At 44.8% G+C, this 57,671-nt stretch carries 55 protein-coding genes and 5 pseudogenes (1 of these 60 running past the window's edge); 29 read left to right on the forward strand and 31 right to left on the reverse strand.

Going from position 1 to position 57,671, the window contains the following annotated elements; genetic code table 11:
* The 12 genes and pseudogenes from HWQ36_RS02400 to HWQ36_RS02455 form a co-directional block, all read left to right on the forward strand.
* Nucleotides 1-260: hypothetical protein (locus HWQ36_RS02400; RefSeq protein ID WP_292697726.1), on the forward strand; the 260-nt coding region annotated here is incomplete at its 5' end.
* A complete protein-coding gene (locus HWQ36_RS02405) occupies nt 244-405 on the forward strand; it encodes a hypothetical protein (RefSeq protein ID WP_292697728.1) in 162 nt (53 codons plus the stop codon). The genes HWQ36_RS02400 and HWQ36_RS02405, both read left to right, overlap by 17 nt.
* Before the next feature lie 195 nt (nt 406-600).
* Nucleotides 601-786, forward strand: coding sequence for a hypothetical protein (locus tag HWQ36_RS02410; protein ID WP_292697730.1), 186 nt, complete (start codon nt 601-603; stop codon nt 784-786).
* 39 nt (nt 787-825) lie between these two features.
* Nucleotides 826-7,704, forward strand: coding sequence for an AAA family ATPase (locus HWQ36_RS02415; protein WP_292697732.1), 6,879 nt, complete (start codon nt 826-828; stop codon nt 7,702-7,704).
* Entirely contained in the window at nt 7,691-8,320 is a 630-nt protein-coding gene (locus HWQ36_RS02420) for a response regulator transcription factor (protein ID WP_292697734.1), read from the forward strand. The genes HWQ36_RS02415 and HWQ36_RS02420 overlap by 14 nt, the downstream gene beginning before the upstream one ends.
* Nucleotides 8,321-8,791: 471 nt before the next feature.
* Nucleotides 8,792-9,397, forward strand: a complete 606-nt coding sequence (locus tag HWQ36_RS02425; protein ID WP_292697736.1) for a DsbA family protein — start codon at nt 8,792-8,794, stop codon at nt 9,395-9,397.
* Nucleotides 9,398-9,457: 60 nt separating this feature from the next.
* Nucleotides 9,458-12,235: a PAS domain-containing protein gene (locus HWQ36_RS02430; protein WP_292697738.1), complete on the forward strand. Its 2,778-nt coding sequence runs from the start codon at nt 9,458-9,460 to the stop codon at nt 12,233-12,235.
* Between the two features lie 8 nt (nt 12,236-12,243).
* Nucleotides 12,244-12,873 carry a response regulator transcription factor gene (locus HWQ36_RS02435; RefSeq protein WP_292697740.1) on the forward strand — a complete coding sequence of 210 codons (630 nt, stop codon included), beginning with the start codon at nt 12,244-12,246 and terminating at the stop codon, nt 12,871-12,873.
* Nucleotides 12,874-13,221: 348 nt separating this feature from the next.
* Nucleotides 13,222-13,779, forward strand: a complete 558-nt coding sequence (locus HWQ36_RS02440) for a DsbA family protein (RefSeq protein ID WP_292697741.1) — start codon at nt 13,222-13,224, stop codon at nt 13,777-13,779.
* Nucleotides 13,780-13,878: 99 nt separating this feature from the next.
* Nucleotides 13,879-14,691, forward strand: a complete 813-nt coding sequence (locus HWQ36_RS02445) for an alpha/beta hydrolase (protein ID WP_292697742.1) — start codon at nt 13,879-13,881, stop codon at nt 14,689-14,691.
* Between the two features lie 55 nt (nt 14,692-14,746).
* Nucleotides 14,747-15,355: a DNA starvation/stationary phase protection protein gene (locus HWQ36_RS02450; RefSeq protein WP_292697744.1), complete on the forward strand. Its 609-nt coding sequence runs from the start codon at nt 14,747-14,749 to the stop codon at nt 15,353-15,355.
* 36 nt (nt 15,356-15,391) lie between these two features.
* Nucleotides 15,392-15,517 (forward strand): annotated as a pseudogene (locus HWQ36_RS02455) (GMC oxidoreductase); the annotation flags it as partial.
* Nucleotides 15,518-15,715: 198 nt separating this feature from the next.
* On the opposite strand, the gene HWQ36_RS02460 reads toward HWQ36_RS02455, so the two are convergent.
* A complete protein-coding gene (locus tag HWQ36_RS02460) occupies nt 15,716-15,886 on the reverse strand; it encodes a hypothetical protein (protein WP_292697746.1) in 171 nt (56 codons plus the stop codon).
* Between the two features lie 28 nt (nt 15,887-15,914).
* Here HWQ36_RS02460 and HWQ36_RS02465 point away from each other — a divergent pair, with 28 nt between their 5' ends.
* From HWQ36_RS02465 to HWQ36_RS02515, 11 genes are all read left to right on the forward strand, one after another.
* Nucleotides 15,915-16,454, forward strand: coding sequence for an SgcJ/EcaC family oxidoreductase (locus HWQ36_RS02465; RefSeq protein ID WP_292697748.1), 540 nt, complete (start codon nt 15,915-15,917; stop codon nt 16,452-16,454).
* Nucleotides 16,455-16,587: 133 nt separating this feature from the next.
* The gene (locus HWQ36_RS02470; protein ID WP_292697750.1) at nt 16,588-17,337 is read left to right on the forward strand and encodes an SDR family oxidoreductase; all 750 of its coding nucleotides are present in this window, start codon (nt 16,588-16,590) and stop codon (nt 17,335-17,337) included.
* Nucleotides 17,338-17,375: 38 nt separating this feature from the next.
* Nucleotides 17,376-17,543, forward strand: coding sequence for a hypothetical protein (locus HWQ36_RS02475; protein WP_292697752.1), 168 nt, complete (start codon nt 17,376-17,378; stop codon nt 17,541-17,543).
* Between the two features lie 169 nt (nt 17,544-17,712).
* A complete protein-coding gene (locus HWQ36_RS02480) occupies nt 17,713-19,101 on the forward strand; it encodes a SidA/IucD/PvdA family monooxygenase (protein WP_292697753.1) in 1,389 nt (462 codons plus the stop codon).
* Nucleotides 19,055-20,239 carry an alpha/beta hydrolase gene (locus HWQ36_RS02485; RefSeq protein ID WP_292697755.1) on the forward strand — a complete coding sequence of 395 codons (1,185 nt, stop codon included), beginning with the start codon at nt 19,055-19,057 and terminating at the stop codon, nt 20,237-20,239. Before HWQ36_RS02480 ends, HWQ36_RS02485 begins: the two co-directional genes overlap by 47 nt.
* A gap of 374 nt (nt 20,240-20,613) precedes the next feature.
* The gene (locus HWQ36_RS02490) at nt 20,614-21,009 is read left to right on the forward strand and encodes a DUF6130 family protein (RefSeq protein WP_292697830.1); all 396 of its coding nucleotides are present in this window, start codon (nt 20,614-20,616) and stop codon (nt 21,007-21,009) included.
* A gap of 307 nt (nt 21,010-21,316) precedes the next feature.
* Nucleotides 21,317-21,820 (forward strand): nuclear transport factor 2 family protein, encoded by a 504-nt coding sequence (locus HWQ36_RS02495; protein ID WP_292697757.1) that lies wholly within the window; start codon nt 21,317-21,319, stop codon nt 21,818-21,820.
* Between the two features lie 52 nt (nt 21,821-21,872).
* Nucleotides 21,873-22,277, forward strand: a complete 405-nt coding sequence (locus HWQ36_RS02500) for a DUF302 domain-containing protein (RefSeq protein WP_292697759.1) — start codon at nt 21,873-21,875, stop codon at nt 22,275-22,277.
* Nucleotides 22,278-22,497: 220 nt separating this feature from the next.
* The gene (locus tag HWQ36_RS02505) at nt 22,498-23,145 is read left to right on the forward strand and encodes a cysteine hydrolase (protein ID WP_292697761.1); all 648 of its coding nucleotides are present in this window, start codon (nt 22,498-22,500) and stop codon (nt 23,143-23,145) included.
* 28 nt (nt 23,146-23,173) lie between these two features.
* Nucleotides 23,174-23,413, forward strand: coding sequence for a hypothetical protein (locus tag HWQ36_RS02510; protein WP_292697763.1), 240 nt, complete (start codon nt 23,174-23,176; stop codon nt 23,411-23,413).
* A gap of 288 nt (nt 23,414-23,701) precedes the next feature.
* Nucleotides 23,702-25,099, forward strand: coding sequence for a mercuric reductase (locus tag HWQ36_RS02515; RefSeq protein WP_292697765.1), 1,398 nt, complete (start codon nt 23,702-23,704; stop codon nt 25,097-25,099).
* A 762-nt stretch (nt 25,100-25,861) separates the two neighbouring features.
* Here the strand turns inward: HWQ36_RS02515 and tehA are convergent.
* The 9 genes and pseudogenes from tehA to HWQ36_RS02555 form a co-directional block, all read right to left on the reverse strand.
* Nucleotides 25,862-26,839 (reverse strand): dicarboxylate transporter/tellurite-resistance protein TehA, encoded by a 978-nt coding sequence (tehA, locus tag HWQ36_RS02520; RefSeq protein WP_292697767.1) that lies wholly within the window; start codon nt 26,837-26,839, stop codon nt 25,862-25,864.
* 180 nt (nt 26,840-27,019) lie between these two features.
* Nucleotides 27,020-27,967 carry a class I fructose-bisphosphate aldolase gene (locus HWQ36_RS02525; protein WP_292697769.1) on the reverse strand — a complete coding sequence of 316 codons (948 nt, stop codon included), beginning with the start codon at nt 27,965-27,967 and terminating at the stop codon, nt 27,020-27,022.
* Between the two features lie 205 nt (nt 27,968-28,172).
* A pseudogene (gene gnd, locus HWQ36_RS02530) lies at nt 28,173-29,198 on the reverse strand (phosphogluconate dehydrogenase (NAD(+)-dependent, decarboxylating)); the annotation flags it as partial.
* A 174-nt stretch (nt 29,199-29,372) separates the two neighbouring features.
* Nucleotides 29,373-29,804: a hypothetical protein gene (locus HWQ36_RS02535; protein ID WP_292697771.1), complete on the reverse strand. Its 432-nt coding sequence runs from the start codon at nt 29,802-29,804 to the stop codon at nt 29,373-29,375.
* Between the two features lie 218 nt (nt 29,805-30,022).
* Nucleotides 30,023-31,312 carry an NAD(P)/FAD-dependent oxidoreductase gene (locus HWQ36_RS02540; protein WP_292697773.1) on the reverse strand — a complete coding sequence of 430 codons (1,290 nt, stop codon included), beginning with the start codon at nt 31,310-31,312 and terminating at the stop codon, nt 30,023-30,025.
* 188 nt (nt 31,313-31,500) lie between these two features.
* Entirely contained in the window at nt 31,501-32,040 is a 540-nt protein-coding gene (locus HWQ36_RS02545; protein WP_292697775.1) for a general stress protein, read from the reverse strand.
* Between the two features lie 42 nt (nt 32,041-32,082).
* Nucleotides 32,083-32,547 carry a LuxR C-terminal-related transcriptional regulator gene (locus tag HWQ36_RS02550; protein WP_292697777.1) on the reverse strand — a complete coding sequence of 155 codons (465 nt, stop codon included), beginning with the start codon at nt 32,545-32,547 and terminating at the stop codon, nt 32,083-32,085.
* An 80-nt stretch (nt 32,548-32,627) separates the two neighbouring features.
* Nucleotides 32,628-32,831 (reverse strand): DUF1634 domain-containing protein, encoded by a 204-nt coding sequence (locus tag HWQ36_RS34315; RefSeq protein WP_366828260.1) that lies wholly within the window; start codon nt 32,829-32,831, stop codon nt 32,628-32,630.
* 455 nt (nt 32,832-33,286) lie between these two features.
* Nucleotides 33,287-34,213: pseudogene (locus HWQ36_RS02555) on the reverse strand (hypothetical protein).
* A gap of 241 nt (nt 34,214-34,454) precedes the next feature.
* Between HWQ36_RS02555 and HWQ36_RS02560 the strand changes: the two are divergent.
* Both HWQ36_RS02560 and HWQ36_RS02565 read left to right on the forward strand, forming a co-directional pair.
* Nucleotides 34,455-35,204, forward strand: a complete 750-nt coding sequence (locus tag HWQ36_RS02560) for a transposase (protein WP_292697779.1) — start codon at nt 34,455-34,457, stop codon at nt 35,202-35,204.
* Nucleotides 35,205-35,240: 36 nt separating this feature from the next.
* Nucleotides 35,241-36,552: pseudogene (locus tag HWQ36_RS02565) on the forward strand (IS701 family transposase).
* Between the two features lie 149 nt (nt 36,553-36,701).
* Here HWQ36_RS02565 and HWQ36_RS02570 read toward each other — a convergent pair.
* The 7 genes from HWQ36_RS02570 to HWQ36_RS02600 form a co-directional block, all read right to left on the reverse strand.
* Complete coding sequence (locus HWQ36_RS02570) at nt 36,702-37,163, reverse strand: DUF1622 domain-containing protein (RefSeq protein ID WP_292697781.1); 462 nt, start codon at nt 37,161-37,163, stop codon at nt 36,702-36,704.
* Nucleotides 37,160-37,978: an aquaporin gene (locus tag HWQ36_RS02575; protein ID WP_292697782.1), complete on the reverse strand. Its 819-nt coding sequence runs from the start codon at nt 37,976-37,978 to the stop codon at nt 37,160-37,162. The genes HWQ36_RS02570 and HWQ36_RS02575 overlap by 4 nt, the downstream gene beginning before the upstream one ends.
* A gap of 245 nt (nt 37,979-38,223) precedes the next feature.
* Nucleotides 38,224-38,916 (reverse strand): alternative oxidase, encoded by a 693-nt coding sequence (locus HWQ36_RS02580; protein ID WP_292697784.1) that lies wholly within the window; start codon nt 38,914-38,916, stop codon nt 38,224-38,226.
* A gap of 231 nt (nt 38,917-39,147) precedes the next feature.
* Nucleotides 39,148-40,467, reverse strand: a complete 1,320-nt coding sequence (locus tag HWQ36_RS02585; RefSeq protein WP_292697786.1) for a condensation domain-containing protein — start codon at nt 40,465-40,467, stop codon at nt 39,148-39,150.
* A 126-nt stretch (nt 40,468-40,593) separates the two neighbouring features.
* Nucleotides 40,594-41,052 carry a hypothetical protein gene (locus tag HWQ36_RS02590; RefSeq protein ID WP_292697788.1) on the reverse strand — a complete coding sequence of 153 codons (459 nt, stop codon included), beginning with the start codon at nt 41,050-41,052 and terminating at the stop codon, nt 40,594-40,596.
* Nucleotides 41,053-41,098: 46 nt separating this feature from the next.
* Nucleotides 41,099-41,380 carry a hexameric tyrosine-coordinated heme protein gene (locus HWQ36_RS02595; protein WP_292697790.1) on the reverse strand — a complete coding sequence of 94 codons (282 nt, stop codon included), beginning with the start codon at nt 41,378-41,380 and terminating at the stop codon, nt 41,099-41,101.
* Between the two features lie 16 nt (nt 41,381-41,396).
* Complete coding sequence (locus HWQ36_RS02600; protein ID WP_292697792.1) at nt 41,397-41,576, reverse strand: hypothetical protein; 180 nt, start codon at nt 41,574-41,576, stop codon at nt 41,397-41,399.
* A gap of 80 nt (nt 41,577-41,656) precedes the next feature.
* Here HWQ36_RS02600 and HWQ36_RS02605 point away from each other — a divergent pair, with 80 nt between their 5' ends.
* Nucleotides 41,657-41,794, forward strand: a complete 138-nt coding sequence (locus HWQ36_RS02605) for a hypothetical protein (RefSeq protein ID WP_292697794.1) — start codon at nt 41,657-41,659, stop codon at nt 41,792-41,794.
* Nucleotides 41,795-41,833: 39 nt separating this feature from the next.
* On the opposite strand, the gene HWQ36_RS02610 is transcribed toward HWQ36_RS02605, so the two are convergent.
* The 14 genes and pseudogenes from HWQ36_RS02610 to HWQ36_RS02675 all read right to left on the reverse strand — a co-directional run bounded on the left by HWQ36_RS02610 (nt 41,834) and on the right by HWQ36_RS02675 (nt 56,330).
* Nucleotides 41,834-42,241 (reverse strand): hypothetical protein, encoded by a 408-nt coding sequence (locus HWQ36_RS02610; RefSeq protein ID WP_292697796.1) that lies wholly within the window; start codon nt 42,239-42,241, stop codon nt 41,834-41,836.
* A gap of 79 nt (nt 42,242-42,320) precedes the next feature.
* Complete coding sequence (locus tag HWQ36_RS02615) at nt 42,321-43,880, reverse strand: GMC family oxidoreductase N-terminal domain-containing protein (RefSeq protein ID WP_292697832.1); 1,560 nt, start codon at nt 43,878-43,880, stop codon at nt 42,321-42,323.
* Between the two features lie 52 nt (nt 43,881-43,932).
* Nucleotides 43,933-44,895, reverse strand: coding sequence for an NAD(P)-dependent oxidoreductase (locus HWQ36_RS02620; RefSeq protein ID WP_292697798.1), 963 nt, complete (start codon nt 44,893-44,895; stop codon nt 43,933-43,935).
* A 59-nt stretch (nt 44,896-44,954) separates the two neighbouring features.
* Nucleotides 44,955-45,335 (reverse strand): nuclear transport factor 2 family protein, encoded by a 381-nt coding sequence (locus HWQ36_RS02625; RefSeq protein ID WP_292697800.1) that lies wholly within the window; start codon nt 45,333-45,335, stop codon nt 44,955-44,957.
* A gap of 120 nt (nt 45,336-45,455) precedes the next feature.
* Complete coding sequence (locus HWQ36_RS02630) at nt 45,456-45,980, reverse strand: thioredoxin domain-containing protein (protein WP_292697802.1); 525 nt, start codon at nt 45,978-45,980, stop codon at nt 45,456-45,458.
* A gap of 536 nt (nt 45,981-46,516) precedes the next feature.
* Nucleotides 46,517-47,167, reverse strand: a complete 651-nt coding sequence (locus tag HWQ36_RS02635) for a response regulator transcription factor (protein WP_292697804.1) — start codon at nt 47,165-47,167, stop codon at nt 46,517-46,519.
* A gap of 89 nt (nt 47,168-47,256) precedes the next feature.
* Nucleotides 47,257-53,310: an AAA family ATPase gene (locus HWQ36_RS02640; protein ID WP_292876758.1), complete on the reverse strand. Its 6,054-nt coding sequence runs from the start codon at nt 53,308-53,310 to the stop codon at nt 47,257-47,259.
* 53 nt (nt 53,311-53,363) lie between these two features.
* Complete coding sequence (locus HWQ36_RS02645; RefSeq protein WP_292697806.1) at nt 53,364-53,594, reverse strand: hypothetical protein; 231 nt, start codon at nt 53,592-53,594, stop codon at nt 53,364-53,366.
* A gap of 6 nt (nt 53,595-53,600) precedes the next feature.
* Nucleotides 53,601-54,020: a hypothetical protein gene (locus tag HWQ36_RS02650; RefSeq protein ID WP_292697838.1), complete on the reverse strand. Its 420-nt coding sequence runs from the start codon at nt 54,018-54,020 to the stop codon at nt 53,601-53,603.
* Nucleotides 53,980-54,357, reverse strand: a pseudogene (arr, locus tag HWQ36_RS34320) (NAD(+)--rifampin ADP-ribosyltransferase); the annotation flags it as partial. The gene HWQ36_RS02650 and the pseudogene arr, both read right to left, overlap by 41 nt.
* A 677-nt stretch (nt 54,358-55,034) precedes the next feature.
* The gene (locus tag HWQ36_RS02660) at nt 55,035-55,664 is read right to left on the reverse strand and encodes a hypothetical protein (RefSeq protein ID WP_292697809.1); all 630 of its coding nucleotides are present in this window, start codon (nt 55,662-55,664) and stop codon (nt 55,035-55,037) included.
* Nucleotides 55,606-55,929 carry a hypothetical protein gene (locus HWQ36_RS02665; RefSeq protein WP_292697811.1) on the reverse strand — a complete coding sequence of 108 codons (324 nt, stop codon included), beginning with the start codon at nt 55,927-55,929 and terminating at the stop codon, nt 55,606-55,608. Before HWQ36_RS02665 ends, HWQ36_RS02660 begins: the two co-directional genes overlap by 59 nt.
* Nucleotides 55,930-55,948: 19 nt before the next feature.
* A complete protein-coding gene (locus HWQ36_RS02670; protein ID WP_292697813.1) occupies nt 55,949-56,095 on the reverse strand; it encodes a hypothetical protein in 147 nt (48 codons plus the stop codon).
* Complete coding sequence (locus tag HWQ36_RS02675; protein WP_179070305.1) at nt 56,088-56,330, reverse strand: helix-turn-helix transcriptional regulator; 243 nt, start codon at nt 56,328-56,330, stop codon at nt 56,088-56,090. The genes HWQ36_RS02670 and HWQ36_RS02675 overlap by 8 nt, the downstream gene beginning before the upstream one ends.
* 156 nt (nt 56,331-56,486) lie before the next feature.
* Between HWQ36_RS02675 and HWQ36_RS02680 the strand changes: the two genes are divergently transcribed.
* The 3 genes from HWQ36_RS02680 to HWQ36_RS02690 all read left to right on the forward strand — a co-directional run.
* On the forward strand, nt 56,487-57,434 hold the full coding sequence (locus tag HWQ36_RS02680; protein ID WP_292697818.1) for a hypothetical protein: 948 nt from the start codon (nt 56,487-56,489) through the stop codon (nt 57,432-57,434).
* A gap of 12 nt (nt 57,435-57,446) precedes the next feature.
* The gene (locus tag HWQ36_RS02685) at nt 57,447-57,569 is read left to right on the forward strand and encodes a hypothetical protein (protein WP_292697820.1); all 123 of its coding nucleotides are present in this window, start codon (nt 57,447-57,449) and stop codon (nt 57,567-57,569) included.
* A 75-nt stretch (nt 57,570-57,644) separates the two neighbouring features.
* A protein-coding gene (locus tag HWQ36_RS02690; protein ID WP_292697822.1) for a hypothetical protein crosses the window boundary here: on the forward strand, nt 57,645-57,671 show its 5' end (the start). It continues 300 nt past the right edge of the window; 27 of the gene's 327 nt are visible here — the first part of the coding sequence; it begins with the start codon at nt 57,645-57,647; the stop codon falls past the right edge of the window.

Raw genomic sequence — 57,671 nt, forward strand, 5'->3', positions numbered from 1 at the left:
AGTTTAGTTGCACCGTGAGAGTCTGGGATGGAGAGTACACCATTGGCTTGCAACACCTGAAATCCTTCAACTACCTGCCCCAAGAATGTGAGCAGATGCAGTTAATCAGCGATCGCCTTGCGCGAATATATTTAGATTCGCTGGAGGAGACAGTTAAAAGTCTGTTGCAGTTGTTGGGGAAGGTAAATCGGCCTTATCTTACTGCTGTGGAAGAGAAATTATTGACGCTTCTGGAGTCGGAGTATGGGAGAATACCCTGAACAAATTCGGCAATTTGGCATCCAATGGCTTTGGGTTGCAGTTTCAATGGAGATATCACCACAACGGGACAGCGAAGAAGTTGTACGAGGGATATGGCAAAACTTTCCGCTTCTGGTGTCCCGTGCTATGCCAGTTGTCAAATGAGTGCTGTAAAATCGCTCTACATAATTGATACAGCGCTCAACGGAGTTCAGTTCCCACTCTACATCTGGCTAGAAATGAACAAAACCAAATAGGATTTCAGAAGATGAAAGATGTCGATAGGTGGCATTTCTCTAGGAGTGATTGCTCGTTTACGCTCACATAAGTTGAGTATATTCGGGCACGCTAGAGGAATCAATGCAGAACTTTTTAGAACCGATGGGTAAGCTAAATCGACCTTATTTAAACGCTTTGGGAGAAAAAGTGTTGAATGTTTTAAAGTCAGAAATTAAAGTTCAGTTATCAATCTCTTATTTTATCAAACTTATTCTTGATGGGAGCAAACAGCAAGTAATTATTCTCAGAATAAGAATTGCTGTATAGTTTGAGGTATTGCCAGATTATCCTCTCAAGAGTTGCTCTATGATTGCTCTACCTGGTATTGCCATTCAAAACAAGATATATGAAAGTTCTAACTCTCTAGTTTATCGAGGCATCAGAGACGATGGAGTAGGGATTGTCGTCAAAATGCTGAAGCTTGATTATCCTTCTCCCCAAGAATTGACTCGCTACAGACAGGAATATAAAATTACCCGCTCCCTAAAATTAGAAGGAGTTATCAAAGCATACAGCCAACAGGACTATCAACGCACTCTGGTGATTCTCTTAGAAGATTTTGGGGGAGAGTCCCTAGAGCAATGGATGCACAAGCGCCCAAACATCTTCTGCCCCATACCTTTATCGACTTTTCTTGGCCTTGCGATCGCTGTTTGCGACATTCTAGGTAGAATCCATGCAGCTAATGTCATTCATAAGGATATCAATCCTGGAAACATTGTTCTCAATCCTGATACTGGCGTTGTCAAAATAATTGATTTTGGAATTTCCACCCAATTTAATCGCACGAATCCGACTTTCAAAAGTCCTCATGTGTTGGAAGGAACACTCGCATATTTATCTCCAGAACAAACCGGGAGAATGAATCGTTTGCTCGATTACCGCACTGATTTCTATTCGCTGGGTGTCACCTTTTACGAACTGCTAACCGGCCAACTGCCGTTTCCCACAACGGACACCCTTGAACTAGTGCATTGTCATATTGCTAAACAACCACCTCCACCTCATGAATTGAATGTAACAATTGCCAAAGCAGTTTCAAATATAATTATGAAACTGATGGCAAAAAATGCCGAGGATCGCTATCAAAGTGCTTGGGGAATCAAAGCGGATTTAGAAATTTGTGCGGAGCAATTAACAGAAATTGGTGAAATTGATAATATTAAGCTGGGTCTGCAAGATATTCAAGATCGGTTTCAAATTCCTCAAAAACTTTATGGAAGAGACAAAGAAGTTGCAATGTTAGTAGCGACTTTTGAGCGCGTTGCTGCTTCAGAAAACCATGCAGAAAATATTTCAGAACAGGAAGAAAATAGCAACTCAAGATTCCCAGTCGAAATGATGTTGGTATCTGGCTATGCTGGAATTGGGAAATCAGCATTAGTGCAGGAAATTTATAAACCAATCACCCAAAAGCGCGGCTATTTTATCTCTGGGAAGTTCGATCAATTTCAGCGCAATATTCCTTACAGTGCGATCGCAGATGCTCTGCAAAAATTGGTACAGCAATTGCTCAGTGAACCGGATGAGCATCTGCAACAGTGGCGATCGCGTCTGCTTGCAGTTTTAGGAAACAACGGACAAATCATTATTGATGTGATCCCCGAAGTTGAGTTAATTATTGGCAAACAGCCACCTGCGCCGGAAGTTGGCGCAACTGAAGCTCAAAATCGCTTCAATCGGATTTTTCAATCGTTTGTGCGGGTGTTTTGTTCCAAGTCAGATCCCCTAGTTATTTTTCTAGATGATTTGCAGTGGATAGACTCAGCAACGCTGAAGTTAATTGAGTTGATGCTGCTAGATGAGCAAATCCAATCCCTATTTTTAATTGGAGCATATCGAAATAATGAAGTAAATTCAACCCATCCACTGGTATTAATGCAAGAAAAACTGCGAAAAAAAGGAGTAGTTTTTCAAGAAATTATACTGACACCCTTAACGCTGGAACCATTGAATCAGCTGATTGCCGAGACACTACATCACAATACTGACACCGTTCGTTCCTTAGCTCAGTTGGTGTTGCGTAAAACCGAGGGTAATCCTTTCTTTGTCAATGAATTTTTGAGGACGCTGTATAGCGAAAATCTGTTGACCTTTGACCCCTTTACTAAGGGGGAACAGAAGGGGGTAGGAGGCTGGCAGTGGAACATTGATCGGATTCAAGCTCAAAATATCACTGATAATGTTGTGGAGTTGATGCTTCACAAGTTGAAGAAACTGCCAGATAATACACAGCAAATTCTTCGGTTAGCTGCTTGCATTGGCGCTGAATTTAATTTAAATACGTTAGCGATCGTGTGTGAGAAATCGCCCAAAATGGTTTTTCAGGATTTACTCCCAGCGGTACAAGGAGGATTCATTCAACCCCTGTCTGAATTAGATGAGGACTTGTTAGTTCAAGAGTATAAGTTCTTGCATGACCGAGTACAGCAAGCCGCCTATGCTTTGATTCCTGAGGATCGAAAGCAAGTAACGCACTACTCTATTGGACGACTACTGCTTGGCAAGCTCTCTGAGGTCGAACAAAGTGAGATGCTTTTTGATATTGTCAACCACATCAACTTTGGTCAATCCCTTCTGACACAGAAAGATGAAAAAGAGAAAATAGCACGACTCAACTTGGCTGCCGCTCAAAAAGCCATATCCTCTATAGCCTATGAAGCCGCAATTCGGTATCTTGAGACTGGCATTGGCTTGCTCGAGGCAGAGGCTTGGATAAGTCAGTACGACTTGATATTCAACCTGTATCATACTCTCTGTGCAGCACAGTTGAGTAATGCTAGCTATGAGCAATTAAGCGCCACAACCAAGGTTGCTTTAGAGCACATTTCTTCTGCCGTTGATCGCGCAGATATTCGTGTTTTTCAAATCACTCAATATACCCTACAAGGCGAATGTGAGGAAGCAGTTCAAACAGGTCTTATCGGATTGCATGAGCTTGGGATTGAGATTAAGGGCAAAAATTTGACAGAACTAGTCCGTGAAGAGTTTGCTGCTGTTGCCAAAAGCTTAGAAAATCGCTCAATTTCCTCACTTTTAACTTTAACAACGGTGAGCGATCCGGTCATTCAAGCAATGATTAAATTGATCGTTGTAGATATATCAGCCTACATTACGGCTAATATTGAACTTTACTGCTTTATCAGTTTAAGAGTAGTTCGTCTTTGCATTGAACATGGAAATATTGCTGAGTCTATTAAGGCTTATGCAAACTATGGTCTTCTTTTAAGCTTGATGGAAGGGCAATACCAACAAGGCTATGAGTTTGCAGATTTAGCTGTGCAGCTTAGCTATAAGCTAAACAGTAAATCTCAGCAGTGTAAGGCTGAGATGTTGTTTGGAGGCTTTATTCAAGTTTGGTCAAAACCTATAGCAGGAGCGGCCGCGATCAATTATAAAGGTTTTCTGGCAAGCATGGAGTCGGGAAATGTTCAATTTGCAGCCTATAACGTGGTCGGTAACATTTTTAATCGCTTATTTCAAGGCGAAAATTTAACAACCGTTGCAGAAGACAACGAAAAATATCAGTTGGTGGCGGAGCAGATTCAGGACGAGCTTTCCAAGGTGGCACTGGCTGGAGCTAAATTTTTTATCGCAAAACTAGCTTTAGGGCAAGCAGCACAGGAACACGATCGATTGCTTAGGGAGACAGAAAAAATAGTTCATCAGGGTGAAACCTCACAAATACGGTTTTCAATTTGTCTTTATTACATCCTCAGAATGCATCTTTCCTGTTTAACAGCAGATTTTGAGCAAGGCTGCCATTATTTCGTTGAAGCGGGAAAGATCCTAAATTCTATCGTAGGATTTACAACTTATAGTAGTTATTTTTATTATGGTTCTCTGATTCTACTCAACCTGTATTCCGGTCTATCTCAAGCAGAACAAAATAATGCTTTGGAACAGATTCGATCGAATCAGGAGCGCTTGAAAGCATGGTCTAATAGCTGTCCAGAAAACTTTTTACACAAGTTTCATCTCGTTGAGGCAGAGAAAGCGCGAGTCTTGGGTCAATTTTTTGAAGCAGAAAACTTATATGAACAAGCCATTCAAGGAGCCAAGGACAACAAGTATCTTCAAGAAGAAGCATTAGCCTATGAATTAGCCGCCAAACATTACTTAGCTCGTGGTAGAGAAAAGTTTGCCCAAACTTACATGAAGGAAGCGAACTATTGCTATGAACGATGGGGAGCAATGGCAAAGGTTAAAGATTTAGAAACTCGTTATCCTCAACTATGTCCTAAGTCCTTCAACGTAGTTTCTACACCAGTTCGCACCACGACCGGAACCATCTCAAGTGCCTCACATACTGCTCTCGATTTAGCGACAGTGATGAAAGCAGCTCAAGCAATTTCGAGTGAAATTGAATTGGAGCGGTTGCTCAGTTCTCTAATGCAGATTCTAATTGAAAATGCTGGGGCACAAACTGGATGCCTGCTTTTGGAAAACTTAGGAGAATGGACGATCGAAGCGGCTTGTAAACTCAATGAAACTGCAAAAGTCTACGCGGCGCAAGTACTGCGGTCAACTCTAATTGCAAATCACTTACCCGAATCCATTATTCAATATGTGGTTCGGACTCATGAATCTGTCATCCTCAATGATGCAACTCGCGAAGGTAATTTTATTAATGAGCCATACATTCAGCATAACCAAACGAGATCGCTTCTTTGTTTACCGTTGCTAAATCAAAGTAAACTCGTCGGCGTATTGTATCTAGAAAACCAACTAGCAACTGGGGCATTTACAGCAGAGCGATCGCAAGTCTTAAATCTGCTATCCACTCAGGCAGCGATCGCAATTGAGAATGCCAAGCTCTACTCAAAGCTCCGCGCTAATGAAAGTCAGATGGCTCAATTTCTAGAAGCGGTTCCGGTGGGAATTGGAATAGTCGATGCGACTGGTCGCCCTTACTACGCCAATCAACGGGGCATCCAGCTAATGGGCAAAGCGATTGACCCTGCCGTGCCACCGGATCAAATCGCAGAGGTTTATCAATTCTATCAGGCGGGAACGGATCAAATCTATCCTACTGAGAAACTGCCAGTTATCCGGGCGTTGAGTGGCGAACGCACCACTATTGACGATTTAGAAATTCGCCAAAATAACACCACCATTCCCATTGAGGTATGGGGAACTCCAGTTTTTGACGAACAGGGCAATGTGGCTTATGCGATCGCAGCCTTTGAAGATATAACGGAACGTAAAAAAGCAGAAAATCTTTTAGCGAATTACAACCGCACCTTAGAACAACAGGTAGCCCAACGAACAGCCGCGTTACAGCAAAGCGAAGCAGAACTGCGCGGTCGAGAACAAGAATTACGGCTGATCACCGACGCTCTACCGGCTCTGATCAGCTATGTGGATGCCAATCGATGCTATCAATTTATCAACCGTACCCATGAGGTTTGGTTTAGCCGTAACCGTGATGAGATTCTGGGCAAATCTGTTCATGAACTTTTAGGTGAGACGGTTTATCAACGGTTTGAGCCGTCTATTAATCAGGTGTTTGCAGGGCAAACTGTAACCCTGGAAGCAGAAATTCCTTCTTCCCTTGGTAGACACTGCATCAGTGCGACCTTGATCCCTGATTTCGATGACAATGCTCAAGTGAGAGGCTTCTACAGCCTCATGACAGATATTAGCGAACGCAAACAAGCAGAAGAAGTGTTGCGTCAGTCCGAGGCTCAATTTCGGGAACAGGCAATCCTCTCCGATTTTCGCGCCGATGTGGATAGTGCCTTGGCTCAAAGTGCTAGTTTGCCCTTGATACTTCATCGCTGTGCCCAAGCCGTTGTTAAGCACTTTAATGCGGCATTTGCTCGGATTTGGACGCTAAATAAAGACAATAATGTTTTGGAGTTACAAGCCAGTGTGGGGATGTATACACGTCTTGACGGTGAATACAGTCGAATTCCTGTAGGTAGCCTCAAGGTTGGACGAATTGCTCAGGAACGCTGTCCTATGTTGACTAACAATGTGTTTGATGAATCATCCATTGATAAAGAATGGGCAAAACGAGAAGGCATGGTGGCATTTGCGGGCTATCCAATACTGCTGGATGAGCAACTTGTTGGAGTTATAGCGATGTTTACTCGACATCCCATTCCGTCGTCCAACTTTGAGGCGTTGGAGTTTTCAGCCCGTGAGATTGCATTAGGAATTAGACGCAAACAGGCAGAAGAAGCGTTGCAAGCCTCCGAAGCAGAACTTCGGGCGCTCTTTTGTGCAATGCCCGATCCGCTCTTGGTAGTAAATGCAGAAGGGCGGATTTTGAGAGCAAGCCTGATCGAGTCAGAGAAATTATCTAACCCGATTGACGAACAGGTGGGTCGAACATTTTCCGAAATTTTTGAGCGATCGCAAGCCGATACATTTCTTGGCTGTATTCGGCAAGCATTAAGCACTCAGCAGCCCCTAACGGTTGAGTATAGCTCGATCGTGGGAGGGTGGAAAACCTGGTTTGCAACTCGCATCTCGCCCATTTCAGAACATTCTGTCATTTGGCTAACAAGAGATATCACCGATCGCAAACGAGCCGAAGAAGCCTCCATTCTAGAAGAGCGCAATCAGATGGCACGGGAAATTCACGACACTTTAGCCCAAGCGTTTACAGGTATTATCATTCATGCTCGCTCTGCCTCCAATAAGGTAACGGCAGACCCAGAAAAAGCGCAAACTCTCCTCACTCAGATCCTCGACTTAGCCCGTTCTGGGCTTGCGGAGGCACGTCGTTCAGTAGAGGCACTACACCGCCCATACCTTTTAGAGAGCAGTAACTTACAGGATGCCTTAAGCCGTCTTGCTGCTGAATTAAACTCCTCGATCGTAACCCAAATCGTCTACGAAGTCATGGGTACACCCTATCCCCTATCCTCCGATCTGGAAAATAATCTGTTTCGGATTGGGCAAGAAGCTTTGACAAATGCAATCAAACATGCTAAAGCACGTGAAATCCACATTGAGCTGATCTATGAACCGACCCAATGCAGCTTGCGAATTAAAGACGATGGGCAGGGATTTAATGTAGAAAACCAGGCGATGCGGAATGGCTTTGGTCTACTGGGGATGGCAGAACGGGCTGAACGCATTATAGCTGAATTAAAGATTCAAAGTGACTTAGAGCAAGGGACAGAGATCGTGGTATCCATTCATCGGGGGTTAAGTCAGCATGAATCAGCCTAGTAGCATTCGCGTTCTGGTTGTGGACGATCATCCTGTTGTCCGCCAGGGTTTGATCGGAATGTTAGAGGAGGCTCCAGATATTGTCATTGTTGGTCAGGGGCGAAATGGGCATGAGGCGATCGCAGTTTTTCAGCAACAGCAACCTGATGTGACTTTGATGGATTTACGGATGCCCGATATGGGAGGTGTTCAGGCGATTACGGTTATTTGCAATGAGTTTCCCAATGCCCGAATTATTGTGCTGACCACGTATGACACCGATGAAGAGATTTATCGAGGATTGCGAGCCGGGGCAAAGGGGTATTTACTAAAGGACTCTGAGCCAGAGGAATTATTGACAGCTATTCGGACAGTGACCAGGGGACAACAGTATATTCCCCTCAACGTGGCTGCCAAGCTAGCCCAACGGATAACTGCTCCAGAACTGAGCGATCGTGAGTTAGAAGTTCTCCAGTTAGTCGGACAGGGCATGAGCAACCAGGAAATTAGCACTGCTCTCAATATTAGTGAAAGTACAGTGAAGACTCATATCAACCGAATTTTAAGCAAGCTAGATGTCAAAGATCGCACCCAGGCAGCCATTATTGCGTTGAAACGCGGAATTGCTAGCTTGTAAAAGCAAAGATGGTACTTCTGCCTGGGTTAACCATTATATTTTAGTCAAAAGAGGCAGGGGAGCAGTTCTTGCTGGGAGCAAGGGGGAAAAGTGAGACGGAAGCTCAGACTCCGCCCCAGTAAGAGCGCCCTAGAAGGGCGGGGCAACTCTTGGAGACGCTCCGCGAACATACCCATGTTCCGCTCCGCTCCACGGCTCCGGGACTTTCTCTTGCTCCCCCTGCTCCCTGTGCTCCCTGCCCCTCCGCTTCTTCGGTGAGGCAATCAAACCTGAGTTTGATTCGTTCTACTCCCTCAAATTGACTCATCCTCAATCATTTTGTTGATAAAAATACAGACCCTGAATTGACGACAAGCCTAAGCAAGTTTCATACATTAAACTCATACAAACGATTATAGGCTTGAAGGGAAGAAATTTCAGAGTGCACACGATGAATCTCTTTTCCTCAAAGATTTAGAATGAGGGTTTAGAATGAGCGATGTTATTCCTGACGACACACCTAGCGACCCTTGCGCTAATTGTGAAGCAGAGCGCAATCAATTAGTTGTACTTCCTTCTGAGCAAGACCATCGACAAGGATCATTGAATGCTCGCGTTGTGCTTGTTGAGTATGGGGATTATCAGTGTCCCCAATGTAGTGAACTTTATACCTCAATTCAAGCAATTCAACGCCAGCTTGAGGCGACCTTATTGGGGAGAGATTCTCTATGCTTTGTATTCCGACATTTTCCTCAACCTCAAATCCATCCTCAAGCTCAAAAGGCAGCAGCAGCGACAGAAGCAGCAGCAACACAAGGGCAGTTTTGGCAGATGCACGAGATGCTATTGAAGCATCAGCAAGAGCTAGAAGATGGGTATTTAGCAGAATACGCTGACAATTTAGGGCTTGATGTAACTCAGTTTATTCGAGACATTGCCCAAAAAGTGTATGTTGATCGCATCAATCAAGACATTGCCAGCGGAATCGATAGTGGGGTAGTTAGCACTCCAGCTTTATTTATCAATGGTGTGCGTTATAGAGACGCTTTAGAGCTTGAGCCACTACTTGTTGCGATCGTTGGAGCTTCTCATGGCTAGTATTTTCTGTCAATAAATGGACTAACGTGCGCGAACTGCCGTAAATGAGGAATCTGATTGATGAGCAGTCTTCTCAAGCAAGTTGTAGCTCAAGTTTCCAGAACGGTGCCATTGCAGACGGTTTTGATTGTGCCGTTTGTGCTGCAAACTTTGGTGACAGTCGGCTTAGTGGGGTATTTTTCCTTCAAAAATAGACAGGAAGCCATCAACGATCTCGCCAGTCAACTGCGGCGCGAACTGACGAACCGGATCGAAGGCAAACTACAAACCTATACCGAGATACCCCATAACATCAATCGGCTCAATGCCAGCACCTTCGCTCAGGGAAAAATTGACCCTAGCGCAGTGAAAGGTGAGTTTCCACTCTGGCAGCAAATTCAGATTTATCCAATGGTGAGTGATATCTACTGTGGCGATCGCAAAGGTTCTCTTCTAGGGGTGCGACGTAGCCCTGCTGATCGCTCAATTGAACTGCGGTCGAGTAATGTTGCTACAGATCATAAACTCTACGGCTACAGCCTTGATCGCAATGGTCAGCGAGACCAGTTAATCAGTCAAGGCAACAAAGCCTTCGATGCGCGGGTTCGTCCCTGGTATAAAGCAGCAGTGACGGCAGGCGAACCAAGCTGGAGTGGAATCTATGCCGACTTTGCTAGCCAGTTGCCAACGATCACCGCCAGTACGCCTGTCTATAGCACTGCTGATCGATCGCTGTTGGGAGTCTGTGCCACCGATGTATTTCTGCCTAATGAGATGAGCCGTTTTTTGGCTAGCCTGCAAATTGGCAAGACAGGCATCGCCTTTATTCTAGAGCGATCGGGGCAACTGGTTGCCACCTCCACCGGAGAGGCGATCATAAGTCATGGGGCGGCAGCAAATCGATTGTCCGCAGTTGAGAGCCGTAACCCTACCGTGCGAGCTACTGCTGCCTATTTGCGCGAGCATTTCAGCGATTTGTGGCAGATCCAGACTGCGGAACAGCTTGATTTTAAGTTTGATGGCAGGCGGCAGTTGATTCAGGTGATGCCATTCAAAGATACTCGTGGGCTAGACTGGCTGATTGTCACGGTGTTGCCTGAATCCGATTTCATGGCAAAGATTAATCAAAGCATCTACACGACGATTCTGCTTTGTATCACGGCTTTGCTGCTTGGCATTGCGATCTGCATTTTGATTGCCCGATGGATCGCTAAACCGATTGTCAGCGTCAGTCAATCGGCAAAAGCGCTAGCAGACGGTGCATGGAATCAGACGGTAGAAATTGAGCGATCGGGCGATTTGGGCGAACTGGCTCGATCATTCAACCAGATGGCACAGCAGCTTCAAATCGCATTTGCCAAAATGCAGTCTTTAAACCAGACCCTCGCCCAAAGTGAAACCCGCCTTCAGAAAATTTTAGAGTCGGTTCCGGTAGGAATTGTGGTTATGGACGCAACAGGTCGCCCTTATTACGCGAATCAGAAGGCAATCCAACTCTTGGGCAAGGGCGTGCTGCCGTCTGTCACCCCAGAGCAAATTGCCGAGGTCTATCAACTCTATGTGGCAGGAACCGATCGCCCCTACCCAACCGAACAACTGATGATTAGGCGAGCGCTAAACGGCGAACAGGGCAGTGTGGATGATATCGAAATTCACCAGGGGAATCGCATCATTCCGATCGAAAGTTGGGGAACTCCAATTTTTGATGAGTCTGGCAACATTCTGTATGCGATCGCAGCCTTTCAAGACATCACCGAACGTAAACAAGCAGAGAAGCTTTTAGCAGAATACAATCGCACCCTAGAGCAACAAGTTGCAGAACGAACGACAGCATTGCAGGAAAACGAAGCAGAGCTACGCGGTGTCTACGACGAGCTTCGCTTACAGGAGCAGGAATTACGACTGATTACCGACGCTCTACCCGTTCTGATTAGCTACGTCGATGCCAATCGCTGCTTTCAATTTATCAACCGTACCTATGAGGTTTGGTTCAACCGTAGCCGTGATCAAATTTTGGGCAACCCTGTTAGTCAACTGCTCGGTGAGGCGGTTTATGAACGGGTTGAGCCGTATATTAATCAGGTGTTTGCAGGGCAAACTGTCCCTCTAGAAGCAGAAATCCCTTTTCCGGATGATAAGCGGTGCATCAGCGCGACCTTTATTCCTGATTTCGATGACAATGCTCAGGTAAGAGGTTTCTACAGTCTCATGACAGACATTAGCGATCGTAAACGAGCTGAACACACTTCTATCTTAGAAGAGCGTAACCGGATGGCGCGAGAAATTCATGATACACTAGCTCAATCTTTCACAGGTATTCTGCTTCAAGTTGGAGCAGTAACACAAGTGCTGGCGGATGACCCGGAAGCAACCCAAGTACATCTGGAAATGATTGAGGAACTAGCACGCGCTGGGCTGGCAGGGGCACGGCGATCCGTATCAGCACTCCGTCCGCGGCTACTAGAAGAAGGTAATTTAGAAAGTGCCTTGCATCGTATTGTGGCTCAAATGCGAGCAACGACCGACACGGCTGTGATTTGCGAAACTCAGGGTATAGCCTATTTCTTATCAACCGAAGTGGAGAATAACTTACTCAGAATTGGGCAGGAAGCATTAACCAATGCGATTAAATACGCAAGTGCTGGCGAAATTCGGGTTGAGTTAGTGTACAACGAAACACAGTGTATCTTACGGGTTAAAGACGATGGCAGGGGCTTTGGAGTAGGTAGCACTCCTTTGAGCGGTGGGTTTGGCTTATTAGGAATGAGCGAACGGGCAGAGCGCATTGGCGCACAACTAACGATTCAAAGCCAACCGGGTCAAGGAACAGAAATTATTGTCACTATCAATCGAGAGTGAGAATTACAATGAGCCAATCCACTACGATTCGGGTGCTGATTGTTGATGACCATGCCATAGTCAGAAAGGGTCTAGCAACTATCATTAACCGCGATCCAGAAATGACAGTGATCGCTCAAGCTGAAGATGGACAACAGGCGATCGCTCTCTTTCGAGAATACCAACCTGATATCACACTAATGGATTTACGAATGCCCAAAATGGGAGGTGTTGAAGCCATTATGGCGATTTGTGCTGAATTTAAGCAGGCTCGGATCGCGCTACTCACAACCTACGATGGTGATGAAGATATCTATCGCGGTTTACAGGCGGGCGCTCAAGGCTATCTGCTTAAGGATTCTAAACTTGGCGAGCTTTTGAATGCGATTCGCGCCATTCATAATGGTCAGAAATACATTCCGCCAGAAGTGGGCGCAAAATTATTGCAGCGAATGACCAATCCAGAACTGAGTGAACGAGAGTTGGAAGTGCTGCGTTTGATGGCACAAGGAAGGGGTAATCAAGAAATTGGGACTGCTTTGAGTATTGGTGAAAGTACCGTCAAATCTCATGTAAATCGGATTTTGAGCAAACTGGGCGTGAGCGATCGCACACAAGCCGTGATTACTGCTGTTAAGCGTGGGATTGTCAGTTTGTAACAGGACTTACGCAAAATTATGAAAAAACGAACCGCAATCGCGCAGCGTCTCGTAGAGAAGAACGCGAAGGAAAGAGGGTTTCAGAGAGTTATTGCGTAAGTCCTATGTAAGTGGGAAACGAAGGGAAGTGAATCTTTACCTTTTCCCCAATAGAATTGGCTTTAGACTCAAACTTTAGTTGGAGACAACCTTCCACTACGAGATGAACAGGTTCATCCATCACTAGATTGTATAAAAATGTCAACCCAGAGTGGACGACAAGAAAGGGCTAATTGTCTATATTAAATCCATAGCAATGTTAGTGCCGTTGGGTTGTAAGGCTTAAGTTTGCTTAATACAAACCGAAACATGACTTACGACCGTGATAATCGTTTTTTATTCGTTCTGCCTTCAACCCAGGATCATATTCAAGGTGTACTGAATGCTGCTGTAGTATTCGTCATGTATGGAGATTATGAATGTTTTCAAAGTGCCAACGTCTATCGATTGATTAAAGTTGCCGGGCAGCAATTGAAGGTTTCGTTTGGAGAAAACAATTTAGGTTTTATCTTCCGTCATTTTCCACAAATCCAGATTCATCCACATGCTCAAAGGGCAGCCCAAGCCGCAGAAGCAGCAGCGGCTCAAGGGCAGTTTTGGCAAATGCATGAGATGCTGTTTATCCATCAACAAGAGTTGGGAAATGGCTATCTAGTAGAGTACGCCAATCGTTTAGGACTTGATATTTCTCAATTTTTGCAGGATTTATCCAGGGGAACGTATGTCGATCAGATCAATGCAGATATCGAAGGTGGACTGCGAAGTGGAGTGGAGGCTGCACCCGCTTTGTTTATTAATGGAATTCGCTATCTTGATCGCTGGACTGTTGAGCAGATAATGGCAGCTATTGTTGCTGCAAATGATTAAGGTTTTTGATGCTTATCCCAACAAGTATTTCACAATTTCTATCTGGACGACAAGAATCAGAGATTTCAGCAATTTAGCAAGAATACAGAGGTGATCGCAATGATGGTTTTTACATGGAAAAAAGTTCAAAAATTGTTGCTGTGGTTATTTGCATTAAGTGTTGTCGTTGGAATATCAATGCATCCAACACCAGCCACCTCCAAGGAATTACCTCAAACGTCCAACTCTAAACCTGCGATTGTTCTCGTTCATGGGGCTTATGCTGACGGTACATCATGGCAACACGTTATTCCATTGTTAGAGCAGGATGGCTACAGAGTGACTGCTGTGCAGATTCCACTCACTTCTCTTGCTGATGATGTGGCAACGACAAAGCGGGTGATTGAGAATCAGAAGAGTTCTGTTGTAGTAGTTGGACATTTCTATGGTGGAAATGTAATCACGGGTGCTGCGGCTGGCAATCCACAGGTGAAAGCTCTGGTTTATGTTAATGCTTTCGCCCCAGATGTCGGTGAAAAGACGAGTGATTTGAATAAAAGGTACGCAGCACCTCCGATTAGCACGGCAATTGTATCTGATGCTGCAAACTTCCTCTATGTCGATCGCGGGAAGTTTCACGAATTTTTTGCCCAAGACGTATCAAAGGCTGAGGCACGAGTGATGGCAGCAACCCAAAAGCCGATTGCCAGCGCAGCCTTTGAGCAATCAGTGAATGAAATCGCTTGGAAAACCATTCCTTCCTGGTTTATCGTGACTCAAAGCGATCGGGCCATCAACCCTGAACTTCAACGATTTATGGCTAAACGGATTAATGCTAAGACAACCGAAGTTAACTCCAGTCATGTTCCTTTTATCTCTCATCCAAAAGAAGTTACCAAAGTGATTGAAGCAGCCAGCACTGCTGTGAAGTAATCCCAATTTTAAGAGAAGCAGTTTCTCGGTACATACAAATAAAACAGACCTAATTATGACTCTAGGAGATGCGATCGTGCCGACTCAAAATACAGGTATCACTGAAGTCGATGGCAGTCAACCCTTACTGCATCAACATGGATATGAAATTCAGCAGTATGGTACTCTTCGTAATTTGCCAATTGTTCTCAACCCCAGTGCCCGCAGCGAAAGCTGTGTTTTAGTCAATCAAATTTTGGCAGATATGATTATTCTCTATCACCTTTACAAGAAACATCACTGGTTGATGCGCGGACATACGTTTTATCAACTACATCTGTTACTCGACAAACACGCCAGCGAACAAATTGAGTTAATTGATGCACTAGGTGAACGAGTACAAACACTCGGAGGCGTGGCGATCGCTGACCCGCGTCATGTAGCAGAAGTCACTAAGATTGAGCGTTCGCCAAACGGCGTTGAGGAAGTACCCGTGATGTTGTCGCGGTTACTGGAAGCCCACGAGTTAATCATTGAGGAATTGAGAGTAGCGATCGATAAAACAGCAGCAAATCAAGATAGTGGCACTAACGATTTGTTAGTGAGCCAAGTCCTGCGAACCAATGAGACGCAAGTTTGGTTTCTGGCAGAACATTTGGTGGATACACCATTTGTACGCAGTTAAATTCAGCGATCGCTCTTTAAATCAGTTCATTATAGCACAGTGTGGCATCCCGTTGGCACTTGCAAAATGGGCATTGATCCAATGGCAGTGGTCGATCCTGAGTTGCGGGTACATGGGGTTGAAGGATTGCGAGTTGTTGATGCCTCCATCATGCCAACAATGATGGCATTACCGCTAATGCCCTGATGCCTGGGGCGATCGCAACCAACCTCCAGCGTCATACGGGCGGTCTTAGAACCCCACCTGAGCGGCAGAAGACAATAGCGCAGGGTGCGGCAACTTCCGTTCTGTTGGCAACCTCTTTGCTACTAAAGGGCGTTGGCGGACGCTATTTCGAGGACTGCAATGAAGCTACTCTCGTCACCAACGGGAACGGCTATATGAGCGGAGTTGCCCCCTACGCCTTGAACCCAGACAATGCCGATCGGCTCTGGAATGAATCGTTGCGCCTGCTCGCTTGACCTGGCAGTAACAGTGAGCTTCACGCTGTTGATAAACGAATTGCCAGTCGTAAGCCTGCCAGCCTTTCATCCATCACTTAAAAGGAAAACTCAAAACTATGAATTCACAAACAGCTCAAACCACCACTACTGCTGACGAGTCGGCAATCCGTGCTTTCCATCGCCAAATGATTGATGCTTGGAATCGAGGTAGCGGCGAAGGCTTCGCTGCCCCGTTCAGCGAAACTGCCGATTTCATCACGTTCGAGGGTACGCATCTTAAGGGTCGAAAAGAAATCGCTGCATTTCATCAGCAAGCGTTCGACACGGTTGTTAAAAGAACACGGCTGGAGGGTGAGGTGGATTTTGTCCGCTTCGTGAACTCGCAACTCGCGCTCATGCTCGTAGTTATCAGGGTAATACTGCCCGGACAAACCGAAACTTCACCGTCACGAGATTCGCTGCCGCTATACGTCGTAACGAAACGCGACGAAGGTTGGCAGATCGAAGGGTTACTCAATACCCGGAAGTTAACGCTAGAACGTCAATTCTTCTTAGACGACTTTGACTCACTGAGCGTAGAGGCTCAACGTCAAGTGACCGACCTCGTTTCAAGTCTCAAGCAGCCTCATCAAGCAGATCAATCAAAGGAGATGTAAGGAATGGCACGCTTGTTAAGATACAAAAGGCGATCGCCCTTGCTCCCCAATATCGGCTGACTATTCTTCCTCCTGACTCCGCTCTCTATTAACAACTTACCGCTTTAAACCCAACAATCAGAGGATTCGCATAATGGGAAAACTAGAAGGAAAAATCGCCCTTGTCACGGGTGGCAATAGTGGTATCGGTCTTGCCACAGCCAAACAGTTTGTTGCCGAAGGTGCCTATGTCTACATCACGGGTCGTCGCCAAGTCGAACTGGATGCTTCTGTAGAAGCCATTGGTAAAAATGTTACGGCTGTGCAGAGCGATGTTTCTAATCTGGCAGACCTCGATCGTCTGTTTGCCACCATTAAGCAAGAGCAAGAACACCTTGATATCATTTTCGCTAATGCTGGCGGTGGACAAATTGCCCCACTTGGAGCAATCACTGAGGAACACTTTGATAAAACATTCAACGTAAACGTCAAAGGTTTGCTGTTCACCGTACAAAAGGCGCTGCCACTGTTACCAGAGGGCGCTTCTATTATCCTGAATGCTTCGATTACTTCTATAAAAGGTACGCCAGCTTTCAGTGTTTATAGCGCTACCAAAGCCGCCGTGAGATCATTTGCTCGGAATTGGATACTCGACCTCAGAGAACGCAAGATCCGAGTGAATGCCATTAGCCCTGGTGTGGTTCCGACTCCTGGTTACGATCATTTGGGACTGAATGACCAGCAGTTGCAAGAATTCGTGGACAGCCAAGCCAGCACCATCCCACTGGGACGAGTCGGCAAACCCGATGAGATTGCCAAAGCTGTTGTCTTTCTCGCTTCAGCTGACAGCAGCTTTGTGAACGGCATTGAGTTGTTTGTCGATGGTGGTATGGCACAGATTTGAAGTCCAAAAGGCTTTTATCACTTACAAAGAGTAAACCCATGACCACTTATCGCACAGTATCGATCGATGGTTTAGATATCTTTTATCGTGAAGCTGGTTCTCGCGATCGTTCGACGATTCTGCTATTGTACGGCTTTCCAACCTCGTTCCACATGTTCCGCAATCTAATTCCGGCGTTGGCGGATCAATTCCATCTGATTGCATAGCGAATCCAAACCCGCAAACAAGAATCTAGTAACAGCTTAATTGTCTACTATTCCGATTTTTTCATTTATCGCAACGATATCTAAGGAGATCGACATGACAACAATGAGCAATTCCGATTTTGCTGCCCGCAAGGCACTACGCCTGCTCGGTCCCGATCCTGAAAACTGGGTGCCCGATTGCCCTGGCATCGATCACAATGTCACTATAATAGGTGGCAGCGGTAGCGGTAGCACCTTTGTATTTGCGCTACGACGTGCTGGGATCGGTCGCGTGACAGAGATCGATGCGGCCGATGACGAGGCTCATGCAGGCGTGTGGTTGACGCGAGCGCGGATGAGAACGCTCCGCACACCGAAACATCTGCCTGGTCCAGAACTAGGCATCCCAGAATTGTCCTTTCAAGCCTGGTACGAAGCGCGGCACGGTGCGGCAGCCTACGCAGAGATCGATCGCATTGAGCGAGTGGCTTGGGCTGAGTACCTCAGTTGGTATCGGCATTTCCTGGGTATCCAGGTTCGTTACCAGACGAAGTTGGTGCGGATTGAACCAGTCGCAGGTTTCTTCCGCCTACACCTTGAGGTAAACGGTGTCCCGCTCTTAGAGACTACGCGCAAAATTATCTTCGCCAATGGCGTGGCTGGCACGGGTGGTCCGTACATACCTCCAATACTGGCTGACTTACCCCGCACGTTGTACGCACATACCGCCGATGCCATCGATTTTGAAGCACTGCGCGGTAAGACTGTGGCGGTGCTGGGTGCGGCGGCTTCAGCTTTCGATGCAGCAGCAGTGGCGCTGGAATCGGGAGCTAAGGCAGTACATCTATTTGTACGACGATCAGCGATCGCATCTCTGTCAGTCCTTCGGGTACGGGATTACCCTGGTGCTTACGACAACTATCCCCAACTACCCGATGCAGCCCGCTGGTTCCAGGCTTGGCACTTTCGTCAAGCAGGCACCGCGCCACCCCCGAACTCGATTAAGCGAGCGATCGCTTTCCCGAACTTTCACATCCATCTATCTGCACCTTGGAAATCGGCACGGAAACTGGGCGATGCGGAAGCCGCCGCCAAAGGCGAACGCATTGCCATCGAGGTGAACGATGATGTTTTCGAGTTTGATTTTGCGATCGCTGGCACTGGTTACTTCGTTGACCCAACAAAGCGTCCCGAACTAGCCGACTTTGCCCAGCATATTGCCCTCTGGCGCGATCGCTACCAGCCACCAGAAGACCTGCGCGACGACGGTTTGGGGGCACATCCTTACCTCGGTAGCGCCCACGAATACCAAGAAAAAGTACCTGGCACTGCCCCTTATCTGAAAGACATTCACGTATTTAATCCTGCTGGTTTGGTCAGCTTCGGATTGCCAGTTGGTGACATCCATAGCATCCGCCGCGACGTACCTGCAATAGTATCGCGCATCAGTCACGACTTGTTCTTTGAGGACTGGGCGCATCATGAGGCACGTATCACAGGCGATATCGCCCCCGACTTTGAGAACTCGCTCTATGCTGCTGCGGTGTGGAAACAACCGATCGAGGCAGCGACCCGCTAGGTCAACAACCTTTTCACCAGTAACAAATAATTCCGGCTGGGAAACGATGTCAGTAGAAAGTGATTGCCATTCCACAATTAAATCAATTCACTTAACAGTGTCATTTCAACAAATTGTTTACTACTTATCAAAGGAGAATGTCATGGTTGCTCAAACAAACTCGCCAGCAGTAAAAATTTTGGAAGTTGCAGACGATCCACGTCTTTCTAGTGAGGTGAAGGAATTTTTGAAAGTGCTGAATTCAGGAGGTGTACCGCTGGAGACACTCACTGCACTCGAAGCACGTCAAGTACTCGTGGATGCACAAGCTTCTGTTCCTGTAGACCTTTCAGGCATTGAAGAGTCTGAGAAGAAAATTATCGCTGACGGTTATTCGATTACGCTCAATATCGTGCGACCGGAAGGCATCAAAGGCACATTGCCTGTTTTCATCTTTATTCATGGTGGTGGTTGGGTGTTGGGTGATTATCCAACACACAAGCGCATGGTTCGCGATCTGGTTGTGCTTTCAGGGTTTGCAGGGGTCTTTGTCAACTACACGCGCACGCCAGATGCTCAGTACCCACAGGCGATCAATGAGATTTATGCTGCAACCAAATGGGTTGCCGAGCATGGTGAGGAAATTGGGGTGGATGGCAAGAATCTGGCAGTGGTCGGCAACAGTGTCGGCGGAAATATGACAGCAGTCACTGCTTTGAAGGCGAAAGAAAACGGAGGACCACACATCAAGTTACATATCATGATGTGGCCGATCGTCGATGCTGATTTTGAAACGAATTCTTATCATCAATTCGGCGACAAACGGTATCTAACCGTACCCACGATGAAGTGGATGTATGACCTGTACATCCCTGACCCAGAAAAGCGCAAAGACATTTACGCATCTCCCTTACAAGCGACGGTTGAGCAACTGAAAGGCTTGCCTCCAGCATTAATTGTGGTTGCAGAGAGCGATATTTTGCATGACGAAGGCACAGCCTACGGACGCAAGCTCGATGAAGCTGGGGTAGAGGTGACAACGGTGCAGTACAACGGCATGATTCATGACTTTGGACTGCTCAATGGTTTAGCCGAACTGCCACAAGTCCGCTCTCTGTTTGTTCAAGCTGCTGCTGAATTGAAGAAACATCTGCAATAGGATGCGATCAATGTTTTTGGGGAAAGGAAAAGACGCTCCTCCATCGCTTTGCTGCTTACTGAGTTAGCGTAGGGGAAAAGGGGAAAGCGGAATGGCACTAAGTTAAGACACAGCCCTTGCCGTGACTAGTTCCTAGCCTCTAGACTGAGAACTAATTCTGAGAGCCTCCGCCTCCAAAGGGTTGATCAGAGGCAGAGCCTCTCGAAATACATTCCCAGCCTGTAGGCAAACAAGACTTTCGGCTTATCTTAGTGCCATTTGATCGTAATACAAACTACTCTCAGGTAATTACCTGCTTTGACACCCTCACCGACCTATTTACCACATTCCATGTAAAGCCGTCCTTTATGACGGAGTTTCTACCCATTTTTCTGATGAACAGCCACACACCGAGCGCTAGGGACATTATTGGATCATCACCGTTGATTGCGATTGAAAACGAAGCACCACCCAAGCTGATTGTCGATCCACCGCTTCCCGAACCACTGGCACAGGGACGTGTCTTCATCCAGTACCGGACGGAGAATTTGCGTGTGTTGCCAGTGTTTGGCAAAGGTGCCCTCAAAGTATCGCCGCGCATCGGTCATATCCACATCACCGTTGACGACGCGCCGTGGCACTTTGTCGATGCCAGTGGGGAAACGATCATCCTGGTCGGACTGGAACCTGGCGTACACAAGGTGCTGATCGAACTAGCTGACCCCACGCACAAAGTAATCACTAGCGAAACTGTGGAGTTCACGCTGCCCGATCCTAAGAAATCATCATGAAAAAACTAGAGGGAAAAATCGCAGTTGTGACGGGGGCATCTGGGGAAACGCTGCACATCGCGGGTGGTAGTCATTGATCTGTATTAAACTGCTTTTGAGGTAATTCGGTCGGCACGCACTTACAGCAGAATTCAGAATCCAGAAGTAAAACAGGGTTCATACCTGGCTTTGGGACTTAGTTTGTGTACTCAACCAACTTGAAATTTGCTGTAATTTTAATCTAATCATGCTGAGACGTTGGCGTTCGCGGAGCGTCTCGTAGAGAAGCCTCTCGGAACGAGAATCGCAATTCTACCGCTTACATACTATGAACAACCCTGAAAATCCTCGACTACCCCTGCCGCCTTTCGATAATGAATCCGCCATCCAAAAAGTCCGAATCGCAGAAAATGCTTGGAACACACGTAACCCGGAATTAGTATCACTCGCTTACACCTCGAATAGCGTTTGGCGCAACCGTTCAGAATTTCTATCTGGTCGTGAGGCGATCGTCCAGTTCTTAACACGTAAGTGGCTTAAAGAATTGGACTACCGTCTGATCAAAGAGCTTTGGGCTTTTCAAGACAACCGCATTGCTGTCCGGTTTGCTTACGAATGGCATGATGATTCCGGCAACTGGTTTCGTTCTTACGGCAATGAGAATTGGGAGTTTGACGAACATGGATTCATGCGATGGCGTATTGCCAGCATCAACGACCTGCCAATTGACCAAAGCGATTCTCCGAAGGAGACGCTACGCGAACGCAAATACCACTGGATACTAGGTCGTCGTCCTGACGATCACCCCGGATTGTCAGACCTCAATCTTTGAAAAGCCCAACGACCATATCACCCAGTTTTTATCTTACAAGAAATCCACTGCTATGAATGCAAACAACGGCATCATTAGCCAGCTTAGTCAATATTCAGTGCCTGTAACCATTGATCGATTAGAAGCTGTCCTTCAAGTAAAAGGCATCACCATTTTTGCCCGCATTGATCAACAGGCTGAAGCCGAAAAAGTCGGACTAAGCCTGTGTCCTACACAGTTGTTGCTGTTTGGCAATCCGAAAGCTGGAACTTTCCTCATGGTGGCAGAACCAACGATCGCCCTGGACTTACCCCTGAAAGTACTGGCATGGGAAGCGACTGACGGGAAGGTGTGGGTGAGTTACAACGATCCTAATTACTTAAAACAGCGATTTTCTCTCTCGGATGAGTTGGTGAAAAATATCGCTATCATTGCACCTTTAATCTATCAAGCACTTAGTTCCGCCGATCATAAATAAGTCGCAGAATTAACACGCGATCGCACCTTGGCGTTTTAGAAACAGTATTTAGGCAGTGGTGTCAAAGTCTGAAATAGGGCGACTACTGCCAGATAATTGCCCACCGCGATCGCCCTGACAACCAAGATATTCTGATTTGGAATCATTGGAAAAACGCTGCATATCGGGGGTGGTTTTTAAGAAAGAGAACGGTGAAAATCAACAAGCAAGGAGAAAAACCATGAATATCAACAAAAATGACACCGCAGTAGTTGTCATCGATCCGCAAAACGATGTCTTGAGCGAAAAAGGGGTTTCCTGGGATTTGGTGGGTGAGAGTGTTAAGGATAACAACACCATCGAAAACATTGAGCGAATCTTCAAAGCCGCGAAGCAGAATGGATTCGAGGTTTTTATCTCCCCTCACTATTACTACCCCACCGACCATAGTTGGAAATTTGCCGGAAACCTAGAGCAAATGATGCTTGAGGTTAAGGAGTTTGATCGCCGTGGTGCATTGAGCCTCGATGGATTCCTGGGATCGGGTGCTGACTGGCTCGATCGCTATAAGCCTTTCATTGAGGATGGCAAGACGATTGTGGCCAGTCCGCACAAAGTCTATGGGCCGCAAACTAACGACCTCGTTTTGCAACTGCGTAAACGCAACATCAGCAAAGTCATTATACTTGGAATGTTGGCAAATCTTTGTGTTGAAGCTCACCTACGCGAATTGCTTGAGCAGGGATTTGAGGTTCTTGTCGTCAAGGATGCAACAGCAGCCCCTCGGCATCCGGAATTGGGCGACGGCTACAAGGCAGCACTGATCAACTTTGGCTATATTGCCAATGCAGTCCTTTCTACAGATGAAGTTGTAGCAGCAATGGAGTAATGTCAAACTTATTAATTTTACAAAACTTATGAAAACATCCGCGTTACTCCTGGCTCTGCCAATCAGTATCTTAGCTAATTTTTCCTTACCAGCTTCTGCTGATTCTACTGCTCGTCTCCTCCTAAGTACGAAATGCCGAGGCGGCTACAACGTAAATATTTGGCAGAATTATACGAACGGTGAATTGCTCTATCGCTCCACTAGTCCCAACGGTAATTTAAGTTTGGGCAAAGGAACTAGCCAAGCGACAGAAGGTGTTCGAGTGTAGTTTCGGAATAGAAATTATGAATATTCGGTGTGGGATGGCACGTTAGATAATCCGCAGGCTGGAACTTTAGAGGTGTATAAAAACAACCGTATTGTGATGAAGCAAGCTTGTAGAAAAAGTTGAATCTTTTAGGGGGTGTTATGCACTTTTTGGAAATCCAGCTAGGGCATGCATCTTGAGTTACACTCGCCAAATACGTTATCGCTAAAACCCTCTTAGTCAGCCAGTTTTTTCTGAAATTCATAACACCTTCTAGAAATTGTATTCACCTGATCAAACCCAAAGGATATGGAAGTGGACACTCAACACTATGACGACATTATTATCGGCGGCGGCAAAGCGGGTAAAACACTAGCACCAGCGCTAGTTGCTGACGGACGTAAAACCGCTCTGGTTGAACGCAGCTTAAACATGATTGGTGGCGGGTGCATTAATATTGCCTGCATTCCTACTAAAACTATGGTGGCGAGTGCCAATGTCGCAAACACAGTGCGAAAAAGTGCCGCTTATGGGGTTAAAACCAATACACCTAGCGTTAATTTAGCAGAGGTGATCCAACGAAAACGATCGGTTGTGCAATCTGCGCGTGAAATGAACTTGCACAATTTAGAAACGGCTCTGGATAACAACTTGATCATTGGCGAAGCAAGGTTTGTTGCTCCCAAAACAATTGAAGTAACGACGACTGAGGGGAACAATCGCTTACTTACCGCCGAACGCTTATTTATTAATACAGGCACACGACCGTTAATTCCATCTGTACCCGGACTCACTGAAGTTGAGTTTTTAACAAGTGAGTCGATTATGGAGCTAGAATACTTGCCTGAACACTTGATCGTTCTCGGTAGTGGCTATATTGGTTTAGAGTTTGCCCAGATGTTTCGGCGCTTTGGCTGTGGCGTTACTGTCATTGGGCAAAATGAGCAAATCCTGTCACAGCAAGATCCAGATATAGCGATCGCAGTTCAAACATTACTGGAACAAGATGGTATTGAATTCTTGCTGAAGGCGAAGGTGTTGAGGGTTGATCGCACTGGTAATGAAACCATCCTGCAAATCCAAGTTGGCGATCGTGAAATTACCCTCCAGGGGTCGCATTTGCTTGTCGCCGTTGGTCGTGCGCCCAATACCGATAGCTTAAATTTAGCTGCTGCTGGTGTGGCAACCGATACACGCGGATTTATTCAAGTCAGCGATTACTTAGAGACGAACATTCCGGGGATTTGGGCGTTAGGCGACATCAACGGCGGCCCACAATACACTCATATATCGGTCGATGATTATCGCATTATCAAAGCTAATTTAATTGATGGGGGCAACCGGAGTACAGGTGATCGCTTAGTGCCATCCTGTCTGTTCATCGATCCAGAACTGGCTCATGTAGGTTTGACTGAAACTGAAGCACAGCAACAAGGATATACAATCCGCGTAGCGAAGGTAGATGCGTCAGCCGTTCCTAGAGCAAGAACGCTCGGTCAAACCGATGGACTTTTGAAGGCGATCGTAGATACAGATACAGGTCGTATTCTAGGGTGTTTCCTGTTGTGTCATGAAGCAGGTGAAGTGATTTCAACAGTGCAGATGGTGATGCAAGCTCAGATGCCCTACACCGTTCTGCGCGATGGTATTTTGACTCATCCCACGATGACCGAAGGGTTAAATATAGGACTCATATTTGATTTCTGAAAAAACTCAGTACACCTCTAACTCCCTTCTTTTCTGTTCCCTATTCCCTATTCCCTATTCCCTCCCTACACAAGTATGTTCATTAATCAAATCGGATTCCTATATATTGTTTTCCAAGTTGTAAGCATACAGCAATTGCAGACCCAAGGACTTACCAAACAAACGACATTTCACTCTTGAAAAAAGTAGATATAGCATGATGAGTAAAACATCTAAAGTCGGTATTATTGGTGCAGGTAATGTAGGTGCAGACGTTGCAAATGCTTTAATTTTACTCGGTAGATGTGTAAGGGTTGTGTGATTTGAAATAAAAAATGAGATTTTCACTCATGATATGCTTCAAAAATTAGTATCCAGTTTATAGTTCACTTTTAGTATTCGAGTTTTTTACTAATAATGATTATCGTGTAGGAGATAAAAAGACTGATAAGAGACACGTTTGTATCAATCTTTCAGCTTGATTATCATTATTATTCAGCTACGATTTGAGTAGGCGATCGCCTAACAACAGAGCGATCGCTTGGATAATGAAATATTTTATTTTTACTCAGATATCTACTAAAACAAAAATTTTGAACCATAGCATGGGCATTTGAACCATATTTTGAATTGAAAGTTTAAATTAGAGCAATTTTTTCTTGCGATCGCATTTCTACAGGAATATCAATTCGAGTTGAGTAAACGAACGATTTAGTGTCATTTTGCTTAGTTGTTGCAGCCATAAGTTCTACTCCCAATATGTTCTGGAAAAATGAATGATCGTTAGCTTAGTAATTTGCCCCGCAGCAAGAGCCGCACTGTCCCTAGAGCAATACTGCCGATCGCAATATTTGCGCCAATGAATAGCAGTAGTGCCAATTCTTGCATCACTCCAGTCATGCCGCGTTCAACAAGGTGCAAAGATGCTAGCGACAGGGCAGCAATGCCGAGGGTGAATGCCCAGTAGGAAGCTGTAAAGGGTTGTTGAAATAACCACGGTAGCAACCGCAGTAGAATCAGCGCTTGCAACAGTCCATAACCGAAGAGAAACTGGGCAAAGGCATCAGGCTGACCACTGGTGATACTCAAATAAGCAACACAGCCAACGACAGGGGGGGCAAGTTGAATGCCCAGCGTTGGACGTAGTGGTTTAGGCAACGCTTCTAACAAGTAGAGGCGCTGCATAATCATCGACTCCAGTGCTAGCCACGAAAACAGCCCTCCTCCAAAAAACAACGGGCCCCATTCTCGATAACCGAGGGTACTAGCAACGATCGTACTGACAAAACTACCCGCGACTGTAGAGAGGTAGAGAATGGGTGTAATTATTTCTGGCTTACGTCCTCCCATCCATAGCTGACCGGAACGATACACGCCAAAGCTTAACTGACCAATTGCACCGACAACAAATAATGTGATGGCGATCGCACGAGAGTAGGGTGCGATCGCTAGCGCCACAAACATCGTAGACACAGGCACTAACCCGATAAAGCAACACAAAACAGGATGCTCAAATTCAGCTAAGGCATCTGCTCTCGCCCACAGCCATTTACCCACATAAAGCAGCAACAACACGAGCCAGATTGCAATTGTCAGCAGCATAATTGCTTCGCCAATCCAAGTAGGCAAGTGCCAAAGTTTAGCAGCTACTCGCCAGCAACTACCTAATCCTGCCAAACCCAGAATCATGCCAAAAAAGGAAGCAGGAATGATGGCACGATAATCTTTCAATAAAGTAGGCTTTGGACGTGATTTTCTCATGATCTAGCTTTCCTGGCAGCAGTAGAGAGATGCAAGCGATGAAAAAAGTCAGGCATATTAGGGTGGGAAAGATTGCTTCAAGGTGAGGAGTCGGTTCGTAATAGAGACAACAAACCCAATTTTTAGGCTGTTTTGATCGATTTCGATTGCAAACTCATCAAAACAGTCTTGATAGACAAATTAGGTCAGTGCAGGAGTGCGAATGGTCTGAGACTGTTCACTGTAAATATCCATAATTGTGTTGAGCAATCGCAGTGCATCTGGCTTGGAACGCTGGAAAGAATTGCGTCCGATAATTGAACCAAATCCATGTCCGGCATGAATGGCACGAACTTCATTGAGGAAAGCATCATCACTGTCGATCGGCCCACCCGAAAAAATCACAATCCGCCGTCCGTTAAAAGCACATTGCACCACATGATGCACTCGTTCAGATAATGTTGCGATCGGAATTTGCTCTTGCTCATACACCTTGCGGGCTGCGTCCTGTTCGACGTGTTCGTTGGGCAGTTTCACTTTGATGATGTGAGCGCCCAATTGAGCCGCAATCTGAGCCGCATAGCCAATCACATCGATCGCTGTCTCACCCACTTTACTTAAACCCGATCCCCGCGCATAAGACCAAATCATCACGACCAATCCATGCCGCTTTGCTACCTCGGCACAGGCTCGAATCTGTTGATACATCTCAAACCGATGGGCTGAACCTGGATAGATAGTGAAACCGATCCCCACACATCCTAACCTCAGCGCATCCTCCACGCTGCCAGTGAGTGCTTGTGTTGGGTCTGACTCAGCTAGTAACACATCGTGATCATTGGCTTTCAGAATTAGGGGAATTTCACCTGCAAATTCTCGCGCTCCCGCTTCCAAAAATCCTAACGGTGCGGCATAGGCATTGCATCCTGCTGCGATCGCTAACTCAAAATGATAGCGAGGATCATAGGCTGGTGGATTGGGCGCAAAACTGCTAGCTGGCCCATGCTCAAAGCCTTGATCCACAGGCAGCATGACGACTTTGCCAGTTCCAGCTAGTTTGCCATGATTCAGCAACCGGGCTAAATTAGTCAGCGTTCCGGGATTGTCGCTGCCATACCAACTGAGAATTTCTTTTACTCGATGAGTCATTGTGTTTCTCCTAAAATTATCAAACAGAATTCAGGAGTCAGTAGTCAGAATTCAGCATGAATTCTGTACGAGTGGCGGATGAATAAACGGGTTTAAGACAAGAACACCAAATTCTCAATTTGGTGGTCTTCAATCAGTGGGAGTCTGAATCCCATTGATTGCATTCTGACTCCTGAATTCTGACTTCTGAATTCTTCAACTTTGCTTATTGTTCTACGTGTCCGCCAAACTGGAAACGCATCGCAGACAACAGCTTATCCGCAAAATCATTTTCGCCGCATGAGCTAAACCGTTGATACAGGGCTGCGCTGAGTACAGGGACAGGAGTACCTTCGTCAATGGCGGCTGCGATCGTCCAGCGTCCTTCGCCTGAATCAGACACGCGCCCCCCAAAGCCTGATAGGTCTGGTTGTTCCAGGAGGGCTATCGCAGTTAGATCCAATAGCCAGGAGGCAATTACACTGCCCCGTCGCCAAACTTCGGCAATATCAGGCAGATTCAAGTCATACTGATAGTGTTCAGGATTGCGGAGGGGGGTCGTTTCGGCATTAGCCACACGGTTCTGCTTACCCACATTGGCGTGATGCAAGATATTCAATCCTTCTGCGTAGGCTGCCATCAAGCCATATTCGATGCCATTATGCACCATCTTGACAAAATGCCCCGCCCCATTCGATCTGCAGTGCAGATAGCCTTCTTCAGCCGTACCACCCACCTTTTCCCGTCCAACAGTACGCGGAATATCACCCCGTCCGGGAGCTAATGATTTAAAAATGGGATCGAGATACTGAACCACCGTCTGAGATCCACCAATCATCATGCAATAACCACGCTCCAAACCCCACACTCCGCCACTGGTTCCCACATCTAGGTAGTGAATGCCCTTTTGCATCAGATCATTTGCCCGTAGAATATCGTCAATGTAGTAAGAGTTGCCACCATCAATTAACATGTCGCCGGAATCAAGTTTTACAGCCAGTTCCTTCACTATCTGCTCGGTTGGTTCTCCGGCTGGCACCATCAACCAAATCGCACGAGGTTTATCGAGTTTCTGGACAAAATCATCCAAGCTGTAAGTGCCGATCGCCCCTTCTGATGTAAGCAGTTTCACTTTGTCAGGTGTGCGATTGAACACCACACATTCATGGTTGTTTTGCAGCAGTCGCCGAACAATGTTCGCACCCATACGTCCCAGACCAATCACTCCCATCTGCATAATTTTTGTCCAATGTAATTCTCGTTTGCATAGAGTCGGTTCTGATTAGAGATAAGATTCTGGTTCATTAACAGAACAGCAATATTTCATCCCTCCTGCTCAAGTACATCACCTGTGCAAAAGGGAAGCGATGGGCTTAAGCCTCGCCAGAGGCGATCGCAACTCCGTTCGATGTATTGTTTTATCGATTTATTTCTCAAATGTATATAATTGTGAGTGACCCATTCTAGTTGGGGCTGAGATGACAAATCGACTCACCCCTTGCTCCCACTTTGCGGTTGCATCAACAGTGTAAGGACTAGCGGTGCCAAACTGGTTAAGGCTGCTGGGTGGAGGAGTGAAAACCAGATGAAACTTACTTCCGCGATGGGAACCGCTAATTTGAGCAAAGTTCTCACCATCAATAGACTTCAAACTTCCGTACAGTTTGCCGGCAGGATCAATAAATACGAGTATCTGCCCTTGAGAACCGATAGTACGGAAGGTTCCTGTCCAACTGCCCCGGTAGGGAAGTACATAGTCTTGAGAGGGATTTGCTTGAGCTTGGCTGACTATAAGCGCGAAGAGAGGCTGCGAGCGTAGCAGTCCAATTATGCCAGTCGTTAAAATTCCACCAATCAATCGTTTTGTTGTTCCTATCTTTATCAGTGGTTCTCTTTAAATAGATGATTGATCAACTATCAATCTGTCAGATTCCCCGTAAGGATATGGTTCTGAGGTGATGGTGAGAATCTCTTCAAAGTTTTCGCTTGGCGGCGGTGAGGGGGTTGTTCACTCTAATCCAGTGGCATACACAGCTGGATGAGCGATCACTCTCGTTGTTCAACCGAAGAGAGAGGCTATTTTGCGGTGGTTTCTGGCTTTATCTTGGGTCTGTGATAGCGATGGAAAGTTTCTTCCTTCAGCCATTCTGTGGTTGCCTTAAAGTCATGAAGCGGGGTGGGCAGCATTTCCAAATACGCTGCACTGCGAATTAGATCGCCAGGTTTGCCAGTGATCTGCACTTTGTCAAACAAGTTTGCTACCCCATTTCCTAAACCCAATTTCATTAGCGTACCCCGAGGACTCACATGGGCTGGGCTAGGGGATGCTCCTTTAGCAAGGGCAATCAAATTGTGGGCAATGCTCGCACCTTGCTGATATGCCACCTGGGCTAGAGCCGGTAAGGGTTGTGGCTGCACGTCCGCGCAATCGCCTGCGGCAAACACTTCTGGAAAATCCAGCAGTTGCAGAGTTGAGGTGACAAGCGGTAGCCCATGCTTATCTAGGTGATCTGCGGGAATTTGGGACTTGAGATTTTGGATCAGTGGGTTCACGGCAGTCCCGGCTGTCCAGATGGTGGTTTGAGTCAACAGCGTTTTTATCTCAGTGCTGTTGGCAGGTTGATACTCCAGGTGGTCTTGAGCAACCGCTTTCACCCCTACGCCTAATATCAACTCAACAGGTACTGTTCGAGTTCTGAAAGCATGAAGAGCCTCTTCCTGCAAACCCGTGTTGACATCGCCTGCGAGAATCGTCTTGCCATGATTGATTAAGACAATGCGAATCTGACGAATATCGCCGCCGAGTTGGGCGTACCAGTCGGATAACAAATCTGCCAGGGTTGCTGCCATTTCTACCCCTGTCGGGCCTGCCCCAACGACAGCAAACGTGAGGAGCGATCGCCGTTGTGTTTCGTCATCTGTTTGGCTAGCACGTTGCAAACATTCTCGTAACTGGCGTTCCAGAGCGATCGCATTCTCTTGTGTCCGAAATGCGAATGCGTTTTTTTGTGCGCCCTCTGTTCCTAAATAACCCTGAATACTGCCAACAGCTAAGACCAGATGACCATAGATATAATCTGAGCCAGAAGCTAACTTAAGACGTTTTTCTTGCAGGTTGATCGCTACTACTTTGTCCTGTACAAAGTTAATATCACTGCCTTGCAGCAACTCTTTATAAGTCGGACAAACGACATCTTCTGACAATTCACTTGTCAATAGTTCATACAACATTGGCTTGAAGACAAACCGTTCTTGTGGATCAATCAAAATGATCGACCGTAGGTCTTGCTGATGACGCAGATGCAACGCTGTAAAAAGACCTACGAAGCCTGCTCCGACAATCACTGTAGGGCGAGAAGAATTCATTTTAGTAAGTGGTGGATAAACAGCAGTAAGCAATCATGCACGAGTAGCATTGGAAGCAAAATGTACGCTAACGACTGATTTCTGTGATAAACATAAAGCTCTGGAACAATCAGAGTTTTAGAGATGGCATAATTAAGAGATTAGGTCAGAAATAAAATATGACATTACAAGGTGTGGCTGCTGTTAATTTAAACAACAACTTCTTGAGCAACTTTAGGATTTACCCTAGTTAGAATCTGTTGCGCTCGATCAATTTCCTCATCTGTGCCTGAGACAATTACCATGAACTTACCAGCTTTGATTTCTGTCTCGTACTTCAGGGCTTGCTCTTTGGGAATTCCCAATCCTACAAAGGCACCTACCAGCCCCCCTGCCACAGCAGCTCCTACACCCCCTACAACCATACCTTCGAGCCAACCTGCCAGCACTCCGGCAACGTGTCCAGCTACAATCACAGGGCCGACTCCTGGAATAAACAGCAAACCAACCCCTGTGAGAATGCCAAATAGTCCACCAAAAAAGCTGCCCCAATAACCTGCTTCTCCGGCTCTAGCTTTAGCCGTATCTTTCCAGGTGAGAAAGCCACGGATATGTTCAGTGGTTTGATAGTCTTTACCGATGATCGAAATCTTTTGCATATCGAAGCCCGCTTTTTGCAGTTCTAATACGGCGGTTTCTGCTTCAACATGGGATGGAAAAACTTTCACAGTTTCGTGTTTGTATAACATAGATTTGACTCCTTATGAGTGAGAATTAAACAGCATTATCTTTTAAGTGGACAAGACCTGATCGCACGCAGCGCTCGGATTGCTACCTGAGTGCGTTGGCGTAGCTTCTCGTAGAGAAGCCTTGTTTTCGGCATCGCTCGCACAGAATTTCTTCAAAATATTGCGAACATGGGTTTTAGCCGTACCTGTACTGATGTACAAATTTTGGGCAATTCCATCATTGCTGTATCGGTCAACAATCAGTTGCAATATCTCCAACTCTCGCTCAGTCAACGTTTCAATAGTAAGGATTTGGCTGTATTCCGGTTCTATGGCTCGAATTGCAATTGTTTCAGCATGGTTGCTGCCATCAGCTTTAACAGGATTTGCGTGTTGAAGCAATCTAGCGACCTCTTGGGCGACAGCAGTGAGTGCATGATTAATAGAAGAATTTCCAAAAAAGTTACTCTGAGTTGGAACTTTGGAATACTCAAAATCATCTCCAACTAGTAATGGCATACTTGTCATAAAATTATCCTCAACGGAATATTGATTGAGATTACTGACTCAATTCGTAGATGATCTAAGCTGTTTGAAATACTGAGAAATTATTCTGTTACCAGAAGACCATAAATAAGAATCAATAACACAATTGATCTGACGATGACGTAAAGCCGATCATGCTGTTGCCAAAACGCGAACATTGATGCGAGCAATGTACACTTTTTTAGATATATCAGACAGGAATTGGAAAATATCAGGTCACGGTCAAGGCTCACTGATACTGTATGTTCAGCATCAGCGTTGAGCATACAACCCTCTTCTTACTCTCTTTGTGTCAAGTAAGCTGAAGTATTGTAACTAAATTGCTCTTAATATTTGCCTGAATTAAATATATGCAATTAACTCTAACTTGTCGTCCACTCAAAGTTGAAACTTTTGTACAATACAATGATTGATGAATCAGTCCATATACAGCGCTTCCGGCTATTATGCAATACAGTTTTTTTCCTTGCCCTCTCCTATCAAAGCTTTCAGATTTGGGAATGTACCTCATAGCTGCCGTAAGTGCTGTATCAATGTAAGGTTAGCTCCAACTAAGGTTGGAATCTAAATTCATACTAAAGTTCAATACCTTAGCCAACTTACAAGGGTTCAATGCCTGTGGAAAGGGGATGGGTACGTCCGTGCGTACAGCACTTCCGACAGCTATAAAGTACATCCTCAAATCTGAAAGCTTTGATAAAAGCTAGTGTGGTAAAACTTACTAGAGAAGACGACTCTCTAAATTAGCCAAGTAACCCTTGGGGTCTCTACGAAATCGATATTGTTCAATTCTGGCTTTATGGTATTTTTTCAGTTGAGAGCGTAATTCGAGCCAAGTATGAATATCAACTTGTGCTAAATCAGATGCGGTAAAAGAATGAAGCTTAGTAGCAATTGCACAGGCCAGTTTGACAGAACCACGAATAACGAGAGATGAGGGGGCAACCTTACGACCTGTACAACGACGTTGATGATGACGTAGCATACCAAAAGCATGTTCTAAGTCATTATTAGTTCTGGGAAAATCTTCAATTTCATAACAATGAAAAAGTCCAGACCAGTAGTTATGAGTGGTTTTTATAAAGTTATCGATTGCGGTACTAAGTGTACCAGCCTTCTGCAATTGAGAGGACATTTCTGTTAATAGTTCCTGATAACTTTGTTTGACTCCAGCAGCATCAAGACCTATTTTATTATTGAGAATATTACTAGCTTTATCAACCCACTGATCTGCAACTATAACAGGTGAAAATAAAGATGCAGTCGCAGATAATCCCTTGGCTATCAGGTGTTTTAGGTTGACTAAAGGTGGTGGTAAAGCACTTTTTTTTCACAAAGAAAGTAACTCGTCATATCTGTCAATTAGGTGCGTGACTGTTCGTTGACTTATACATATACCCTTTAATTCAAGATGAGTGTGTATTTGGGGAACACTTCTATGTTCCTGGTAGCGCAATGCTCCTATATAAGCAATCACATCCAAACCAAATTCGTTTTGTGGTAGAGCTAAGGAACCTTCTTGCTCTGGTCGATATGCTTTTTTGTACCGCAGACATGACTGATTTTGACATCGACGAATTTTTAGCTGTAGTTCTACTACCCCGTTTAAAGTTCTTATATGTCGAGGATTATTGTATTCATTCCACATTGCTTGACCACACGAAGGGCATTTTTTTTGAACACAATCGAGTACTTCAAACGATGTTGCCTCTGGTTTTAAACTTTTTCTTGCCAAGTTTTTGCACCATTATTTCGCTACAAGGTCAAGATTACAGGATTTCCGCTCTTCTCTAGTAAGTTTTGCCACACTAGACTTTTCACAACTTTCAGTTTTACTTTACTGAAATGTTTTAAATTAATCAAATTGATTGAAATAATATATTTAATCGATGGGATTAATAGACTTGTCTGCCATTGATCTGAACCTTCTGGTCGCCTTTGAAGCTCTTTTTGAAGAAAGGAGTGTAACAGCAGCAGCAACACGATTGTATTTAGGCCAACCAGCGATGAGTGCGGCACTCGCAAGGTTACGCATACTATTCCAAGATGAATTATTTATCCGAATTGGCAGGCAAATGCAACCCACAGCAAAGGCTCTGGAAGTTGCTCAAGGTATAAGAGTTGCCCTGCAACAAATTCGGCAGACATTGGAAACGAGAGAAGCGGAGTCTAGAAGAATTAATTCAAAAGCGCAATTATCATCAAAAAAAGCTGAATTTGAAAAAGCTTTATCGGGATTAAAAAATAGTAAGTACGTTTTACTTAAAAATGAGTCAGACTTAAATGAAGAGCAAATAAATAAACTTTCTGAAGTCAAGAATGTATCTCCTGTCTTAAAAGAAATGCATGAATTAAAAGAAAAATTTAGAAAGATTTTTAATAAGACAGATAATTGGTATCCGGGAGTTTTTAAACTCGGTATGTGGTTATCGAAAGCTAAAAAATATTTTCCCAAGAGTAACAATACTATTATCCGTTGGTTTGATGAGATAATTGCTTACTTTGATAATGGGACAAATAGTGGTGCTGTGGAAGGTATTAATAACAAGATCAAGTTGATTAAACGTTCCGGTTATGGATTTAGAAACTTTGACAATTTCCGAGTTATATGCTTATTGAATTGGCATTTTAACTATTAGTTAAGCATACTATGTACTGAAGAACCATAATTACAAATCTTGAAACATTTGGCAAGAGATGCTCACCCAACAGTTGCGACCATAGATGAATATTCTGCAGAGTATCAAGACCTGTTTAAAGAAGTAATAAATTATGAGTGCTTCAAATATTTACATCTGGGAATAATGTCACAAATTAAAAGAAAATCATTGCCAGAGATAGCGAAAGTTGTAAGTATAAACTCCGCACAATCATTACGTCATTTTCTAGCCAATTCAGATTGGTCAGTAGATAAATTAAAACAACGAAGATTAAATAAACTCAAAAAAGCAATAGATGGAAATGCGATTACAGTAGTAATAGATGAAACAGGAGATAGAAAAAAAGGTAAAAAGACTGATTATGTAGCAAGACAATATCTAGGAAGTGTGGGGAAAGTGGATAATGGTAACGTTTGCAGTCAATGCCTATGGAGTTTACTCGAATATAACATTTCCTTTAACTGTAAAAGTATTCAAACCGAAAGGGACACTAAAAGCAGAGGAAAAATATAAAACTAAAATAGAGTTGGCATCAGAAATTATTACTGAATTAATTGAATCAGGCTTTAACATTAAATTAGTACTAGCAGATAGTTTATATGGTGAAAGTAGCCAATTTATTAGAAAACTAGCTGAATATAAATTAGATTATGTCGTAGCAATAAGAAGTAATCATGGAGTCTGGCTTCCATCAGGACAGAGCGTTAGGGCGAATAAGTGGTGTAAATTTAACAGAACATTTAGCAATGAAAAATCAGAAACTAGATACATTAGAGAAATAATTTATGGTAAAAAAAGAGCCATAACTTACTGGGAAATAACTACTGACCCAGAAACCATGCCAGAGAATTCTACTTCTTTTGTGATGACAAATCTTCAAGGTAATCTCAAGAAAACTTTAGGCAACTTATATGGATTAAGAAGCTGGGTCGAATATGGTTTCCAACAGTGTAAACAGGAACTAGGTTGGACAGATTATCGGTTCACAAATTTTCAACATATTGAGAGATGGTGGGAAATTATTTTTTGTGTTTACACAATGATTAGTTTAAATTCTCCAGCCTTATTAGGCTTAAAAAAATCTCATCAAATTGAAACTGAGGTACAAGAAAATAGTGATGTTGATTTTTCTAATCATCAACAATGGAACCATGAATGAGCATGGAAGAATACTTTAAATAATCTGCATCTCATTGCCCAACCACTCTTACTATTTTGGTTGATTTATCCCTGGATACATATTTTCCCAAATTCTAATTTATTGCTGGGATTCAATCAATTAATCTGTGAAATGAATCAATTTAAACCCTGTTATGCTTCTGGATAATTTCACTTAGTTACTACTTGCTAACGCCGGAGAGTGACAGAAAAAGGGTAAACCACAAGTGTTTCGGCTTTTCTTAGTGGCATTCCATCAACAACAAAGACTTTTGCATTAGCCAGAATTGATCGTGTTCCTGCACATAGACCACTAATTCATTTCAGTTTTTCACTGACTTTACCATCAAGAGGGTGGGCTGTTTCTCGCAATTCTCGTACTTCTCGTTGTAAAAAGAAGTTGAGGAAGGTACGGATTCCAGTAATCGCTGCAAGTTTTGCCACTGCATCCCATGAAGGGGAAATAGCTGTGCCGACGATATCGGCAGCTAATAGAAATTCCAGCGCTAAGGCTAACACTACTCCCAGTTCTAAACGGATCGTTTCTTGGAGAACCCGATCGCGTCTCCAGAGACGAAAGATTTTTTGGAGTGTGAGAATGAGTGCAATCGCAACTGTTAAAATTGCAATGCCTTCCAGAAAAACTTTCAAAAACGTTGCAAATTCTTGCAATAATCTTTCTGCCAAAAGCGTGAACTCAAAGGTGTGTTCTGCACTAGAGGCAGAGTCTAAAGCAATGGCTATCCAAACAGTATCAACTGACATATCCTCTAGGCTCATTTGTTCGAGTGAGAGTGATGCTGGAAATAAGGCAGTTTAACATTTTTGAAAACACTGGGGTAATCAAAAACGTGATATAGCTTTCCAGTCAGAACATCCCGTTCGCCTAGCGCGATCAGCCGAAATGCTCCCACTGCGATCGCGGCACCCATTGGCGGAGCAATCCAATAAATCCACTGATGATGCCAATTTCCACTCACCAGTGCAGGAGCGAAACTCCGTGCCGGATTGAGACTTGTTCCCGAAATTGGAGCTTCTTGCCACACCATCCCGGCAATTAAGAGCCAAACTACCAAAGGTGTCCAGCGCATCAGCCGATGATGACTGACAAAGATAAAAATCGTCAACACCAAGAGAAATGTAATCGTGACTTCTGATAAAAATACAATCCACAGCGGATAATTCAGCCCAGGTAGCGTCATGCCGTTATTAACGCTTCTGGCATAATCTCCCCACAGGGTCATGAGCAGTAACACAGCAGCGATCGCTCCAAGAAACTGTCCAATCACAAAGCCAACAAAATCTCGAAGGTGCATTTTGCCATGTATCCAAAATGCGAGTGAGACAGAAGGATTGATGTGAGAGCCACTCAGTTTCCCGATTGGAGAAATGGCTACAATCGATCCACTTCCAGCAAAAATTAGTCCCGTAATCAGCCGCCGAATGCTTGAATCAGGCACAAGCTGTTCTATTGGCAAACCGTGCCCAAAGTTAAAGACAATTGCACTCAAGCCAATGAAAATATTGAAAGCGGCTCCCAGAAATTCTGCAAAATATTCGCGCCAATGCCACTGATTCTGAACGCTTGATTGCATAGTTGATGAGTGTTGTCATGGGGCTTGCGTTACCGCCAAGCAATTAGCTGGAAGAGCAATTGGTAGAGTTCTAGATATTGCGAGATACTACTTCCGTCAAGAGTTGCTGGCGGAAGTAGTTAGTGATAAAGATTATTGAGGATCGTCCAAGATTGAACTGTAGGCTGGTTTCAAGCTCCATACACGCTGGACTAATGCTCGGTAGTCCCCATAAAGATAGGGCAGTGTATAAAGTAATCATCTTCTCAAACTTCTCCTTCGATCGGTAAAGCTTTTGCCACAATGACAACCGTGTGAGGGCTTTTGAAAGTTTGCCGCGCTTCTGGTTTTTGGAGTGCCTCCATTGTTTGCACATGTTCACATTCGTCATCGCGGATGTTTATAAACACGTCGTAGAGATTATCTACACTAGGACGGCGAAATTTACGATCTGATGTAAACTGAGTTTCTTCAAACATATAGAGATCGCCATCGCGGTAGTAGTTAATTGCGACTTGGGGCGCTTTTTGAGCTTTCAGTTCTGCTTCATGGGTTTTCAAGTAGTTGTCATAGGTATGGTAGGCATGATTTTCAATCAGTTCCATCAGGTAGTAAGCATACTTGGGAAGCAACATATAGAGTGGGACGACTACCCAGTAGTACGCCACTGCGATGTGTTGAGCGATGAAGCGATCGCTCCAGTGGCGATCGCCACCCAATGATTCCATAATTAACAGATGATGTAATTCGTTCCAGGTTTCGGCGAAATGAACCTTCAACAAGTCAGCTTTGCGCCAGTAACCCAGTGTCTCGTAAAGATGCAGCACCGAGAGATAGGAAAAATAAGGAACGCGAGCGATCGTTTCCAGCACATAAAACCGAGGGTAAGAACGATTTCCGTAGACGAAATCGACAATAAATACAAAAAAACTGACAATCGCTCGAATCAAAACTTTCATTGTGCATCCCTCCAAAATTAAAACGCATTACATGGGCTTCATGTCTTGGCTAGCAATTTGCACGAATCATTACAGCGCTTCCTGCTGTTATGAAGTACAGTTTCTCTCCTCCTTGCGATCGATCTCTTGTACCCTTTCAGGACTCAGAACGTACCTCACAATAGCGGGAACTGCTGTAAGCCTCGGAGCGAGTGTTTCCTTGACTCCTATCTTTGAGATAGCTCATAAATTTTAGACAGAAACAAAGTTAGATGCGATCGCCTCATTCAGTAGATGTATAGCTTCCTCGTGGAGTGTTTTTGTTTGGGATTGCAGCATCACCCGTTCTGAACACACAAGCGTGAAGAATAGCCGATCTCCCGAAGTTGTCACGCCAACTAAGCGATCGTTTTTGACACCTGTTGTCACAACAGGCCCATATACTGCCTGAAGTTTTAGCTCTCCAAACTGTTGCGCGATCGTCAACCGCGTGAGATTGCTAACGGCTATATCGTAGTCCAACTGGTCTTTAAAGGCTTGTAAAGCATCATCAGGACTGGGATCAGTAGACAGCCATTCTTGAAGTTGGAAAATCTTCTCAAACAGTTTGTTAGAGGTCATACTTTGCTTGAGCTGGTGTTTAACAGAACGGGCAACTTCCCAGAAATTGGCATCAGAGCTTAACAAGTGCAATGTCCGTTCAGCAGTAATACAAAAACTCACATCTTCCTGGTTTGCAGATGTCAAGTAGGATCTGAGATTAATTGGTGATGAACAATTGATGTTCTGCGGCTGTTCTGAATGATTTTGCTGGCGGACTGCTAAGAGAAAAGCCGCACAAATCGCACCATGAACACTCGTCTGCTCTTGCCGACAGCGAGCTATGAGTAACCACGTTGTTTCAGATGAGAGCGAACCAGAACTGACAAATGAACGGTTGTTTTGCTCTGCACGTTGCTCAAGCAAGAAGGAATCGCTCATGAACTTAGGGAGCGGCTTTAACAAAGAAACTTTTTCGGGAGTTCGATCGACAATCAAATCCTCTAGTGACGGAGGCACAGATAAAGAATGTCCGAATGTAGTGGGTGTAGCGTACACCAAAGGGGTTGCCGTAGGCATCGCCTGCAAAATATCCCGAATTAAGTAAGTTACAGAAATACCATCAGCGATCGAGTGATGACATATCACAATCAATTCTGATAATTCTGCACCATTGCTGGAGTGAACCAAGACAACCCGTACTAACGGAGCTTGCGACCAAATAAAGGGCATTGCGATTTCTTGCTCAACTTCTAGCTGCCATTGTTGTTCGGATAGCCTCTGCACAACCCGCAGTGGAATATCAGCATGGTGTTCGACAAACCAAGGGTGCTTTGCTTCATCCAAAGCAATCCGAACTCGGAGGAATGGATGCCTTTGCTGTACAAAGTGAAGTGCTTGTTGAAGTTGAGTAACTGTGAATTTTCCTTGAATTTGGGCCGTGAGAGCGAAATGTAAGGAATGAGCTTGATCGTGGAGCCAGAAGATTTGCTCTCCCGCTCCCAAAGGGCGATAGACCTCGAAAGATTGCATATTTTTAATTAATCTCCAATACTGTTCTCAATCTTGAGTAAACGAACAATTTAGTGTGATTTTGCTTAGTCGTTGTTGCAGCCATCAGTTCTACTCCCAAGATATTGTTTTGTAATCAGTAAATATTTAGGGAAACACAAGTTTCGATTCAGGTGAATGACCTAAGTAAATGTAAGCAGACGATTTCAGTACAATTTCGGAGTAGAGAATTTTTTGAATCTGTAAACTGGGGACTCGATTTGCCAGTGTGCGATAAGCAGTGATTTCTCCTTCAAGACTAAAGTCAGCATTCGCCACACAGTGGTAATAATCGTGAATTGCCAGGAATGCAAAACCATAAAACGGATTCGGATAAATCTCGCTATCGTAACTCTCAGCCGACACCCAAAGCTGCTGTTGGGCAATATCCTCACACATTTGGGCCGCCGTGGGATAGCGCATGTAATCAGAGAACATGGGATTAATCGGAAGTTGTTGGAACTCGCTCATCAGCCAGTCACAGAGTTCTATTTGAGCTATATCGGAGATTTCGACAGATTCTCCTTCTAGGTAGAGTTTGGCAAGGGTTTCTACTTTGGGTGTCATTGAAATCACCTCTCTTGCAAATTACTGATTTCACGCTTTCGAGATATTACTTCCGCCAGTAGTTATTAGCTGCGGCGATCGTGGCAAACTCTGTTGCTACTGCCTGTCCAACTGCAATCAACATCATGGCATCATTACCATATACGTCTCGCAATTGTTTGCGTTTTTCTTCATCTGGCTGAGTCAATTTAATAATTAGTCGTGCCATTTTGACTGCCAATTGTCTTCCTTCTTCTGGTGTTTCAGTCAATAATGAGTTATTAGGAACCAATGTAACTTCGTGTGATGTTACAACAGGTGAGTTGGTTGGAGCAATTACATGATCCATGTCAAAATATCCTAAATTAGTGTTTTTTTGAGGACAGCTTCAATTCCACCGCAGCTACTAATTCTGTGACAGTACCCAACATTTGGTAGGCGATCAAGAACAGCAGAGGACGATGGTGATTAAAATCATCGAGAGAACTCATATAACCTTCTCTAGTTGCTGGACAGCCTTTTTCAATCGCCCTGAAACGAGACATTTTTCTCAACAACCTCACGGCTTATATGCAGATGATTAGCGGGAAAGTCAGGATCGGAATAGCTAACGGCTAAACCACAAATGATCAATAATTCCAGTGGGATGTTCAACTCGCTGCGGATGATTAGGGCGGCTGCTACTTGGCTTGGTTTAGCAAAGCCTCTTGCAGACGATCGCGGCGATCGCCTTGGGCAAACACTAACCGCCACGGCTGGATGAAAGAAACTGCTCTAAATTGGCAGCAAGCAGGTGAACAATTTATATAACCTTTTCTGGTTCCTGAATCGTTTTCAATGCCGAGATACCAATCCAACAGCCAAATGCATCCACAATTAATATCAGGATGGCGGTGATTTGGAATAGCATTCCCCAACCTGCAAAGGCAATTTGAGACACATGATCGGAACTAATCACGATGAAATGATTGTAGATTCCAAAAAGGAGCGATCCTGCTATTGAACTCACCAATAACCAGCTACCGATGCGGTAAAACTGCGTCCAAAGTAAAACGGCGGCAATGATGGGAGTTAGAAAAATCACAATCCCCACAAATGAACTCTGAAGCAAAGATAGGGCAACTGGGATTTCTATATGTGCTAAACCATGCAGTCCGTTGGCGATCGCATGAAGAACCGCGATCGCTGTTCCATATTGAGCAATCTTCATTTTTCTACCTTGGGGTAAAATCCCCATTACAAAAAGTAATTGCGTTAGCGTCGCCAAGCCCATTGCGAATTGGTATAAGTCACTTGGCAATTGCTTTCTGTGCTGGCTTAGAAACGCTACCTGCTGCTTTAATTAAATCGGCTGCTTTTTCGCCGATCATAATTGTGGGCGCGTTTGTATGCCCTGTATTTAGAGTTGGCATAATGGAGGCATCGACGACCCGTAACCCTTCAACTCCATAGACCCGCAGTTGGGAGTCTACAACTGCCATTGAATCCGTGCCCATTTTACAGGTGCCGATTGGATGAAACACCGTACCGCAGGTTTCCCGGATGTATGCAACGAGTGCTACATCGTCAGTTACATCAGCGCCCGGAGCAACTTCCCGACCGCGAAATTCATCAAAAGCACTGGTCTGGAACAATTGGCGCATTAATTTAACTCCGGCAACGAGCTTTTGCACATCGGATTGACTTTGCAGATAGTTTAGCCGAATCACTGGTGTGTCTTTGGGATCGGTAGAGCGCAAACTGACACTACCAATGTTTTCAGGATGAACTAAAGCAATTAGACCCGTAAAGCCCAAACCAGAGTTAGGATAGCCAGGAGGTGCCCACATCAGCGAGCCAAAAACTAATTCTAAATCTGGCGCAGCCTCCTGATTGTTCTCGCTATGCACAAACAATCCAACTTCAGCACAGCCATTGCTAGTCGTTGCCGTATGTAAATCTTGAGTTGCTTCGTAGGGCACAGGAACGAGAATGTGGTCTTGCAGATTTTGACCCACACCGGGTAAATGAGCCACCACAGGAATTCCCATTGCTTGTAATTTTGCTGTATCTCCAACGCCAGAAAGCATTAGCAGCTTGGGCGAGTCAAACGAACCCGCACTGACAATCACTTCCTGATTAACTCTGACCTGATGCAGTATTCCCTCACGCAAATATTCCACCCCAACGGCGCGAGTACCTTCAAACAATAATCGAGTCACTAACGCACCTGTTTGCACCGTTAAGTTCGGACGAGCCAAAATCGGTACAAGAAATGCCGCAGCAGTACTGTGCCGTTTCCCCTCTTTGACCGTCAACTGAATCGGCCCCACTCCTTCCTGCTTTATACCATTGAAATCAGGGTTGTAATCGTATCCCAATGCCACGGCTGCATCAACAAATCGTTGGGAGATGGGAGCAGGGGACATAACATCAGTGACGCTCAATTCCCCATCTACGCCATGATATGCGTCAGATCCGCGTTGCTGGTGTTCAGATTTCTTGAAGTAGGGCAGGACATCTTGGTAACTCCAACCAGGGTTCCCTAGTGACTCCCAGCGATCGTAATCGTGAGCATTGCCCCGGATATATACCAGGAAATTAATCGAACTGCTGCCCCCCAAAACTTTGCCACGAGGACAAAAGATTTGGCGATTGTTGAGATACGGCTCTGGTTCAGAGAAGTATCCCCAGTCCACCTCGGTGCCAAGTAGAGTTGTACAGTCCAACGGAATGTGAATCTCTGGTTTTGTATCTGGATTGCCTGCTTCGAGCAATAACACAGTCGTGTCAGGGTCTTCGGTCAGACGGTTAGCAACCACGCACCCTGCTGACCCAGCACCAATCACAATATAGTCATAGTAAGTCATGATGATTTCTCCTCCTTGATTGTCTGTTGTAGTTTGCTGATTGCTAAAATTGCTAACTGGCATGAGCTACAGCATTTCCCACCAGCCATTCTAAAGGTCGCGGCTGAAAATTCAGTTCGCGTTTTGCCTTAGCATTCGATGCGCCGCGCATTTGAGTACCGTAGTAAACAGCATCTGCACCACCGATTTCTAGAGCCTCTTGAACTGATATCTGGGGAGGTGGTGGCGCATTCAAGCAACGAGCAAAAGCCGGGAGCCACTCCCGCACTTCTAAGGGGCGATCGCCTGTAATCAGATAAATGCCAGGATTGCCTTGCTCAACTGCCGCAACTGTAGCGATCGCCACATCCTCAATGTGAACCCACGACCACACACCTTCGCCATTGCCAACGATGGGAAATTGTCCCTGTCGCACCTGTTGAGCAACGTCGCCATCAGGAGCAAACCAAGTGCCAGGCCCGTAAAAGAAGCCATAGCGCAAGATAATCCCTTCTAGATTGGGCGTTTCCAAGAGGCGATGCTCTATTTCATTCACCGTATGAGCATCGGACGCAGTTACCGCCGATGCATATATAGATAGCGGTGTTTCTTCATCTGCCAATCCCGTACCGGGAACTGCCCAAAATGCGATCGACTGTCTCAGGTAACGGCGCACGCCTGCTGCTTGCGCTGCTGCTAGCACATTAGCACCACCTTCTAGACGAATACGCTGGTTTAATGGTGCTGCCGTACTCATCGATTCACCAGTGTAGGTCTTGGGTAGAGCGGTGAGTTGTTCGATTACTACTTCTGGTTGAGCGCGGATGACAGCGGCTTTGACAGCATCAGCATCGAATACATCTGCGATCGCAAAGCGTAGGCTCTGCCTAATCGCAGATTCTACACCTTGTTTGGCTAAAGTTTTGGCTCTGTCTGGAAAACGGGTCAGAGCAACTACATCGTGTCCTTTTGCTAGCAATTGCGCGATTAGCGGACGACCAATTGCTCCCGTTGCTCCTGCAACAAAAATTCTCATCTTTGAACCTCCTGTTAAATTCTTAACCGCGTTTAACTGTTGGTTAAAACTGATTAGACTTATATCAGTGCAGCTTTTAGCACATCAGTGTCAATGTAAACCTCTAATCTCACAATTTTTTCCTCCTTGACTGTCCAGATGTGAGCCAAATTACAACTAAACTTTTTTCCAGTTTGCTTGGCAATACCATTCGTTTTACCGATAGCAACGATTTGATTACCTGATGAAATGTAATAAGAGACATCGACTTCTGAATCAATCAATTGAGAAAACTTAGAGAAAAAAACCTTGCTCTCATCAAAGCCACGATAGCGACCACCCCAAGGAACTTCTTGCGTTTGATAAAACTCAACATCAGGGGACATGAGTGCGAAATAATTTGGAATGTCTTTCTCGTTGAGATAAACGTAAGCCTGCTTGACAATTTCTAAAGCTTTCATTTACACACTTTCCTGATTTTGACTAAGCCTGGTTAGGTGTCACTACTTCAGCACTAATTTTTTGTTCTCCCCACACTTCACACTCAATTGATGATTGCCCTTGATTACTGAATCGGTGTTCTAGAGAATCGCTGCAAGTAATCTCTCTGTATGCCAAGCATCTCTATAGCGAACTCCGTTAACAAATAAGGCTGGTGTACTACTGACACCGCTGTGTATACCACCTTGCATATTTTGAGTGACTCTTTGAGCGTGAACGCGATCTGTCATATCCCGAAGGAATCGATTGATGTCAAGCTGTATTGCATTGGCGTACTCTAAAAGATAGCCATTGTTAAGTGCGGATTGATTCGCAAATAAGAGATTGTGCATTTGCCAAAACTTATTTTGCGCGGCCGCGGCTTCTGCTGCTTCTGCTGCCTTTTGTGCTTGGGGATGAAGTTGTGTGCGGGGGAAATGACGAAATACAAAGCACAATTGGATCTGTTGCTGAATCTCTTGAATCATCCTGTTAACCTCACTACAGCAAAGACATTGATAGTCACCGTATTCCACTAAAATGACTGAGGCATCGATTTTTCCTTGGGTATGGTCGTGTTCTGAAATTGGCATGAGCAGCCTGTCGCGATCGCTTGTCTGACTCATCTTTGTTTTATGCGGTCTGTGGAAGCATGTTGGTGATGAAAATGCTGGAAAGAACAGTAAGAAATTGAATATCGTTTCTTAATTCTGAGAATATAGAAATTGCTGCCACTTTGTCGCATCCCCTGCGGTAAGTTTTTGCACTAGTAATAGGGATAGCAATAAACTTATTCTTAAGGCTAGAAACAACCTATCCTTAAGAGCAGGTGTCTTAGGTAATTGCAGAAAAATCAAATCCAAGTTACAAATTAAACCTGCCAGTTTTTGAAATTGAAACTGGTAAGCTAATCAGCATTTAAGTTGCATAAAACCAAGGCTAGAGCCGCTTACTACAACCGAATCAGTCTGGAAAAATGAATGACGATTAGCTTAGATATTCAATCCTTAACGCTCTAAGCACAAATAGTCTGAACTCTGATCGAGATAAATGCCGAAATCAGAGCATTATGCATTATGCGTAGCATGATAATCTTGGTGTAGCCTAGAGTCCAATCGGCAAGTAAAAAGATATGAATAGATAACTCGCTTTGGCTAAATTATTAAAGTGTAATAATACCGCGCTTGAGAGCAACAATCATCGCTTGAGTCCGATCGCTCACTCCCAGTTTGCTCAAAATATTTTTCACATGGAATTTGACCGTTCCCTCAGCGATCGCCAAAGCAGTGCTAATCTCTAAGTTACTCTTGCCTGTTGCCATCAGGCGCAACACTTCCAATTCGCGATCGCTCAGTTCTTGACTCCGCATCCGTTCTGCTAGTTTTGCGCCCACGGCAGGGGGGATGTACTGCTGACCTTTGTGAACTGACCGAATTGCTGTCAGTAGTTCGTCTGGTTCTGCATCTTTTAAGACATAACCTTTTGCACCCGCTCGCAGTCCCCGATAGATGTCTTCGTCGCCGTCATAGGTCGTCAAGACAATGATTCGAGCGTCGGCAAACTCAGCGCAAATGGTAGCGATCGCTTCCACGCCACTGAGTTCCGGCATCCGCAAATCCATCAATGTGACGTTGGGTTGATGTTGGCGGAACAATTCTACTGCTTCATAGCCGTTGCAGGCTTGCCCAATTACAGTCATATCCGGTTGATAATCGAGTACGGCTGCTAGACCTTCTCGCATAAATGGATGGTCGTCAGCGATTGAGATGCGGATTACAGAGGAGTCAGGTGTAGTGGGTGAGAATTGGGTCACGTCGCTTCGCTCCGAATTCAAAATTCAAAATTCAAAATTAAAGACACCCATAAATAAATTTATTGGCTCTGTATCCTTTTCATTTTCGGTCATGGCGTTTGTACTCTCACTACAATTTCTGTGCCTTGTCCCAAGTGGCTGACAATCGTTAATTCTCCTCCAATGCGTTGGGCGCGTTCGGTCATTCCCAATAACCCAAAGCCCCGACCGACTGACAAACTTTGGCTTTCAAACCCTTGCCCATTGTCTTTGATTTGCAAGACGACTTGCGATGATTCATACCCCAACTCAACGTGGATTACGCTGGCATTGGCATACTTAAAGGCATTGGTTAACGCTTCTTGCCCGATGCGAAGTAAATTACTTTCCACCTCTTTCGGTAAAGTATATGGTTCGCCGATTGCTTCGCAGACGACCTGCACTGAGGTATGAGAAAACATCTGAGCCGCGAGGCGATCGAGTGCGCTATGTAAATCCCCTTCTTCTAATATCTGCGGGCGGAGCGCTTCTACTGAGCGACGGGCATCCGCCAGCCCGGAACGCGCCAAGATGCGCCCTGTTTTTAAGTGAGACTGGGCGGCATCTGGATCGAGGGTAAGACGTTGGGAGGCAGCATCTAAGTGAACGATGATACTAGTAAAAGCCTGGGCTAGTGTATCGTGTATCTCTCTGGCCATACGGTTGCGTTCTTGGAGGATTGATGATTCTTCAGCGCGTTGGCGTTCCCGTAGTGCAGCGTTGCGCTGTTCGCTAATGTCTGCAATCAAACCATAGTATCCTTTGACTTGAGTGTGGCGATCAAAATCGGGAATGGAGGTGACAGCAACATACTTTTTGCCCATCGGCAAAGGGACTTCTGCTTCATAGGTTGTAAATTGTCCTGCTAGGGCTTGATTGATGTACGGTTCAATAATTTGATAAGCTGCCTCACTCATGACTTCACGAACCTGCTTACCCAGAATTTTATCTCGACTACAGCCATACCAGTCCTCATAAGTGCGGTTGACAAATCGATAGCGCTGCTCTGTATCTATGTAGCAGATACAAACGGGGAGAGCGTCGGTAATCAGTCGTAATTCCTGTTCTTGATGGCGCAGTGCGGCTTCGCTTGCTTGTAAAGCCGCCGTTCGTTGGGCTACTTGTTGCTCTAAGGTGCGGTTGTAATCGGCTAACAGTTGCTCTGCTTGTTTGCGCTCGGTGATGTCTTGAAAAGCTGAGATTGCATAAATCACATTGCCCTGTTCGTCAAAAATAGGAGTTCCCCACCCTTCAACGGGAATGGTTGCATTGGGTTGGCGAATCTCTAAATCGTCAATTCTGGTGCGATCGCCTTTCAACGCCTGCATCACTGGCAAGTTCTCAATGGGATACGGTTGCTCTGTCCCCGCTAGATAAAGTTGATAAATTTCTGCAAGTTGCTCTGGTGTCGCATCAGGAATAATCCCTTTGCCCAATAGTTGAATTGCTTGTTGATTAGCGTAGCAAAGGCGACCCAGTGTATCCACGACTCCAATTCCTACTGGTACAGCTTCCAGGAATTGAGCCATCTGACTTTCGCTCTTCCGTAGTTTGGAGTAGAGTTTAGCATTTTCAATGGCGATCGCTGCTTGGGTAGATAGAAGATGTAAAACTTGCGATCGCTCTGGTGTAAACGCTCCTGTTGCTAATTGATTTTCTAAATACAATACGCCCACGAGCTTACCTTGATTCAGCAGTGGCAAACAGAAAATCGATTGAGTTTGGTTGTGTTGAATGTATGGCTCATTGATAAAATTACCTTCACGAGTGGCATCATTTAAAATGACAGATTCATGAGTCCGGAGTACATAGTAAATAATAGATTCAGGTAAGCGATTTACTATTGGAATCGATTGTAGCACTAGCGTAGCACAGACATTCTCATCATTGTTGAGTTCGCAAGCAGCCTCAATTGCCCATTCTCCTAAATTTTCCAAAATTAGAAATCCAGTTTGTGCGCCAGCATTCTCAATTAAGATTTTCATTAAAGAACTGAGCAATTGATCCAGTTCCATTTCGCTAGAAATCGCTTGGGATGCTTTTAGTACCGCCGCTAAATCGAAAGCAATGTCTGAGTTATTAGAGGTGGTTCCAGAAGTTGTATGGATTGGTGTATAAGCCATACCCAATGGCTGAGGAAATAGCTGCAGATAGCGAGTCTCTAAATCTTTGACCTTCGCCGTGGCTCCCCAACGCTCATAGCAGTAGTGAGCTTCTTTCATGTAGGTTTGGGCAAACTTTTCTCTACCTCGCACCAAATAATGTTTTGCAGCCAATTCATAAGCTAACGCTTCTTCTTGGATATATCCATTTTCCCTGGCTCCTTGAATGGCTTGTTCATAGAATTCTTCTGCCTCAAGCAACTGACCTAAAACTCGTGCAATCTCTGCTTGCACCAAATGATATTTATGTAAATAATTCATCGGTGCATAACGTGCCCAGTCTTTTATTGTTTCCTGGTTAACCACAACTTTTTTGAGGATTTCCTCTTGCACTTGATTATTGCTTCCAGGGTATACCGCAAGCCTTGCCAGAGAGTCATAGAGATAGTACAAAGGAACAGAGGGTGTCGCTCTTACTTGGAGCAAATAACTTTCCGCTATAGTTGAGTTTTCAACTGCTTGATCGTACTTATGAAATAGATAGCATACGATAAGTTTATTGAAATACACTAGAAAGATTGCAAATCCATCTTGTTCGTGTTGTGTAAGTCTATTTTCGTCATTATAGGATTCGTCAACTAGATTGGTTGGATTGACCGGGGATACCCTCAAATTTAAGATAGACTGCTGAAGTATTTCAGCCCAGTTGAGTACTGCTTCCTGTTTGAATTGACGGATTGCTTCACTAAATGTCCTCATTTCGCGTTCAACCTCCAAGAGTTCTTTTCCAACAACAAAAGATTGGAGGCAGTAAGTGTGAGCGCAATAGGCAGCAAACTCTAAATCTCCAGTTTCTAGTCCACGTTGGTAGGCTTCTAGTAATGGCTGCAATATTTTTCTAACATGTTCTTTCCGATGGATGATGAAGATATTTACAAACATCAAAGTTCTGGCTCTGAGGGAATGGGTATTCGGCTGTGACAACTGCCTTAAAGCAAGCTGTCCAAACTGATAGCCAGACTCGATGTTTCCTACCATTCCACAAAGAATTAATCCACACAAGGCATAGGCAAAGGGAGAAGCAAACGCATTACCATACTGGATGGACAAGTTGACCTGTTTAGATGCAAGTAGAGGCATCAAATCAGGAGCCACAATATAGGCAGCAACCGTGATGCTTGATAAAATCCGCATCGCCGCCAACTTGTCTGGCTCTGTCATTTGGGGCAAATGGCTCAAGTCCTCAATCTGCTTTGAGCCGATGAGTGATGCGATCGCATCTAGTTCAAGGCGAATATCTGATTGACTTGGCTTTTCAGGGAAACCGATCCCCAGTTGCTGCAAGACTTGCAATGCCATATTGATCGCTTTCAATGATTGGTTCTGCGCGATGTTGGTTTGAATTTTGACTTCGTAAACTTTCACGCTGTCAAGAACTGTTTTAGCTTTTTGTAGAACGATCGCCACCCAGTATTCTACTTGTTCAAAATTGCCACACAAGTACTCGACTTCTGTTGTTTCTAAATATAAATCCAATGTCAAGCCATAATTAGTTTGCCAGCTAGAAGCTGCTAGCCAAACTCTTGCTGTGGCTAAATATTTTTGAGCCATACTATAGGCGATCGCAGCTTTTGCTTTCTGTCCGGCGATTAAATTTAATCTAGCAATTTCATTGCGTTCTGGTTGATCTGCGACAAGCTCAATTCCGTGATTAAGATGATCGACAATTTCAAACAGTCGGTCTGATAGTCGCTCTGGCAAGGTTTTGCTGAGGAGATCACGGCCAATTTGGAGATGAACAACTTTTTTGTGCAACTCATCGATTAAGGTATAAGCTGCTTGCTGCACGCGATCGTGCAGAAACTTATACTCTTGAATTAACAAGTTTTCATCTAATTCAGATAGTGGTTGAATTAATCCAAGTTGTATAGCTGCTAGTAAATCTTTAAAAACCGTTTCAGGTGGTTGATCACAAACAATCGATAGAGTATCTAAATTAAATTCAGCACCAATGCAAGCAGCTAACTGGAGAATTTGCTGTGTATTCTCTGGCAGTTTCTTCAACTTGTGAAGCATCAACTCCACAACATTATCAGTGATATCTTGGGCTTGGATCTGAGCTATGTTCCACTCCCAGCTTAAGTCTTCAGCATCAAAGCTCAATAAATTTTCGCTATGCAGCATTCTCAAAAATTCATTCACAAAAAAAGGATTGCCCTCAGTTTTACGCAACACCAACTCAGCTAATGGACGAACTGTGTCTGCATTCTGATGTAGCGTCTCGGCAATTAACTGACTCAACGGCTCAAGCGTTAATGGTGTTAGGGTAATCTCCTGAAGCACTGCCCCTTGTTTTCGCAGTCTCTCTAGCATTAATGCTAATGGATGCGTTGGATTTACTTCATTATCTCGATAGGCTCCAATCAAAAATAGTGATTGGGTTTGCTCATCTAGCAGCATCAGCTCGATTAACTTCAGCGTTGCTGAGTCTATCCACTGCAAATCATCTAAGAAGATCACCAGGGGATGTGATTCTGAACAAAACACCCGCACAAACTGCCCAAAGATTCGATGAAAGCGATTTTGAGCTTCAGTTGCTCCAACTTCTGGTACAGGCGACTGCTTGCCGATAATTAATTCAACTTCTGGGATGATATCAATGATGATTTGTCCGTTGTTTCCCAAAGCTGTAAGTAAGAGCGATCGCCACTGTTGCACTTGTTCGCCTGGTTCACTGAGCAATTGCTGCACCAATTTTTGCAGAGCATCTGCGATCGCGCTGTAGGGAATATTGCGCCCAAATTGATCAAATTTACCAGAGATAAAATAGCCGCGCTTTTGGGTAATTGGTTTATAGATTTCTTGCACTAATGCAGATTTACCAATGCCAGCATAGCCAGATACCAACATCATTTCAACTTGGAATTTTGGTTTGCCTCTTTGTTCGCTTTGTGAAGTTGTTTCTGAATTGTTTTGTAAAGAAGCAACGCGATTTGACTCTGGACACGCTACGCGATTGTCCTGCGGACACGCTACGCGAACAAACGCTGCCAGTAACATTGCAACTTCCTTGTCCCGTCCATACAGTTTTTGAGGAATTTGAAACTGCTCAGAAATGTCTTGAAGTGCCAGTTGAATATTAGAGATTTGACCGATTTTTGCTAATTGATCGGCACAGATTTCTAAATCCGCTTTGATTCCCCAGGCACTTTGATAGCGATCTTCGGCATTTTTTGCCATCAGTTTGAGAATGATATCTGAAACTGGCTTAGGAATCGTTGTATTTATTTCATGAGGCGGAACAGGCTGTTTAGCTATATGACAGTGAACTAGCTCAAGTATGTCCGTTGTGGGAAACGGCAACTGCCCACTCAGCAGTTCGTAAAACGTTACACCTAGTGAATAGAAATCGGTGCGGTAATCGAGCAAACGGTTCATTCGTCCTGTTTGCTCTGGAGAAAGGTAGGCGAGTGTCCCTTCTAATACATGAGGGTTTTTGAAAGTCGGATTCGTGCGGTTAAATTGGGTGGCAATTCCAAAGTCAATAATTTTTATAACGCCAGTATCTAGATTGAGGACTATGTTTCCTGGGTTGATATCTTTATGAATGACATTAGCTGCATGGATTCTGCCTAGAATGTCGCAAATAGCGATCGCAAAACCTAGAAAAGTCGATAAAGGCATCAAGCAGAAAATATCTGGACGCTTGTGCATCCATTGCTCTAAGGACTCTGCCCCAAAATCTTCTAATAGAATTACCAGAGTGCGTTGATAGTCTTGCTGACTGTATGCCTTCACCACTCCTTCCACTGTGAGGGAACGGATAATTTTATATTCCTGTCTGTAACGGGTTAGTTCTTGAGGTGAGGGATAATCAAGCTTTAGCATTTTTACCACGAGCCCCACCCCATCGTCTCTGATGCCCCGATAAACTCGAGAATTAGAACTTTCGTATATCTTGTTTTGGATGGCAATACCAGGTAGAGCGATCATAGAGCAACTCTTGAGAGGATAATCTGGCATACCTCAAACTATACAGTAATACCAGCTATCTACATTTTTCATCTTCTGAAATCCTATTTAGTTTTGTTCATTTCTAGCCAGTTATAGAGCCTTAACTGAACTCTGTTGAGCGCTGTATCAATTATGTAGAGCGATTCTACAGCACTCGTTTGACAACTGGCATAGCACGGGACATCAGAAGCGGAAAGTTTTGCCATATCCCTCGTACAACTTCTTCGCTGTCCCGTTGTGGTGATATCTCCATTGAAACTGTAACCCAAAGCCATTGGATGCCAAATTGCCAAAATTGTTTAGGGTGTTATCTCTCTGCCATATTCAGACTCCAAAACACTCAACAATTTCTCTTTCACACCAGTAAGATAAGGCCGATTTACCTTCCCCAACGACTGCAACAGACTTTTGACTGTCTCCTCCAGCGAATCAGAATACACCCGGCTGATGCGTAGGCGTAGCCCGCCGCAGGCATCGCAAATCACCTGCATCTGCTCACATTCAGCAGGCAGGTAATTGTAAGACTTCAGGTGCTGCAAAGCAACTGTGTACTCGCCATCCCACATTCTCACGGTGCAACTAAAGTCATTCACTGCGCTGACAAATGCCCAACAGCCACCCCTTCCTCTGAGTTCGGGATTATCCTTGACTATGATTTGGCACACTTCGCCCAGTTGGTTAATTAATAATTTCTCCTTTGTTATTGGCCAACTTTTCACGCCATTTTTGGAGTTCTTCAGGTGTTTGTCTCACCCAATCTGTGACTTCGCCAACGATTTTTAATGGTGCTTGGGAGCGATATGAGCGTGTTGGATTGCCGGGAAATTTTTTGTCTGTAACATTCGGGTCATTTTCAAACTCCCCTGTTGGTTCAACGATATAAACACGTTCACGATTATCGCCTTTTGCTAATGCAGCAGCTAGTCCCGCCCCATTGACAAGGGCTGTGAAATAAATGTGATTCATTTTGAGTTCAAGTTTGTAATTAGAACTGCCCCCTGCTGTCAGCAAATCGCCAACCTGCAAATCTGCTTTCGTTCCATGATAAAAAGGGCCTTTGTCAGAAGGTTTATCCTTAAACGAAGTTGCTAATTCATAATTCTTTCTTGCCTTCTCAGGGTCGCTTAAGTCCTCATAGCATTTGGCAATGTTTGAATATAGAGAAGGTATTGCACTCTTAACAGTGTTGTTATTTATTTTTAATGCAAACTGCAAAGCCGTTTCGAGCCATTTTAATTTGTCAGAAATATTTTTCTGATATCGAGCTACATAATGGGCTGAAATAAATTTTTCAAAGTCGTATGTCGCTTCGTTCCAGGCTTGAAGAAACAGTTTACTTGCTTCTTCTGGTTTGCCTTTTTCTTCCATGCCCATACCTTGAAGACAGAGTTTAACAACATTGTTGTTTGGGTTGAATTCCATGATTACTTTGTCTCGTAATGATTGTAATTTCGATTTAGTTGCTTGTACTTAGTCCCCACATTGTGACTGTACAACTCACCCAGATGGTTGATGATGCACCAGCAGCCAGCCTTACCCCTGAGTCCTGGGTTGTCAAGAGCTAGAATTTGGCAGACTTCATCAACACGGTAAGTATTAAGTTGCCCTGTTTCACTTAACAGTGTGTTTCCAAAAATTAATGAACTCAGGTTTGCATTGCATCACAAGCAAAAACGCAAGAACATAAGATGTGTATTTATTATTGTCTTTGATCTATAAGCCCGTATTCTCGCTCAATCAAACTCAACAATTTCTCTTCCACCGCAGTAAGATAGGGTCGATTCAGTTTCCCCAACGACTGCAACAAACTTTTGACTGTCTCCAAAGAGCGAATCGGAATACACCCGACTGATGCGTAGGCGTAGCCCGCCGCAGGCATCGCTGATTAATTGTATCTGCTCACACTCCTGGGGCAGGTAGTTGAATGATTTCAGGTGCTGTAACCCAACGGTGTATTCTCCATCCCAGACTCTTAAGGTGCAACTAAAGTCATTCACTGCGCTGACAATTGCCCAGCACCCGCCCTTGCCCCTGAGTTCCGGGTTGTCTTTGACAAGGATTTGGCACACTTCGCCGATTTGGTAAGTATTGGGTACTTGGGTTCGCTCCATAATCCTTTGCACCACATCTTTGACGATTCTACCAGTTGGCACTTTCCCGCCAGCAACTTCTACTGCTCTTAGCCATGCTTCCTGCTGTTCTTGGGGTTCAAGCTTTGTCATGGGTCGAACTTGTCCCTCTGCTGTCGGCAAAATGTCCACAATTTGTGGACATTTTTGCAAGTTGTCCACAACAACTGCCGCATCAACTAGCTGGTAAGAACGGGAACGATTGTAGCCAAACCTGTCTAAACAGTACATCATCAAAGGTTTTGTGTGTGGAGCGATACAATCTGCGATCGCGTAATTGCGCCAGCGCCTTCCCCGCTTCAAAAAACGCCCGCTCCACTTTCCTCTCCAAGTGCAGGCGATCGCTTTGCTCCTCTTCGGTCAACTCTGTTACTTCAACGGCAGTAACTGTAATTGTTGCTGTAGCTGGGTTTTCTTCAAGGTCTTGGTTATCTGGTGGCGTGTCGTCACTGGATGAAGCAGAGGTGGCTTTGTTGCGCTTACGGGGTGGTTTATTCATTTTTCCACCTGTTTTTGGTTTAGTCGCATTTGCTTAGAGCCGATTGCAAATAGGTTTTGAGTGTGGGACTTAACTGCGATTGCACCAAGCGCAGTGCCTTTAGTAATAACTCGTCAACAAAAACTGAAGACAGAGTAGGAGGAATGACACTGGCAGGATTAATCATCAAAACGCACTCCAAAATCCACGCCTAAAACTTCTTCAATTTTGCGAAGGGTTGGTTCTGGTAAAACATCATTTTCTTCACGTTCAATCCGATACCAATTAGCACGAGTCATATCGGCCGCTTTTGCCAATTCTTCTACCGATCGTGGATCTCGCTCTCTGGCTTCTTTAATTCTTGCTCCGATGCCAGGGGCATCAACCCGTATAACCCGTTCTATTTGCACATCTATAGACATGAACAATCCTCTCTATTCAATCATTTCGTAGATTCTATGTAAATTGTAGAGTGACACTTGACAAAATGTCTAGTGAGAGGATACAGGATAAATATAAAGAAAGCGCCCGGACTGCGAATCTAGAGCGCTTTCTGTCCCAACAGGAACTTAACAATCATGACATACCAAATCTACAGCCATCAACAGCTGCAACTGAAATCGATTGCCCGTCTAAAGCAAATCTACAGCGAAATCGCTTGTACAGTCGAAGTAAGCGACAAACGCTGCAAGGATTCTTGGATTAGTACGATCACGTCCCGCGCGCCGGAGGCGATCGCTGATTATCAAGCCAGCAAAATTCAGAAACTCTCCCCTGCTGCCCCCGACAACCAAGCCCTCGCCCAAGCCGAACTCGACCACTTCATTGCAACCCAAGCCCAAGAGATCGCTCCTCAACCACTGACAACCGTAGAAATCAACTTCTACCACCACGAGGTTTACTGTGGCAAAGAACTGATAGCCTACATTGCTTATGATCACGATGAGTTCGTAACCCAACCGTGGCTAGTCATGGTCAACGGCGTAGATAAATTCCGCGCTACCACCACCAACAGATGTCAACGTTACATCCAATGGCATCACCAAGACGGCACACTCAGAGAAACATTCCCAGCACCCGTTGAAGTCCCAGAAGTCCCAACCATTCTGGAAATCTCCTTCTATGATCAGGAAGCGTTCGTGGGTGACAAACTAGTAGCCAGCATTAGCTACGACCACGACAACTACCAAAACCTGTACTGGCGAGTACTGGTCAACAATGTTGAGATTTTCCGCGACATCTCAGCCGCCAGATGCCACAGCTACATCAAGCAACAATACCAGCAAGGTACGCTACCAGTACAAGAGCAATTACCAGAAGAAGTTTGCACCATTGGTAACGAAATCATGGGGCAGATTTTCACCGAATCCGAAAAATACGGGTTTGAAATCCTTGATGATGGAATATACAACAACGACATCAAACTAGGTGAAGTGGGGCATACTGACGGCGGCTGGTGGGTCATTCAGGCTTATTCAGGTCTTCAGCAGAAGGTAGGGTGTGACTCTGTAGGTGAGGCAGTGTGATCGCTGTCAGTGGTGAACGTGTCTACTGATGGTAAATCCATTTTTGATGAATATTTTTTAGAACAACCGTTAGAACAGCTAACTGGCGATAAATTGCAACGGCTGCTGGAGAAAGCGGAGTTAATCACGGCGTAATTATTCTCATTCCAGGCGATCGCTCAACAACTGCGATCGCCTCTGACCACATTCTCAACAATTCCCATTAAATCAATGCAACCCACAATATCGATTCCCCAA

Source organism: Nostoc sp. NMS2, from assembly GCF_017115105.1.
GTDB lineage: Bacteria > Cyanobacteriota > Cyanobacteriia > Cyanobacteriales > Nostocaceae > Nostoc.

Excerpts from the sequence above, each read along its gene's own strand:
- HWQ36_RS02590 (WP_292697788.1), bottom strand. The coding sequence starts at position 41,052 with ATGACACCCAAAGTAGAAACCCTTGCCAAACTCTACCTAGAAGGAGAA.
- HWQ36_RS02505 (WP_292697761.1), top strand. The coding sequence starts at position 22,498 with ATGAATATCAACAAAAATGACACCGCAGTAGTTGTCATCGATCCGCAA.
- HWQ36_RS02475 (WP_292697752.1), top strand. The coding sequence starts at position 17,376 with ATGACCACTTATCGCACAGTATCGATCGATGGTTTAGATATCTTTTAT.
- HWQ36_RS02440 (WP_292697741.1), top strand. The coding sequence starts at position 13,222 with ATGACTTACGACCGTGATAATCGTTTTTTATTCGTTCTGCCTTCAACC.
- HWQ36_RS02550 (WP_292697777.1), bottom strand. The coding sequence starts at position 32,547 with ATGACAAGTATGCCATTACTAGTTGGAGATGATTTTGAGTATTCCAAA.
- HWQ36_RS02615 (WP_292697832.1), bottom strand. The coding sequence starts at position 43,880 with ATGACTTACTATGACTATATTGTGATTGGTGCTGGGTCAGCAGGGTGC.
- HWQ36_RS02620 (WP_292697798.1), bottom strand. The coding sequence starts at position 44,895 with ATGAGAATTTTTGTTGCAGGAGCAACGGGAGCAATTGGTCGTCCGCTA.
- HWQ36_RS02490 (WP_292697830.1), top strand. The coding sequence starts at position 20,614 with ATGAACAGCCACACACCGAGCGCTAGGGACATTATTGGATCATCACCG.
- HWQ36_RS02610 (WP_292697796.1), bottom strand. The coding sequence starts at position 42,241 with ATGAAGATTGCTCAATATGGAACAGCGATCGCGGTTCTTCATGCGATC.
- HWQ36_RS02680 (WP_292697818.1), top strand. The coding sequence starts at position 56,487 with ATGACATACCAAATCTACAGCCATCAACAGCTGCAACTGAAATCGATT.
- HWQ36_RS02500 (WP_292697759.1), top strand. The coding sequence starts at position 21,873 with ATGAATGCAAACAACGGCATCATTAGCCAGCTTAGTCAATATTCAGTG.
- HWQ36_RS02465 (WP_292697748.1), top strand. The coding sequence starts at position 15,915 with ATGAATTCACAAACAGCTCAAACCACCACTACTGCTGACGAGTCGGCA.
- HWQ36_RS02575 (WP_292697782.1), bottom strand. The coding sequence starts at position 37,978 with ATGCAATCAAGCGTTCAGAATCAGTGGCATTGGCGCGAATATTTTGCA.
- HWQ36_RS02445 (WP_292697742.1), top strand. The coding sequence starts at position 13,879 with ATGATGGTTTTTACATGGAAAAAAGTTCAAAAATTGTTGCTGTGGTTA.
- HWQ36_RS02420 (WP_292697734.1), top strand. The coding sequence starts at position 7,691 with ATGAATCAGCCTAGTAGCATTCGCGTTCTGGTTGTGGACGATCATCCT.
- HWQ36_RS02495 (WP_292697757.1), top strand. The coding sequence starts at position 21,317 with ATGAACAACCCTGAAAATCCTCGACTACCCCTGCCGCCTTTCGATAAT.
- HWQ36_RS02415 (WP_292697732.1), top strand. The coding sequence starts at position 826 with ATGATTGCTCTACCTGGTATTGCCATTCAAAACAAGATATATGAAAGT.
- HWQ36_RS02560 (WP_292697779.1), top strand. The coding sequence starts at position 34,455 with ATGGGATTAATAGACTTGTCTGCCATTGATCTGAACCTTCTGGTCGCC.
- HWQ36_RS02600 (WP_292697792.1), bottom strand. The coding sequence starts at position 41,576 with ATGTCTCGTTTCAGGGCGATTGAAAAAGGCTGTCCAGCAACTAGAGAA.
- HWQ36_RS02665 (WP_292697811.1), bottom strand. The coding sequence starts at position 55,929 with ATGAATAAACCACCCCGTAAGCGCAACAAAGCCACCTCTGCTTCATCC.
- HWQ36_RS02425 (WP_292697736.1), top strand. The coding sequence starts at position 8,792 with ATGAGCGATGTTATTCCTGACGACACACCTAGCGACCCTTGCGCTAAT.
- HWQ36_RS34315 (WP_366828260.1), bottom strand. The coding sequence starts at position 32,831 with ATGCTCAACGCTGATGCTGAACATACAGTATCAGTGAGCCTTGACCGT.
- HWQ36_RS02460 (WP_292697746.1), bottom strand. The coding sequence starts at position 15,886 with ATGAAAGGCTGGCAGGCTTACGACTGGCAATTCGTTTATCAACAGCGT.
- HWQ36_RS02670 (WP_292697813.1), bottom strand. The coding sequence starts at position 56,095 with ATGATTAATCCTGCCAGTGTCATTCCTCCTACTCTGTCTTCAGTTTTT.
- HWQ36_RS02435 (WP_292697740.1), top strand. The coding sequence starts at position 12,244 with ATGAGCCAATCCACTACGATTCGGGTGCTGATTGTTGATGACCATGCC.
- HWQ36_RS02545 (WP_292697775.1), bottom strand. The coding sequence starts at position 32,040 with ATGTTATACAAACACGAAACTGTGAAAGTTTTTCCATCCCATGTTGAA.
- HWQ36_RS02470 (WP_292697750.1), top strand. The coding sequence starts at position 16,588 with ATGGGAAAACTAGAAGGAAAAATCGCCCTTGTCACGGGTGGCAATAGT.
- tehA (WP_292697767.1), bottom strand. The coding sequence starts at position 26,839 with ATGAGAAAATCACGTCCAAAGCCTACTTTATTGAAAGATTATCGTGCC.
- HWQ36_RS02630 (WP_292697802.1), bottom strand. The coding sequence starts at position 45,980 with ATGAGTCAGACAAGCGATCGCGACAGGCTGCTCATGCCAATTTCAGAA.
- HWQ36_RS02410 (WP_292697730.1), top strand. The coding sequence starts at position 601 with ATGCAGAACTTTTTAGAACCGATGGGTAAGCTAAATCGACCTTATTTA.
- HWQ36_RS02605 (WP_292697794.1), top strand. The coding sequence starts at position 41,657 with ATGATCAATAATTCCAGTGGGATGTTCAACTCGCTGCGGATGATTAGG.
- HWQ36_RS02580 (WP_292697784.1), bottom strand. The coding sequence starts at position 38,916 with ATGAAAGTTTTGATTCGAGCGATTGTCAGTTTTTTTGTATTTATTGTC.
- HWQ36_RS02660 (WP_292697809.1), bottom strand. The coding sequence starts at position 55,664 with ATGATGTACTGTTTAGACAGGTTTGGCTACAATCGTTCCCGTTCTTAC.
- HWQ36_RS02570 (WP_292697781.1), bottom strand. The coding sequence starts at position 37,163 with ATGAGCCTAGAGGATATGTCAGTTGATACTGTTTGGATAGCCATTGCT.
- HWQ36_RS02515 (WP_292697765.1), top strand. The coding sequence starts at position 23,702 with ATGGAAGTGGACACTCAACACTATGACGACATTATTATCGGCGGCGGC.
- HWQ36_RS02485 (WP_292697755.1), top strand. The coding sequence starts at position 19,055 with ATGCTGCTGCGGTGTGGAAACAACCGATCGAGGCAGCGACCCGCTAGG.
- HWQ36_RS02585 (WP_292697786.1), bottom strand. The coding sequence starts at position 40,467 with ATGCAATCTTTCGAGGTCTATCGCCCTTTGGGAGCGGGAGAGCAAATC.
- HWQ36_RS02625 (WP_292697800.1), bottom strand. The coding sequence starts at position 45,335 with ATGAAAGCTTTAGAAATTGTCAAGCAGGCTTACGTTTATCTCAACGAG.
- HWQ36_RS02510 (WP_292697763.1), top strand. The coding sequence starts at position 23,174 with ATGAAAACATCCGCGTTACTCCTGGCTCTGCCAATCAGTATCTTAGCT.
- HWQ36_RS02640 (WP_292876758.1), bottom strand. The coding sequence starts at position 53,310 with ATGCCAGATTATCCTCTCAAGAGTTGCTCTATGATCGCTCTACCTGGT.
- HWQ36_RS02450 (WP_292697744.1), top strand. The coding sequence starts at position 14,747 with ATGACTCTAGGAGATGCGATCGTGCCGACTCAAAATACAGGTATCACT.
- HWQ36_RS02675 (WP_179070305.1), bottom strand. The coding sequence starts at position 56,330 with ATGTCTATAGATGTGCAAATAGAACGGGTTATACGGGTTGATGCCCCT.
- HWQ36_RS02405 (WP_292697728.1), top strand. The coding sequence starts at position 244 with ATGGGAGAATACCCTGAACAAATTCGGCAATTTGGCATCCAATGGCTT.
- HWQ36_RS02525 (WP_292697769.1), bottom strand. The coding sequence starts at position 27,967 with ATGACTCATCGAGTAAAAGAAATTCTCAGTTGGTATGGCAGCGACAAT.
- HWQ36_RS02595 (WP_292697790.1), bottom strand. The coding sequence starts at position 41,380 with ATGGATCATGTAATTGCTCCAACCAACTCACCTGTTGTAACATCACAC.
- HWQ36_RS02430 (WP_292697738.1), top strand. The coding sequence starts at position 9,458 with ATGAGCAGTCTTCTCAAGCAAGTTGTAGCTCAAGTTTCCAGAACGGTG.
- HWQ36_RS02540 (WP_292697773.1), bottom strand. The coding sequence starts at position 31,312 with ATGAATTCTTCTCGCCCTACAGTGATTGTCGGAGCAGGCTTCGTAGGT.